The following is a 57207-nucleotide window of genomic DNA, read 5'->3' on the forward strand; positions in this document are numbered from 1 at the left end:
GTCACACCTGTTCCCATGCCGAACACAGCAGTTAAGCTCTCTAGCGCCGATGGTAGTTGGGGTTCTTCCCCTGCGAGAGTAGGACGCCGCCGGGCATATTGTTAAAGCTAAGAGATTTATTGTCTTCTTAGCTTTTTTTGTTTATGATGGAATAATAATTAAATAGTGTTCATACATAAAAGGGAACTGGTGTAAAAGAGGAGTGTGATTGAAATGGACTTCATTCAATATATAAATGAACAATTCATTAATGAAAATTTTAATACCATGTTATATCGTGTATTAATTGCAACGGTACTATGTGGATTGATTGGTTTTGAACGTGAACTTAAGAACCATCAAGCGGGTTTCCGTACTCACATATTAGTTGGTGTAGGAGCTTGTGTGATGATGTTACTATCTGTTTATGGGTTTGACCCTTATATTAACGATCATGATACAGTCCGTTTTGATCCAGCTCGTATTCCTTCTTATGTAATCAGTGGGATTGGATTTTTAGGAGCAGGAACGATTCTTGTTAATGGTATGACGATTAGAGGTTTAACAACGGCTGCGTCTATTTGGACTGTTGCTGGACTAGGATTAGTTATTGGTGCAGGCATGTATGCTTTAGGAATTCTTGCAACATTAGTTGTATTACTAAGTTTAATTTTTCTTAACTCATTTGAGAAACTATTTACGCGTCATAAGGATAAAAATCAACTGCATTTATTGATTAATCAAGAGGCTCATATTGGACAGATTCTAGATTTATTAGAGGAATTTCGGTTACAAATTAAACGAATGGAGATTAAAAGTGATGAAATGGAGCGTCGGAATGTCCATATTGAGCTTGAGAAACGTCAAGAATTTAACCGACATGAATTATTAGATCAGTTAAGTAAGTTGAATGATGTCACTTATATTTACAATAATGAAGATTTGGATATAACAAATAAATAATAGTATTAGATAACGTGTGAACACTATTTGTGCCAGTGTTCACACGTTTTTTTATGCAATAATAACTATTACAAAAGCAAGTAATCAAATCATTTGCAACATAGAAAAATATGAGTATAATGAAAGTATAGTCAAAGATAGTCAAAGTCAAACTTTGATCAATTATAAATGATTGAGGAGTAAGGAGGGAGCAACGGTGAGGAATATATCCGATGTAATTGAAGCGTATTTAAAGCAAGTCATTCAGTCGAGTCAGAGTGATGTCGTTGAATTAAAGCGCAGTGAAATTGCTGACCGTTTTGAATGTGTCCCTTCTCAAATAAATTATGTGATTAATACGCGATTTACACTTGAAAAAGGTTATTTGGTGGAAAGTAAGCGTGGTGGTGGTGGCTACATTCGCATTATTCGCTTACAACCTAAATCGAATGAAGCTTTAATACAAGAGATGGATTTAGCATCGAATCAACCTTTAACTCAACAAGCTTCGTTTGATTTAGTTGAACGTCTTAAGGAAGAAAATTTAATAACAGAGCGTGAAAAACGTTTGATGGAGAAAGTTATGCATCGAGATATACTGGATATACCATTACCAGATCGTGATATTATTCGTGCTAAGATTTTTAAAGAACTATTAACGACCATCAAAATGCACGGTTGATTGGAGGGGTTAAAATGTTATGTCAAAATTGCCAAGAGCAAGAAGCCTCTGTTCATTACACGCAAGTCGTTAATGGACAAAAGAAAGAAATGCATTTGTGTGAGCAATGTGCTCAAGGTGAGGGTTATATGGATTTTGCAAATGAAAACTTATCCCTTCACCACTTTCTAACGAATATGTTCCCGTTTGATCAAACTAAAGACCAAACGCAACAACAGATGACCTCTGCACAAACGATTCAATGTGAAGGATGTGGCTTGACGTATCATGAGTTTCGACATCAAGGGAAATTCGGTTGTAGCCAATGCTATGAAGCTTTTTCGGATTATCTAGACCCGATATTTAAACGTGTTCATAGTGGCAATACAGAACATGTTGGTAAAATTCCGAAGAGATTAGGCGGTAATTTGCATAAACACCGGGAAATTAATCAACTCCAAGAACAGATGCAACAGAAAATTAACGAAGAAGATTTCGAGGAAGCTGCGAATATTCGAGATCGTATCCGTCACTTAAAAGAAGAACTGCATGATGATCATGGGGGTGAATCGTAATGTCTTTACAAGATTTTATTAATGATGCCATCAGCCCATGGATGAATGATGAAGGTCAGGATTCGGATATTGTTTTAAGCACGCGAATCCGTTTGGCCCGCAATTTGAAACAAGTGCCTTTCCCGACTAGTGGAGATCAGTCATCACAAGAGAAAGTACTCGAACATATTGAACAAGAGTTTAACAATCAATCTTATGAGGATTTTAAAAAGTTTCAATTAGTGAAGATGGCTGATATAGAGTCGGTTGAAAAACGGGTTTTGGTTGAAAAACATTTGATGAGTCCTAATTTAGCTGAAAATAGTCAAACAGGTGCGGTGCTAATTTCAGAAAATGAGCAGGCTTCAGTGATGATTAACGAAGAGGATCATTTAAGAATTCAACTCTATTACCCAGGTCTAGGACTATCTGAAGCTTTACAACAAGCCCAGAAGTTAGATGATTGGTTTGAAGAACGAACACGATATGCGTTTAATGAAGAAAAAGGGTACTTAACCAGTTGTCCAACTAATGTCGGCACAGGTTTGAGGGCATCGGTTATGATGCATTTACCAGCGTTAACGATGACGAATCAAATGACCCGAATGGCACCAGAGATCAACAAGTTAGGATTAGTCGTCCGTGGTATTTATGGAGAAGGCAGTGAAGCGCTCGGTGCGCTGTATCAAATATCCAATCAAATGACACTTGGTAAATCAGAAGAGGATATTATTCAAGATTTACAAAGTGTTGTAAGCCAAGTGATTGAAAGTGAACGTCAATCTCGTGAATGGGTGATGCAACAATCGGGTATACAGTTAGAGGATCGGATATTTAGGTCTTACGGTGTGTTGGCTCATAGCCGCATCATTGAATCGAAGGAAGCGGCCAAATGCTTATCAGATGTCAGGTTAGGCATTGATTTAGGTTTAATTAAAAACATTTCAAAAACCATTTTGAATGAGTTAATGGTGCTAACGCAGCCGGGCTTTTTACAACACTACGCGAAGAAATCTCTACAACCAGCTGAACGTGATTGGTTTAGAGCGAACTTAATTCGTGAACGATTACAATTAGAGCAATATTAATTGAAGGAGGCAAACAGGTATGATGTTTGGACGATTTACAGAGAGAGCACAAAAAGTATTAGCTTTATCTCAAGAAGAAGCTGTTCGGTTAGGTCATAATAATATCGGAACAGAACATATATTACTCGGCTTAGTGAAAGAGGGCGAAGGTATTGCAGCTAAGGCGCTGTCGTCATTAAACGTGACAGCCGAACAAATCCAACAGGAAGTTGAACAATTAATTGGTGTCGGTCAAAGTGAACAACAAACGATTCATTACACACCACGTGCGAAGAAAGTCATTGAATTATCAATGGACGAAGCGCGTAAATTAAACCATTCATATGTCGGAACAGAACATATATTACTCGGCTTGATTCGTGAAGGCGAAGGTGTGGCTGCACGCGTCTTTAATAACTTAGGTGTTAGCTTAAACAAAGCGCGCCAACAAGTATTGCAGCTGTTGGGCAGTAACGAATCAACAGGTAATAATCGTCAACAAAAGCAATCAAGTAATGCGAGCACTCCAACACTTGATTCATTAGCAAGAGACTTAACAGCAGTGGCACAAGAAAGCAATATCGACCCTGTTATTGGTCGTGCTGAAGAAATTGAACGTGTCATTCAAGTGTTAAGTCGTCGCCGTAAGAACAACCCTGTTCTAATTGGTGAACCAGGTGTTGGTAAAACAGCGATTGCTGAAGGTCTAGCACAACAAATTATTAATAATGAAGTACCAGAAATTCTACGTGATAAACGCGTCATGACTCTCGATATGGGTACTGTTGTTGCAGGAACTAAATATCGTGGTGAATTCGAAGATCGTTTGAAAAAAGTCATGGAAGAAATTCGCCAAGCTAATAATGTGGTTCTTTTCATTGACGAATTACACACATTAATTGGTGCTGGTGGTGCTGAAGGTGCAATTGACGCTTCAAACATCTTGAAACCAGCTCTAGCGCGCGGTGACTTGCAATGTATTGGTGCCACAACATTAGACGAATATCGTAAATATATCGAAAAAGACGCCGCGTTAGAACGTCGTTTCCAACCGGTTCAAGTTGATGAACCAACACCGGAACAATCACAACAAATTCTTGAAGGATTACGTGACCGTTATGAAGCGCATCACCGTGTGACTATTTCACCTGAAGCGATCGAAAGTGCTGTTCGCCTATCAGATCGTTATATCACGGACCGTTTCTTACCAGACAAAGCAATTGACTTAATTGATGAAGCGGCATCACGTGTGCGTTTAAGAAGTTATACAGCTCCACCTAACTTAAAAGAACTTGAACAGAAGTTAGATGAAGTTAAGAAAGAAAAAGATGCGGCTGTACAAAGCCAAGAATTTGAAAAAGCTGCTTCTCTACGTGATAAAGAGCAGAAATTAAAAGATGAACTAGAGAAAACGAAAGACGAATGGAAAGAAAAGCAAGGTAAAGAAGATTCCGAAGTAACGCTTGAAGATATCGCTCAAGTTGTCTCGACATGGACGGGAGTACCTGTTTCTCGCTTAGCGAAGGACGATAAAGAACGCTTACTCAATCTAGAACAAACACTTCATGACCGTGTTATTGGTCAAAACGAAGCCGTTGATGCTGTTGCTAAAGCAGTTCGTCGTGCTCGTGCAGGCTTGAAAGATCCGAAACGTCCTATTGGTTCCTTTATCTTCTTAGGCCCAACTGGTGTTGGTAAGACAGAATTAGCACGCGCATTAGCGTCTTCAATGTTTGGTGATGAAGATGCGATGATTCGTATGGATATGTCCGAATATATGGAAAAACACGCGACATCTCGTTTAGTTGGTTCTCCTCCTGGCTATGTAGGCTATGAAGAAGGTGGCCAATTAACAGAAAAAGTACGCACGAAACCTTATTCCGTTATTCTCTTAGACGAAATTGAAAAGGCGCACCCTGAAGTCTTTAACATCTTACTACAAGTCCTAGAAGATGGTCGTTTGACTGATGCGAAAGGTCGCGTTGTCGACTTCCGTAACACAGTCTTAATTATGACATCAAACGTAGGTGCTCAAGAATTACGTCGTCAGAAATACGTTGGTTTCAGTGTTGATGATAACCAACAAGATCATAAACAAATGAAATCGAAAGTCATGGACGAATTGAAGAAAGCATTCCGTCCAGAATTCTTAAACCGTATCGACGAAACGATCGTCTTCCATTCACTAGAAGAAGAGCATATTCAAGAAATTGTTCAACTTATGGTTAAACAATTACAAAACCGTCTGTCTGATAGTGAAATTAACTTCACTTTAACAGATGCTGCTCTTAAGAAGATCGCAGATGAAGGTATGGATTTAGAATATGGTGCTCGACCATTACGTCGTTCACTTCAGAAGAATGTGGAAGACTTCTTATCAGAAGAACTTCTTCGTGGTACGATTCAAGCAGGGCAAGAAGTAGAAATTGACGTCAATGAAGACGGTGAATTCTATATTGCCTCGACGAAGGCTTTGGAACCTGAAACAAATGAACAATCATAAGATTAACAGCCGGATTCGCCGATAATCCGGCTGTTTTTTCTACTTTGTTATAATGTAAGCATCTACATAGGAAAGGGAGTAAATTATGGCTAAATCAAAAGTGATCTTTTTCTGTCAGGAATGTGGCTATGAATCACCGAAATGGATGGGGAAATGTCCAGCTTGTCATCAATGGAATACATTAGTTGAGGAAAAGGTGTCAAAAAATGCTGATCGTCATGAAGTAAACGGAGAATCCTCTAAACAACGAAAGAAACCTCAATCGATTAAAGAAGTATCTTCACAAGAAGAGGAACGTTTATCCACGCAAATGGAAGAGTTAAATCGTGTGTTGGGCGGTGGCATTGTACCTGGTTCGCTTGTCCTTATCGGGGGTGACCCTGGTATTGGTAAGTCGACATTACTACTCCAGTTATCATCTCAAGTGGCGAACAATCATATGAATGTGTTGTACATCTCTGGTGAAGAATCGGAAAAACAAACGAAACTTCGATCTGATCGACTCGATGCAAATGAGGATCATTTATACATTATGGCGGAAACGAATTTAGAATATGTGATTGATGCGATTGATCAAATGAACCCATCATTTGTTGTCATCGATTCGATTCAGACCATCTTTAATGATGCGGTTACCTCAGCTCCAGGCTCTGTTTCCCAAGTTCGTGAGTGTACGAGCGCCTTAATGAAAGTGGCAAAGTCGAAAGGGATCTCGATTTTCATTGTAGGTCACGTGACAAAAGAAGGAGCGATTGCAGGCCCGCGCTTGTTAGAACATATGGTTGATACTGTTTTATATTTTGAAGGCGAACGTCACCATACATTCCGAATCCTCCGCAGTGTCAAAAACCGTTTCGGAAGCACGCATGAGATGGGCATTTTTGAGATGAAAGAGGAAGGATTAAAAGAAGTCAGTAACCCATCGGAAATCTTCTTAGAAGAGCGATCACAAGGGGTGGCAGGTTCAACTGTAGTCTGCTCATTAGAAGGAACTCGTCCGATGTTAGTGGAAATTCAAGCATTGATCTCCCCGACTCAATTTGGTAACTCACGCCGAATGGCAACAGGGCTAGATCATAATCGGGTCCCGTTACTGATGGCTGTCTTAGAAAAACGAGCTGGGTTATTGTTACAAAACCAAGATGCTTACGTCAAAGTTGCTGGTGGTGTGAAATTAGATGAGCCTGCAATTGATTTAGCGGTGGCAATTAGTGTCTCTTCAAGCTTCCGTGACCAGCCAACACGCCCAGACGATGTATATATTGGTGAAGTCGGATTAACAGGTGAGGTTAGACGGGTCGCTCGTATTGAACAACGCGTTCACGAAGCGCATAAACTTGGGTTTAAACGCATCATTTTACCAAGTAATAACTTAGGCAGTTTTACACCACCAGAAGGAATTGAATTAGTTGGAGTGAATTCCGTACAAGAGGCTCTAAAAGCAGGTTTGGAGTAATTGTGTTACAAACGAGAAATATTTGTAACACAATTGACATAAAAAGTTTCGTAATGATATAATAATATCTTTTTGACGCATTTTTTTGAACCGTGCTATAATAAGCTATTATAGTTCATTTTTAACTTATGTTCTATTTTGCTTTTGGCAACACTTAAGAATAGGAGGTGCAAGCATGTTAAAGAGGACGATACAATTGTTTATCGTGGTCGCTGGTGGTGCACTAGGTTATTTATATTCACCTGAAGTTGCATCATTAGTAGGCGTTGGCGAGTCAAGTTGGTTCATTCCTTTTATCGGTTTAGTGTTAGGTGCAATCATATTATTTATATCTACTTTTTGGCTCGTGGACTATATTGTTAATCTGTTAAAAGTGATCGAAGAGAAGTTGGTCAAAGCACCAGTGGCCGATTTATTATTTGGTAGTTTAGGTTTAATTGTCGGATTGGTTCTGGCCTTTCTCGTTAATATTTACTTGCAAGGTTTAAGTAATCCGGTTTTATCTGAGATATTACCTATATTCGTTATGGTGATTTTAGGTTATTTAGGTTTCCAAGTCGGGTTTAAACGACGAAACGAATTTATCAATTTATTATCGATGAATCGTAAAGAATCAGGAGCGGATGAGCAGCAGGCAAATGTCAACCAAGCGGCAGATGTTCGCCCGAAAATCTTAGATACGAGCGTTATTATCGATGGGCGAATAGCTGATATTTGTGAAACGCACTTTTTAGAAGGGTCTATTATTATTCCCCATTTTGTGTTGGAAGAATTACAACATATCGCAGACTCATCAGATGTCCTAAAACGTAATCGAGGACGCCGTGGCTTAGATATTTTAAACCGATTGCAGAAGGAAGTCCCTGTAGATGTTCAGATTTACGAGGGAGACTTTGAGGACATTCAGGAAGTCGATAGTAAACTAGTTAAATTAACGAAGGTTATGAGCGGTGTACTTGTGACGAATGATTTTAATTTAAACAAAGTGTCTGAGTTTCAGAATGTAACAGTCTTAAATATTAATGATTTGGCAAATGCTGTTAAGCCTGTTGTTTTACCAGGTGAAGAGATGAATGTTTATGTCATTAAGGCGGGTAAAGAAGACCGTCAAGGCGTTGCATACTTGGATGACGGCACGATGATTGTGGTCGAAGAAGGTAAGAATCATATTGGGGACAGTCTTGATGTTATTGTGACAAGTGTTCTACAAACTTCAGCAGGCCGCATGATTTTTGCGAAACCCAAAGCACTAGATCAGGCGCAATAAAATAACCTCAGGGGCTGACGCAGTATCAATTGAAAATTGTGTGATGTGTCAGCCCTTTTCGTTTGGTTAATGTTCACCTATAATAAATGTAACAAGTTCTATATGAGATAGGAGACGCAGCATGGAACAATATCAAGCCATTGTTTTAGCAGCTGGACAAGGTAAACGCATGGGATTAGGGCAAAATAAACAATTACTTCAATTAGGTGGTCGCCCTTTAATCGCCCATACACTGAATGTGTTTGAAGAAGATCCTTTATGCCGAGCGATTTATCTTGTTGTGCAAGCAGATGAACACGATGTCATGGAAGAAGTCGTGAATGAATATAGTTTTGAGAAGGTTATGAAGTATATCACTGGTGGTAATGAACGTCAGGACAGTGTTCGACAAGGTGTTGAAGCGGTTGAAGAAAACGTGATTACATTTGTTCATGACGGTGCACGTCCATTTGTGAGCCAAAATGAACTTCATGATTTGTTCGAAGCGACTAAACGACAAGGATCAGCTTTTTTAGCGACACCTGTTACAGATACGGTTAAACAACAATCAGAGCAGGGCATTAAAACGTTAGATCGTAATACGCTCTATCAAGCGCAAACACCACAAGCTTTTCAATATGAGTGGTTAAAACAAGCTCATGATCACGCGTTCAAAAATGGTGTTATAGCAACGGATGATGTGGCGTTATTAGAAGAAATAGGATTAGAATCGATTATCGTGGAAGGTAGCCTAGATAATTTTAAGTTAACGAATCCTGAAGATATACAAAAAGCGGAAAATATGCTACAAATGAATAGGTTTGAGAATCGTAAGGAGGAGTCATCGATGATTCGCATTGGACAAGGCTTTGATGTACATCAATTAGTGGAAGGTCGCCCTTGTATCATAGGTGGGGTGGAGATTCCTTATGATTACGGTTTGAAAGGTCATTCTGATGCGGATGTGTTACTACATACGATTGCAGATGCTGCTCTAGGAGCGGTGGGTCGAGGTGATATAGGTCGCCATTTCCCTGACGACGATCCGCAATATGAAGGTTATGATTCAAAACAATTACTAAAAGAAGTATGGGAAGACGTAGAAGCGTTAGGCTATACATTAGGTAATGTTGACTGTACGATTATGGCACAGGCACCGAAGATGGCACCATATGTTGATGAGATGAAAAGTGTCATTGCCTCCATTTTAAACGCTCGTGAAGATCAAGTGAATGTCAAGGCGACAACAACAGAAAAGCTTGGGTTTACAGGGCGTAAAGAGGGCATTGCTGCTCAAGCAGTCATATTATTACACGAAACGTCATAAATTTTGTACAATATTACTTAGACATATGAAAGGGGATCAAATCATGACGGAAAAAGTACGCGTTCGTTATGCACCAAGTCCAACGGGTCATTTGCATATCGGAAACGCTCGAACGGCATTATTTAATTACTTATTCGCTCGTAGTACGGGTGGTGACTTCATCATTCGTATTGAAGATACAGACCAGAAACGAAATGTTGAAGGTGGCGACATCGGTCAGCTAACGTATTTGAAATGGTTAGGGATCGATTGGGATGAGAGTGTTGATATTGATGGAGGTTTTGGACCATATCGTCAAATGGACCGCCTGCATATCTATCAAGAATATGCTGATGAGCTCCTTGAAAAAGGACTTGCTTATAAATGCTATATGACAGAAGAAGAATTAGAGCAAGAACGTGAAGAGCAACGCGCTCAAGGGAAAGTACCGAAATATTCGGGTGCTCATCGTGATCTAACACCTGAACAAATTCAAGCCTTTGAAGATGAAGGTCGCATTCCTAGCGTTCGTATACGAGTCCCTGAGAACGAAACGTATACGTTTAATGATATCGTGAAGAAAAATATCACCTTTGAATCTGGAGATTTCGGTGATTGGGTCATCATGAAGAAAGACGGAACGCCGACGTATAATTTTGCTTGTGCGATTGATGATTACTTGATGAAGATTACCGATGTCTTACGCGGTGAAGATCACATCTCGAATACACCGAAACAAATGATGGTTTACCATGCATTTGGCTGGGAAGTCCCGAGATTTGCGCACATGACCTTAATTGTGAATGAAGAACGCAAGAAATTGAGTAAACGTGATGAAGATATTATTCAATTTATTGAGCAATATGCAGACTTAGGTTATTTACCTGAGGCGTTATTTAATTTCATCGCATTACTTGGCTGGTCACCTCAAGGTGAAGAAGAACTGTTTACACGTGAAGAGCTGACAGAAATCTTTGACCCAGAGCGTTTATCGACATCACCTGCTGTATTCGACCCAAGCAAATTGAAGTGGATGAACAATCAATATATTAAAGACAGTTCATTAGAGCGTGTGATTGATTTGACGTTGCCACATTTAATTGAAGCAGGTAAAGTGTCTGAAAATATGAGTGTAGAAGACCGCGAGTGGGTGGAAAAACTCATCTCACTTTATCATAATCAATTGAATTATGGGGCAGAGATTGTTGAGTTGACAGAACTCTTCTTCCGTAAAGAAATTAGTTATGATGAAGAGAGCCAAGCTGTATTAGATCAAGAACATGTGCCAGATATGTTAGCGCATTTCAAATCAGAATTAGAACAATTAGATGAACTGACACCAGAAAATGTCAAAGCTGCCACTAAAGCAACGCAAAAAGCAACAGGTAATAAAGGTAAGCAATTGTTCATGCCAATTCGTGTAGCAACTACAGGGCAAATGCATGGACCTGAATTGCCAGATGCTATCAGCTTACTTGGAAAAGAAACCGTCATTCATCGATTGAATCAAGTCGCATCGTCGTAACGACTTTTACTTTAGCGACATATGAATAGTCAAAGCGTTGATGAGGAGAAGTAAAACGTGTGATTTAACTTCAGAGAAAGCTACATAAGCTGAGAGTAGCTGTTAAAGATCCGTTTGAAATGCACCTCTGAGCCTTCACTTGAATAAATAGTATGGTGAAGCGGATGGCTCCGTTACAAGCTATAAGTTGAGAGGTTAAACCTCTAAACAGAGTGGAACCGCGCTATGTAGCGTCTCTGTCTATATAAGTTATAGGCAGGGACGTTTTTTATTGAGATCAGTTACCTCATCACAAGGAGGGAAGAATAATGTTTAAATTTTTTAAGCTGCTTAAAGAAGATGTAGATGTCGTGTTCGACCAGGATCCAGCAGCACGCAATCGATTAGAAGTTATGCTGACGTATGCAGGTGTTCATGCAGTCTGGGCGCATCGGTTTGCACACGGCTTTCAAAAACGCAATATGAAGTTTATTGCCCGGGTAATATCGCAAGTGAGTCGCTTTTTCACGGGTATTGAAATCCATCCAGGCGCTAAAATTGGCCGTCGCTTTTTTATCGATCATGGCATGGGTGTTGTCGTTGGTGAAACATGCGAAATCGGGGATAATGTTACATTATTTCAAGGTGTCACATTAGGAGGTACAGGCAAGGAAGCTGGTAAACGTCACCCGACACTAAAAGATAACGTTCTGGTAGCAACAGGTGCGAAGGTGCTCGGCTCAATTACGATAGAAGAGCACTCAAAAGTAGGAGCTGGCTCTGTTGTCTTAAAAGACGTACCTAAGTATTCAACTGTCGTTGGTATCCCAGGGAATATTGTGGTCAAAGATGGGGTTAAAGTGAAGAAGAACTTTGATCACCATAAACTACCCGACCCTGTTGCTGATAAATGTGATTATTTAGACCAAAGAATTGCTGAATTGCAGGCTGAAGTGAAAGCATTGAAAGGAGAGAATCAACGTGACGATTAGAATGTACAATACATTAACGCGTCAAAAAGAAGACTTCAAACCAATCGAAGACGGTAAGGTGAAAATGTATGTTTGCGGACCGACTGTCTATAATTATATTCACGTAGGTAATGCCCGTCCGGCGATTGTGTTTGATACGATCAGACGTTATTTAGATTATCGTGGTTATGAGGTTGAATATGTACTTAATTTCACCGATGTTGATGATAAACTCATCAAGGCTTCACATGAATTAGGTGAAGATGTTCCGGCGATTGCTGAGCGTTTTATTCAGGCGTATAAGGAAGATGTCGGCGCTTTAAATGTGCAAGAAGCGGTTCATCATCCGCGCGTGACTGACACGATGGATGAGATTATTGATTTTATTAAAGGATTGATCGATAAAGGTTATGCCTATGAAGCGGATGGAGATGTTTATTTTAAGACACGTGCTTTCGATGAATACGGTAAATTATCTCACCAATCCATCGACGAATTGCAATCGGGATCGCGTATTCAGGTAGGCGATAAGAAAGAAGATCCTCTTGATTTTGCGTTATGGAAAGATGCTAAAGATGGTGAAATAGCTTGGGAGAGCCCGTGGGGTGAAGGTCGACCAGGTTGGCATATCGAATGTTCAGCAATGGCTAAAAAGCATTTAGGTGACACAATCGATATTCATGCTGGTGGGCAAGATTTGTCCTTCCCGCACCATGAGAATGAAATCGCCCAGTCAGAATGCTTCAATGATGAAACATTTGCTAATTATTGGCTTCATAATGGCTATATTCAAATCGATAATGAAAAAATGTCGAAATCACTAGGTAATTTTATTTTGGTACATGATCTTGTTAGAGAACATGATCCTAACGTTGTACGTTTCTTCATGCTAAGCGTTCATTACCGAAATCCGATTAATTTCAACGATGAATTATTAGCGAGTGCGAAGCGTAGTTTTGATCGATTGAAATCAGCGTATGATAATTTAGCGCACCGTAAGCAAGCGAGCATGAATCTATCAAGCGATGGGCAAGAATGGTTGGATCAAGTAGAACGTCATGTTGACACATTTGTTCAAGAAATGGATGATGACTTTAATACAGCAAATGCAATCAGCGTTTTATTTGATTTAGCTAAAGATGCGAACATTTATTTAGAGCAAGATCAGACGTCATCCGATGTCATTGATCGATTTATGGGAGCGTTTGATGAAATAACAAATGTTCTTGGTTTCTCATTAGTGACGACTGAATTATTAGATGAGGAAATCGAGACCTTAATAGAAGAACGGAAACAAGCGAGAAAAGATCGCCAATTCGCTCGAGCTGATGAAATCCGTGATCAACTAGCAGATATGGGTATTATTTTAGAAGACACGCCACAAGGAACGAGATGGAAAAGACAATGAATCCTAAATCGATGAAAAGCTTGACGCTAGCTTACATGGGTGATGTTGTCTATGAAAAAGCGGTTCGTGACTATTTAATTCGAAGCGGTGAAGTTAAACCTAATGAATTGCATAACTTAGCTGTGTCTTTCGTGTCAGCGAAGGCACAAGCGATCGTTATGCTTCGTTGGTTGGACAACGAAACATTGACTGAACATGAAGCAGCGGTCGCTAGGCGCGGCCGTAATGCGAAATCAAGCGTACCGAAAAATACTGACCCTCAAACATACCGTTACAGCACAGCGTTTGAAGCACTTTTAGGTTATTTATATTTTAGCGAATCATTTGAGCGGGTGGATGAATTGATTCAAGATGCGATTACCATATTGGAAGAAAGGAGTGGGTCCGAGTGAGTGAAGAATGGATTACTGGGAAAAACCCAGTACTAGAAACGTTGAAGTCAGGGCGTTCTGTGAATAAGTTGTTAGTGTTAGAAACGATGAAGCCACAAGCCCAGCAACAACTGATTCAAGCCGCGAAACAACAAAATGTTCAGGTTCAAAAGGTTCCTAAACAGAAACTAGATGCAATTGGCGGTCACCACCAAGGTGTCGCAGCCTCAGTCGCAGCTTATGATTATGCTGATTTAGATGATTTGTTTGCCAGAGCCGAAGCTAAAAACGAGGCACCTTTTTTCATTTTATTAGATCAATTAGAAGATCCACATAATCTAGGTTCTATTATGCGAACGGCTGATGCGGTAGGCGCGCACGGCATTGTCATACCGAAACAGCGCTCCGTCCAATTAACACAAACCGTTGCGAAAGCATCGACGGGAGCGATTGAACATATTCCAGTTGCTCGCGTGACGAATATGAACCAAACGATTGAAGAGCTGAAAGAACACAATGTTTGGATAGTTGGAACGGATGCTAGTGCCGATCAGGATTACCGTGAGGCCGCATACGATATGCCAATTGCCTTAGTTATCGGAAGTGAAGGACAAGGCATGAGTCGACTGGTCGCTAAAAACTGTGATTGGTTTGTTAAATTACCAATGAAAGGCCAGGTTACATCACTAAATGCATCGGTTTCTGCAAGTATTTTAATGTACGAGGTTCTGCGGAAGCGCGATCAGGTAGGAGAGTAGGCATCATGATTGTATTAGTAGTAGACGGCTATAATATAATCGGTGACTGGGACGAGTTAAAGTCGTTAAGTGAGCGAGATTTAGAACAAGCCCGGTCGCGATTAATCGAAATGTTAGCGGAGTACCAAGCCTATACAGGTCACCGCGTCATCGTCGTGTTTGATGCCTATTATGTCAGAGGAGTCGAACGATTTTATAACACCTTGCAAGTTGAAGTTATTTTCACGCGTGAGAAAGAGACGGCCGACGATAAAATCGAAAGGCTCGTTAAAGAGTTAATGAATGTTAAAACGAAAGTCTATGTAGCGACTTCAGATTATGCTGAACAATGGACAATTTTTGCTCGAGGGGCTCTGCGAAAGTCGGCCCGTGAATTAGCGATTGAAATTAATTCAATCGACAAAGATATTCGTCAAAATCTCGAAAAACAAGCTGACGTTAAGCCTAAAGCCAAAATTCCACTCAGTGATGATGTGTTGAAGAAGTTCGAAAATTGGCGAAGAGGGAATAATTGACTAGATTTAGTTGACTGAAAATTCACAACTCCTGTATAATAACCGTATATTTACAAAATGAGCAGTCGATTGACAATGAATCGTGTTAGGTATGGTTCGATACGGGAGGAATCTAAGTGAACACCAAACAAGAGACAAAGAACCACCTGAATTTTGATCAACTAGATGATGAAGTTGTATTAGATTATGTTCAACAAGGCGAAGTCCAAGCATTAGAGTATCTCATTCAAAAATATCGTAGTTTTGTTCGTGCTAAAGCGAGAACATATTTTTTGATTGGAGCTGATCGTGAGGACATTGTGCAAGAAGGAATGATTGGTTTATATAAAGCAATCCGTGATTTCCAAGATGATAAGCAATCGTCCTTTAAGGTGTTTGCTGAGCTGTGTGTGACGCGTCAGATTATCACAGCTATTAAAACAGCAACTCGTCAAAAACATATACCGCTTAATTCTTATGTGTCGTTGGACAAGCCTGTTTACGAAGAAGATTCTGACCGTACATTGATTGATATGATTGCCGAAGACGAAAAGGCCGATCCTGAGCGATTATTAATTAATCGTGAAAGAATTGGTGATATGGAAATTAAAATGCAAGAGTTGTTAAGCGAGCTTGAGCAAGAGGTTTTAGAGCTTTATTTAGATGGACAAACATATCAGGAAATATCGGATGAGTTAGGTCGTCATATAAAGTCAATCGATAACGCATTACAACGAATAAAACGCAAACTAGAACGCCATATTTCAGTCAATGAGATTACGTTTACCTAAGCCTTACCGCCATTTGACATTGATAATAGAGAGTGGTAGATTAGTGAAAGTGATAAAATACGTTAATAAAAGAGGTATGTGTGATGCGTAAGAAGGTCGCGTTGGCTTGTACCGATTGCCATAATCGAAACTATACAACTGAGAAACAAGCACAAACCTCAGATCGAATAGAGATAAAGAAATATTGTAATCGATGTGCGCAACATACGCTCCATCGAGAGACGAAGTAACATGGTAAGGTGTTAGGAGGGGAAATCGTGATTAGCTTTTTCAAAGATGTTAGTCGTGAAATGCGGAAAGTAACTTGGCCAACAGGAAACGAATTAACACGCTATACAGTCATTGTTATTTTGACAGTTTTATTTGTCGCTATTTACTTTACAGTCGTCGACCTAGGGATTTCGCAAATTCTAGAATTACTATAATGTTTTTTATGATTAAATGCATTAAAATGTGATATAATGTTGACAAAAGAAACCCGCTCGGCCGGGTTTTTTATATTGTCAAAAAACCCGGAGAAAGTATAGGAGGGAAGGCTAAGGCCGGATTTATGGAAAAGAATTGGTATGTCGTCCACACGTATTCAGGTTATGAAAACAAAGTGCGATTAAACTTAGAAAAACGAATCGAATCGATGGGTATGGAGGATAAGATCTTCCGTGTCATTGTGCCTGAAGAAGAAGAGACCGAAGTGAAGAATGGCAAAAAGAAGACTGCAATGAAAAAGACCTTTCCAGGTTACGTGTTAACTGAAATGGTCATGACAGATGATTCCTGGTTTGTTGTGCGTAATACACCTGGTGTTACTGGATTCGTAGGTTCTTCAGGTGCGGGACAAAAGCCAACGCCAGTGTTGCCTGAAGAAGCTGAGCGCGTCTTGAAACGCATGGGTGTCCAAGAAACACAACAAGAAGTTGATTTCGAATTGAAAGAATTGGTTCGCGTCATTGATGGACCATTTGCTAATTTCGAAGGTACGATTGAGAATATTGATGCTGATAAACAAAAACTTAAAGTTCACGTTAATATGTTTGGTCGTGAAACGCCAGTAGAATTAGACTTTAATCAAGTCGAAAAAATATAATCAGATGGTTGCATTTTTGATATAAAGATGCTAGAATTTTTATGTTTCGTACGGCTAAAAATGTCGTCGTAATAAATGAGTGGGAGGGACAAGAGTTCCCGCAACCACATCACGGACTTTAAGGAGGTGTGTCTCGTGGCTAAAAAAGTAGTAGACGTTGTAAAATTACAAATTCCTGCAGGTAAAGCAAACCCAGCTCCACCAGTAGGTCCTGCACTAGGTCAAGCTGGTATTAATATCATGGGATTCTGTAAGGAATTCAACGCACAAACAGAAGATCAAGCTGGTATGATTATTCCGGTTGAAATTTCGGTTTATGAAGACCGTTCATTTACATTTGTAACCAAAACGCCACCTGCTGCGGTGCTTCTTAAGAAAGCAGCTGGTATCGAGTCAGGTTCTGGTGAGCCAAACCGTAATAAAGTAGCTTCAGTAACAAGCGATCAAGTTCGCGAAATTGCTGAAACGAAAATGCCTGACTTAAACGCTACTGACGTCGATGCGGCGGTACGTATGGTTGAAGGTACTGCACGTAGCATGGGCATCACGATTGAAGGATAATCCTTCTAAACTTGAAAACGCTCGGGGGAGGTTGCGGAAGTCGTTTCGCAACCTTTATTACGGCGTTTGAGGATAAGCAGTTCTGTGTATAGCCAAAGCACATGATACTGTCTTCGCCTAAAGGCTCGTATGAGTACGAGTTGACTTTAGTGGGAGGTTCAACCGTTAAAACCACATTGAGGAGGAAGTTAAAATGGCTAAAAGAGGTAAAAAGTTTCAGGAAGCTCTAAAGCTTGTTGATCGTTCAAAAACGTATGATATTCAAGAAGCAGTTGAACTTGTTAAGAAAACATCAATTGCTAACTTTGATGAAACAGTTGAAGCGGCTTTCCGCTTAGGGGTAGACCCTAAAAAAGCTGACCAACAAATTCGCGGTGCGATGGTTCTACCACACGGTACAGGTAAAAGCCAACGCGTCCTAGTAATCGCTAAAGGTGATAAAGCGAAAGAAGCTGAAGCTGCAGGTGCAGATTACGTAGGCGACCAAGAATACATTGATCAAATCAATAATGGTTGGTTCGAATTCGACGTTGTTGTTGCAACACCTGACATGATGGCGGAAGTTGGTAAGCTTGGTCGAGTATTAGGACCAAAAGGCTTAATGCCAAACCCTAAAACAGGTACTGTAACGTTTGAAATTGAAAAAGCTGTCCAAGAAATCAAAGCTGGTAAAGTTGAATACCGCGTTGATAAATCTGGAAACGTTCATGTACCGATCGGAAAAGTATCATTCGATGATCAAAAACTCGTCGAAAACTTTGAAGCCCTAACTGAGACATTAGTGAAAGCTAAACCACAAACGTCTAAAGGTACTTATATGCGTAATGCTTCAGTATCATCAACAATGGGTCCTGGAATCCGTGTTGACATTTCAAGTTACGCTAAAAAGTAATTGACTTTCGATTATATATTAGTTATAATTTGAGACGTTGTTAAATTAAATAATGATTATACCGTAGACAGCAGGGGCGATTCGTCGCTTAATTCTTGCCCTGCCGAGGTGTGTGACGTGATATAATTGGACACTCGAAATGTGTACAAAGTAAATCCATCATGCCTCCATGTCTACATGGAGGCATTTTTTGATGCTATAAACACCACACGGTATGATGATAAATAAGACTAGGGGGTGGAACGATGAGCAAAGGTCAAGTACTTGAGCACAAAAAGCAACAGGTTGAGATGATCGCTGAAGGTTTCCAAAACAGTAAGACATCAGTACTTGTTGACTATCGTGGCCTTGACGTAGATGAAGTAAGTGAACTTCGTCAACAACTTCGTGAAGCAGGTGTAGAGTTCCGTGTTTATAAAAACACAATGACACGCCGTGCTGTTGAACAAGTTGGTTATGAAGAATTGAACGATGTACTAGTTGGACCTACAGCAATTGCATTCTGTGAAGAAGATGCTGTTGCCCCAGCCAAAGTTATTGGTCAATTCGCTAAAGACCATCAAGCACTTGAAATTAAAGGTGGCGTAATCGAAGGACAAATTGCAACAGTTGAACAACTGCAAGAACTTGCAGAATTACCGTCACACGAAGGTCTTGTTGCGATGCTACTTAGCGTACTACAAGCACCAATGCGTAACTTCGCGTATGCAACACAACAAGTTGCAGATCAGAAGAATGAAGAAGAAGGCGCTTAATCCAGTCGCCTAAAACGGATAAAAACACAAATCACAAGGAGGAACTTAATCATGACTAAAGAGCAAATTATTGATGCGATTAAGGAAATGTCAGTTTTAGATCTTAATGAATTAGTTAAAGCAATTGAAGAGGAATTTGGTGTATCAGCAGCAGCACCAGTTGCAGCAGCAGGTGCAGCAGGTGGCGAAGAAGAAGCTGAAGAACAAACAGAATTCGAAGTTGTTCTTGCGGACGCTGGCGACTCTAAGATCAAAGTTGTTAAAGCAGTACGTGAAATCACTGGCCTAGGTCTTAAAGAAGCTAAAGAACTAGTTGACAATGCACCTGGTACAGTTAAAGAAGGCGTTGCGAAAGAAGACGCAGACCAAATGAAAGAACAACTAGAAGAAACTGGCGCAACAATCGAATTAAAATAATAGTCATTAAGTTAAATAAGCTCGCTGACCAATCTATCAGCGAGCTTATGTTTGTTTAAATTAATGTTCTTAAAAGTACTAAAACTAAGCTTTCGCTAGATCTTTTTGGCGGAAGCTCAGTTTTTCTTCTTAACTTAACATGTAATCTACAATTCCCCAACGAATAATGATCGATTTAGCGAGAAGGTGAGATTGTGAGTGAACAATATTTTACAAATAGTCCCCAAAGCGAAAGCCATCCGTCCCAATTTCAGACGAAGATCAATGATATAAATTTAATATTCCATACAGATGATGGTGTTTTTTCCAAGAAACAAGTTGATTATGGTACGCGTGTTTTACTAGAACATTTTTCGATACCGAATGAATCAGGGCGTATTTTGGATGTTGGGTGTGGTTATGGTCCGGTTGGCATTACTATTGCTAAACAATATGAGGGTTTGAGCATTGACATGGTGGATATTAATGAGCGTGCGATTCAACTAGCTCATAAAAATATCCAAGAAAATCAAGTTAAAGAAGCCAAAGCTTTCATCAATGATCGACTGACTGATCTTCGGGCTAATGACTATACAACCATTATTACAAACCCACCATTTCGAGCGGGGAAAGCGGTTGTGTTTGATATTGTTGACCAAAGTTTTAAGTGTCTCATTCAGCAGGGTGAATTGTGGTTAGTTGTACAAAAGAAACAAGGAGCTCCTTCGTTAAAAAAGAAAATGGAGGATGTTTTCGGAAATGTTGACGTTATAAAACGGGATAAAGGTTATTATGTTTTAAAGTCAATTAAAATTGACTAGCTAGTAGCCTTGTGATATCATTAAAAAATGCCACTAGATACAAATCTTTGTCAAGTTATTTTTTATACTTTCTAAAAAATATTAACAATGATTTGTAGATAAGTGAAATAGAGCCGTTTTGAGGTATAAACTGAGCACGTTAAACCGATAATGGTTACATGCTCGTTTATAGATATATAGTTTATCATGTTTTGGATAAATTGTATATCCTTTGAAAAAAGTTAGATATAACATTTGTGAACATACAGATGTTGTTATATAGGCTTGTGAAACGATGTGGATCAAGCAAGTTCGGCATGCCTAAATGTCGGACGGTTTTTTGTTTTAAATATTTGGTTGTTTGAGGGGTGAAGCAGTTGACAGGTCAACTAGTTCAATATGGTCGACACCGCCAGCGTAGAAGCTACGCGCGAATTAGCGAAGTGCAAGAATTACCGAACTTAATCGAGATTCAAACCGCTTCGTATCAATGGTTTTTAGATGAAGGGTTAAAAGAAATGTTTGCTGACATTTCACCAGTAGAAGATTTTACTGGTAACCTCTCATTAGAGTTTGTGGATTACTCATTAGGTGAACCGAAGTATTCGGTCAATGATGCAAAAGAACGTGACGTAACGTATAATGCGCCGTTACGTGTGAAAGTTCGCTTGTTAAACAAGGAAACAGGTGAAGTGAAAGAACAAGAAGTCTTTATGGGTGATTTCCCATTAATGACAGACACAGGTACGTTCATTATTAATGGTGCTGAACGTGTGATTGTTTCTCAACTTGTTCGTTCACCAGGTGTTTATTTCAGCGACAAAATTGATAAGAACGGCAAGAAAGGTTACACGTCAACAGTTATTCCGAGCCGTGGTGCTTGGTTAGAATTTGAAACTGATGCTAAAGATGTCGTTCATGTGCGTATTGACCGGACACGTAAATTGCCAATCACCGTGTTGTTACGTGCTTTAGGTTTTAGCTCTGATGAAGAGATTATTAATTTATTAGGTGACAACGAATTTGTTCGTAACACCTTAGAAAAAGACAACACAGAAGATAGTGAAAAAGCACTGATCGAGATTTACGAACGGTTACGCCCGGGTGAACCACCGACAGCAGAGAACGCAAAAAGCTTGCTTTATTCCCGCTTTTTCGACCCGAAACGTTATGATTTAGCCCGTGTCGGTCGTTACAAAATGAATAAGAAACTACAAATCAAAGATCGCTTGTTTAATCAAACGTTGGCAGAATCAATTGCTGACGAAGAAACAGGTGAAGTCATCGCTCGAAAAGGCGATAAACTGAACCGTCGTTTATTAGATAAGATTATTCCTTATCTAGAAAAAGAAGAAGATGCCGTTGGTGAACAGATTTTAGAACCACAAGATGGTGTGTTAGAAGATCCTGTGAAAATCCAATCGATTAAGATCATTGATCCGACTGATCCAGATGGTGAGAAAACACTCAATGTCATTGGTAATAGTATTGTTGATGATGAACTTAAACATATCACTTATTCAGACATTGTTGCGTCGGTCAGTTACTTCTTTAACTTGTTGCACACAGTTGGTAAAACAGACGATATTGACCACTTAGGTAATCGTCGTTTACGTTCTGTAGGTGAGTTGTTACAAAACCAATTCCGAATTGGCTTGTCTCGTATGGAGCGTGTCATTCGTGAACGTATGTCTATTCAAGATACAGAGTCCATTACGCCGCAACAGTTAATCAATATTCGACCGGTTATTGCTTCGATTAAAGAGTTCTTTGGTAGTTCACAGTTATCGCAATTTATGTACCAAACGAACCCATTAGCTGAATTGACGCACAAACGTCGTCTATCAGCTCTAGGACCAGGTGGTTTAACGCGTGAACGTGCTGGTATGGAAGTCCGTGACGTTCACTACTCGCACTACGGTCGTATGTGTCCAATCGAAACACCAGAAGGACCAAACATCGGTCTGATTAACTCACTTTCATCTTATGCGAAAGTGAATCCATTTGGTTTCATTGAGACGCCATATCGCCGTGTTGACCCTGAAACAGGTAAAGTAACGGGTCATACTGATTACTTAACAGCAGATGAAGAAGATAACTACATTGTTGCTCAGGCAAACGCAACATTGAATGAAGATGGTACTTTTACGGATGAAGAAGTTATTGCTCGTTTCCGTGGTGAAAACATCGTTGTAAAACGTGAACAAATTGACTACATGGACGTTTCGCCGAAGCAGGTTGTATCTGCAGCAACAGCATGTATTCCATTCTTAGAAAATGACGACTCTAACCGTGCCTTAATGGGTGCGAACATGCAGCGTCAAGCTGTACCGTTGATTGATCCTGAATCACCAACAGTTGGTACAGGAATGGAATATGTATCTGGTAAAGACTCAGGTGCAGCAATTGTTAACCAACACGAAGGTGTTGTAGAAAAAGTTGAAGCAAAAGAAGTTCATGTTCGTCGAATTGAAACAGTTGATGGTAAGGAAGTAGAAGGCGATTTAGATCGCTATCGTTTCCAAAAATTCATCCGTTCCAACCAAGGTTCTTGCTATAACCAACGTCCAATCGTTTCTAAAGGTGATCGCTTAGAAAAAGGTGAAGTCATCGCTGATGGTCCGTCAATGGATCGCGGAGAACTAGCCTTAGGTCGTAACGCATTAGTTGCCTTTATGACTTGGGATGGTTATAACTATGAGGACGCCGTGATCATGAGCGATCGTCTGGTTAAAGACGATGTGTTCACTTCGATTCATATTGAAGAATTTGAATCGGAAGCACGTGACACGAAGCTAGGTCCTGAAGAGATCACACGTGACATTCCTAATGTTGGTGAAGACGCTCTGAAAGACTTAGATGAAAGTGGAATCATTCGTGTTGGTGCTGAAGTAACAGATGGTGACATTCTAGTCGGTAAGGTTACGCCAAAAGGTATGACAGAATTATCATCTGAAGAACGCCTACTTCACGCTATTTTCGGTGAAAAAGCTCGTGAAGTTCGTGACACATCTCTACGCGTACCACACGGTGGTGGCGGTATTGTACACGACGTAAAAGTGTTCAACCGTGTTGACGGAGATGAATTATCGCCAGGCGTTAACAAGCTTGTCCGTGTTTATATTGTTCAAAAACGCCGTATTTCTGAAGGTGACAAGATGGCAGGCCGTCACGGTAACAAAGGTGTTATTTCCCGTATTTTACCGGAAGAGGATATGCCATTCCTACCAGATGGTACACCTGTTGATGTCATGCTTAACCCATTAGGTGTTCCGTCTCGTATGAATATCGGACAGGTGTTAGAATTACATCTTGGTATGGCAGCTCGCGAATTAAATATCAACGTGGCATCACCTGTCTTTGATGGTGCGAACGAAGAAGATGTTTGGGAAACTATGGAAGAAGCTGGCTTAGCTCGTGATGGTAAGTCCGTCCTTTATGACGGTCGTACTGGCGATGCATTCGATAACCGCGTTTCAGTGGGTGTCATGTATATGATCAAGCTAGAACACATGGTTGACGACAAACTACACGCTCGTTCGACTGGACCGTATTCACTTGTTACGCAACAACCACTTGGTGGTAAAGCACAGTTTGGTGGTCAGCGTTTCGGTGAGATGGAAGTTTGGGCTCTCGAAGCATATGGTGCAGCGTACACACTTCAAGAGCTATTAACCGTTAAGTCTGACGATGTGGTTGGACGTGTGAAAACGTATGAAGCAATCGTCAAAGGTGAGAACTTACCTGAACCAGGTGTTCCAGAATCATTCCGCGTCTTAATCAAGGAACTGCAAAGTCTTGGTATGGATGTAAAGATGTTAACGGATGATGAAACGGAAATCGATATGCGAGATCTAGAAGAAGATGATCAATCGACTGATCAATTAAACGTCAATATAGAACGACATGAGCCAGAGGAGTCGGCTGAATAATTGTTCTATCAATTAACTGTTCGAAAAAATGAGGGAGGTAGTCTCCTTGATCGATGTAAATAAATTTGAGTATATGAAAATTGGTTTAGCGGCATCGGAGAAAATTCGTGCATGGTCTTACGGAGAAGTTAAAAAGCCAGAAACGATTAACTATCGTACATTGAAGCCGGAGAAAGACGGTCTTTTCTGCGAAAGAATCTTTGGCCCAACAAAAGATTGGGAGTGTCACTGCGGAAAATACAAACGCGTTCGCTATAAAGGCATTGTTTGTGACCGTTGTGGCGTTGAAGTAACGAAAGCGACCGTTCGACGTGAGCGTATGGGGCATCTTGAATTAGCTGCCCCTGTCTCTCATATCTGGTATTTCAAAGGTATTCCGAGCCGTATGGGCTTAGTTCTTGATCTGTCACCTCGTGCTTTAGAAGAAGTGATTTATTTCGCTTCATATATCGTGACAGAACCAGGTAACACCCCACTTGAAAAGAAACAATTGCTTTCTGAGAAAGAGTACCGTGCTTATTACGATAAATACGGCAAGTCTTTCCAAGCTCATATGGGTGCAGAAGCAATTCGTAAACTACTTCATAGTGTTGATTTAGAATCTGAAGTAGAAGAGTTAAAAGAAGAATTGAAAACAGCGCAAGGTCAGCGCCGTACACGTGCGATTAAGCGACTTGAAGTGCTTGAATCATTCCGTAACTCAGGAAATGATCCAGCTTGGATGGTATTGGATGTTTTACCAATCATTCCTCCAGAATTACGTCCGATGGTTCAATTAGACGGAGGTCGTTTTGCGACATCAGACCTTAACGACCTTTACCGTCGTGTAATTAATCGTAACAATCGTTTGAAGCGCTTATTAGATTTAGGTGCACCAACGATTATCGTGCAAAACGAGAAACGTATGTTACAGGAATCAGTTGACGCATTAATCGATAATGGTCGTCGCGGTCGTCCAGTAACAGGACCAGGAAACCGTCCACTTAAATCACTTTCACACATGCTGAAAGGTAAGCAAGGTCGTTTCCGTCAAAACTTACTTGGTAAGCGTGTTGACTATTCAGGTCGTTCAGTTATCGTTGTTGGTCCGAACTTAAAGATGTATCAATGTGGTTTACCTAAAGAGATGGCGATTGAATTATTCAAACCATTCGTCATGCGTGAACTTGTTGATCGTGGTTTGGCGCATAATATCAAGTCAGCTAAGCGAAACATTGAACGTTTACGCCCAGAAATCTGGGATGTGCTTGAAGATGTGATTAAAGATCACCCAGTTATGTTAAACCGTGCACCAACATTACACCGTTTAGGTATTCAGTCATTCGAACCAGTCCTAGTTGAAGGGCGTGCGATTCGTTTACACCCACTCGCATGTACAGCTTATAACGCTGACTTCGACGGTGACCAAATGGCGGTACACGTTCCGCTTTCACAAGAAGCGCAGGCAGAAGCGCGTGTATTAATGCTCGCAGCGCAAAACATCCTGAACCCGAAAGATGGTAAGCCAGTTGTTACACCATCTCAGGACATGGTATTAGGTAACTATTACTTAACATTAGAGCGCGAAAATGCTCTTAATGAAGGTAAAGTTTTCTCAACACCATCTGAAGCGTTAACTGCTTATAATAATGGTTATGTTCATTTACACAGCAGAATCGGTGTTTATGCAGGATCGTTAAATAAACCACAATTCACCGAAGAGCAAAATCGCAAAGTGTTGATTACAACTGTTGGTAAGATTATCTTTAACGAAATCTTGCCGGATTCATTCCCTTACATGAATGAACCGACAGCTTCTAACTTAGAAGTTGAAACACCAGATCAATATTTCATCGACCCTACAGAAGATGCAAGAGAAGTACTGCAATCACGTGATTTAGTACTACCATTCAAGAAGGGCATCTTGGGTGATATCATCGCTGAAGTCTTCAAATACTACAAGCTTTCAGAAACATCGAAAATGCTTGACCGTATGAAAGACTTAGGGTTCAAATACTCAACTAAAGCAGGTATCACAATCGGTGTTTCTGACATCGTTGTATTAGATGAAAAACAACAAATTATTGATGATGCACAAGAGAAAGTTGATAACGTTACTAAACAGTTCCGTCGTGGTTTAATCACGGAAAACGAACGTTATGATCGTGTTGTTTCTGTATGGACAGATGCAAAAGACGATATTCAAAATCGTCTATTAGGCGCATTAGGTAACTTGAATCCAATCTATATGATGAGTGATTCTGGAGCACGTGGTAACGCCTCTAACTTCACACAGTTAGCTGGTATGCGTGGTCTAATGGCTAACCCATCTGGTAAAATCATCGAACTACCGATCAAATCGAACTTCCGTGAAGGTTTAACGGTATTAGAATACTTTATTTCGACACACGGTGCTCGTAAAGGTCTTGCCGATACCGCGCTTAAGACTGCTGACTCAGGTTACTTAACACGTCGTCTAGTAGATGTTGCGCAAGACGTGATTGTCCGCGAAGATGATTGTGGAACTGACCGAGGTATGGAAGTTAGCACATTAAGTGAAGGTAGCGAAACAATCGTGCCACTTTATGACCGTCTAGTAGGACGTACAGCATTCCGTTCAGTGAAACATCCTGAAACAAATGACGTCCTAGTTAAACGTGATGAGCTAATCACAGAAGACATCGCTAAAGAAATTGTTGAATCCGGTGTTGAAGAAGTTGTCATCCGCTCAGTCTTCACTTGTAACACACCACATGGCGCTTGTAAGAAATGTTATGGACGTAACATGGCAACAGGTGAGCAAGTGGATGTTGGTGAAGCAGTTGGAATTATCGCAGCACAGTCAATCGGTGAACCTGGTACACAGCTAACGATGCGTACCTTCCACACTGGTGGTGTAGCTGGTGATGACATCACACAAGGTCTACCACGTATCCAAGAGGTATTCGAAGCTCGTAATCCTAAAGGTCAAGCGATCATTAGTGAAATTCACGGAACAGTTAAAGAAATCAACGAGTTCAAAGATAAGAAAGAAGTCGTTGTTCAAGGTCAAATCGAAACACGCAAGTACAACGCTATGTACAATGCGCGTATGAAAGTAGAAGAAGGTGACACAGTAGAACCAGGTCAAGCGCTTGTTGAAGGTTCTATTGATCCGAAAGAATTAATCAATGTTCAAGGCTTGCAGGGCGTTCAAGAGTACTTGCTTAAAGAAGTACAAAAAGTTTACCGTATGCAAGGTGTTGAAATCAGCGATAAACACGTCGAAGTCATGGTAAGACAAATGCTACGTAAAGTACGTGTGATTGAAGCTGGTGACACAGACTTACTACCTGGATCATTAATGGAATTCCAACAGTTCAAAGAAGCGAACCACGATGTCTTAGTACAAGGTGGCCAGCCTGCTGTTGCGAAACCAATTATTCTTGGTATCACGAAAGCATCACTAGAAACAGATTCATTCTTATCAGCTGCATCATTCCAGGAGACAACACGTGTCCTAACAGACGCAGCAATCAAAGGTAAGTATGACGAGTTAATGGGTCTGAAAGAAAACGTCATTATCGGTAAACTTGTTCCTGCTGGTACAGGTTTAGATCGTTACAGAAACCTTAAACATGTTAAAAACGAACCGGATGTAGACGTTGGAAACGTAGAAGAAGTTCAAGCAGAAGAGGTCACAACAGAATCATAATTAGTAAGGTAAAGATGAGCATCGTCGCCGGGCGGCGCGATGCTCTACTTATCTTAATGAAAATGCTAACAGGTTGGTCGCACCCTAATTTAAAAATCACCATGTTTTTCTACATTTTTCGTTGACACAATAGTCATGCAGTGATAATATATCAAAGGTGCTTCATTTAACCTTGTTACTTTGGAGGATGAAAGATGTCTTATGAAAAAGTACTCAAGGCACAAAAACGTTTAAAAATTGGAGCAAAACAAGTGCAAAAAGCTATTAAACATGGCGAAGCACTAGAAGTCGTGATTGCAAGTGATGCAGAGCGACATGTGACAAATAAAATTGTTGATGTTGCTGAGAATCATCAAATCCCAGTGATTGAAGTAGATTCGATGAAAGAACTAGGTCAAGCAAGTGGGATCGATGTTAATGCAGCGACGGTGGCAATAACAAAGTAACTTTATATGCTGATGCATGTAAGTTTCTTTTTTGCCTTTTTATGAACCACCTGGATGTGTGGAATTACAAAAAGAACGAAGGGAGGATATATAATGCCTACTATTAATCAATTAGTACGTAAAGGACGTAAGACTAAACGAGCAGGTTCAGACGCGCCAGCGTTGAACAAAGGTTACGACTCTCAAAAGAATCGTCAAACACACAACCCTGCTCCTCAAAAACGTGGTGTGTGTACACGTGTTGCAACAATGACACCGAAGAAGCCAAACTCATCACTTCGTAAATATGCACGTGTGCGTTTATCAAACCAAATTGAGGTTACAGCTTACATCCCTGGTATCGGCCACAACTTACAAGAACACAGTGTTGTTCTAATTCGTGGTGGACGTGTTAAAGACTTACCAGGTGTCCGTTATCACATTGTTCGCGGTGCATTAGACACTGCAGGTGTTGAAGGACGTAAACAAGGACGTTCTAAGTATGGTACGAAACGCCCTAAAGCTAAAAAGTAAAAAATAAATGATGATGAATGAAGGGAGGCTAACATATGTCACGTAAAGGTGCAGTCCCAAAAAGAGACGTAATACCTGATCCGATTCACAACTCTAAGTTAGTGACTCGTTTAATCAATCAAATTATGATTGATGGTAAGAAAGGTACAGCACAAAAAATCTTATACGCTGCGTTTGACTTAGTCGAACAACGTAGTGGTCAAAATCCTATGGACGTATTCGAAGAAGCTATGAAAAACGTCATGCCAGTACTTGAGGTGCGCGCACGTCGTGTTGGTGGTTCCAACTATCAAGTACCTGTAGAGGTTCGTGCAGAACGTCGTCAGGCACTAGGTCTTCGTTTCATCGTTAACTACTCTCGTTTACGCGGTGAGAAAACGATGGAAGAACGTCTTGCGAATGAAATTTTAGATGCATCCAATAATACAGGTGCAGCGGTTAGACGCCGTGAAGAAATGCATAAAATGGCAGAAGCGAACAAAGCATTCGCTCACTATCGTTGGTAATCAATCAATTATAAATCCAATCACAGGAAGGAGACATTATTATGCCAAGAGAGTTCTCCTTAGACAAGTATCGTAACATTGGAATTATGGCACACATCGATGCTGGTAAAACGACAGCTACTGAGCGTATCTTGTATTACACAGGACGTATTCATAAGCTGGGAGAGACTCACGAAGGTGCTTCTCAAATGGACTGGATGAGCCAAGAGCAAGACCGTGGTATTACAATCACGTCTGCGGCCACAACAGCCCAATGGAATGACCATCGTATTAATATTATCGATACTCCAGGACACGTGGACTTCACAGTTGAAGTTGAACGTTCATTACGTGTCCTTGACGGATCGGTCGCTTTACTAGACGCACAGTCAGGTGTTGAACCACAAACAGAGACTGTTTGGCGACAAGCGACGACTTACGGAGTTCCACGTGTTGTTTTCATTAACAAAATGGACAAAGTAGGTGCTGACTACTTATACTCTGTAGGTACGTTAAAAGAACGTTTAGGTGCAAACGCACACCCAATTCAGTTACCAATTGGTGCTGAAGATCACTTTGAAGGAATCATCGACCTTGTGACTATGCAAGCGTATTACTATGAAGATGATTTAGGTACGCGTGCTTATGCAACAGAAATTCCTGATGACTATAAGGAACAAGCAGATGAGTATCGCGCTTCATTAGTTGAAGCAGTTGCTGAATTAGATGAAGATCTAATGATGAAATATTTAGAAGGTGAAGATTTTACGACGGAAGAACTAAAAAGTGCAATTCGTCAAGGAACTTGTGACGTTGAATTCTACCCAGTACTTGTAGGTTCAGCATTCAAGAACAAAGGTGTTCAATTACTATTAGACGCTGTTATTGACTATCTTCCTTCACCTGTAGATGTTCCAGCAATTGAAGGTTTCAAACCGGATACTGAAGAAGAGGTTGTTCGTAAGTCTGATGACAACGAGCCATTCTCAGCACTAGCCTTTAAGGTTATGACAGACCCTTATGTTGGTAAGTTGACGTTCTTCCGTGTTTATTCAGGAACACTTAAGAGTGGTTCTTACGTTAAGAACGCAACGAAAGATAAACGTGAACGTGTCGGTCGTATCCTACAAATGCATGCGAACCACCGTGAAGAAGTTCCAGAAGTATACGCTGGTGACATTGCAGGTGGTGTCGGCTTGAAAGACACAGCAACAGGGGATACACTAAGTGATGAGAAAAACTTAGTTATTCTTGAATCAATGGAGTTCCCTGATCCAGTAATTGCTGTTGCTATCGAACCTAAATCAAAAGCCGATCAAGATAAGATGGGCATCGCTTTAGCTAAGCTAGCTGAAGAGGACCCAACATTCCAAACAGAAACAAATGACGAAACAGGACAAACGATTATTCACGGTATGGGTGAGCTTCACTTAGACGTAATCGTTGACCGTTTGAAAAAAGAATTTAAAGTAGAAGCTAACATTGGTTCACCACAAGTTGCTTATCGTGAGACTTTCCGTGCTTCAGCAGAAGTTGAAGGTAAATTCGTACGCCAGTCTGGTGGTCGTGGACAATACGGTCACGTTTGGGTTAAATTCGAACCTAACGAAGAAGGTGCAGGTTACGAATTCCACGATAAAATCGTTGGTGGTGTTGTTCCAAAAGAATACATTCCGTCAGTTGATCAAGGTATACGCGAAACATTAGAAAATGGTGTTTTAGCTGGTTATCCATTAATCGACGTAAAAGCAACACTATTTGATGGTTCTTACCACGATGTTGACTCGAACGAAACAGCGTTTAAAGTAGCCGCATCAATGGCTCTTAAAGAAGCAAAAGCTAAATGTAAACCTGTTCTTCTTGAACCAATGATGAAAGTAGAGATCGTTGTGCCAGAAGAATACATGGGTGATATCATGGGAGATGTCACATCTCGCCGTGGACGTGTAGAAGGTATGGGTACTCGTGGCCCAGCATCAGTTGTTGATGCATTCGTTCCACTTTCAGAGATGTTCGGTTATGCGACAGCACTACGTTCAAACACGCAAGGTCGTGGATCGTACACCATGCATTTCAGCCACTATGAAGAAGTTCCTAAATCAATTTCTGAAGAAATTATTAAGAAAAATAGTGGTGAATAATTGATTTTTTAACGCGAATCACTTATAAAAGGTATTGTAAGGAGTTATCTTTCGAGAGACACTCTCGGAAGATAAACCCACAATATAAATAAATTAATAATTATTTACTTTAAGGAGGAAATATAAATGGCAAAAGAAAAATTTGACCGCTCCAAATCCCACGTTAACATTGGGACAATTGGTCACGTTGACCACGGAAAAACGACTTTAACAGCAGCAATCACGACAGTACTTAACAAACAATCAGGTGCAGGGGACGTAATGGCTTACGATCAGATCGACGGTGCTCCTGAAGAGCAAGAGCGTGGAATTACAATTTCAACAGCTCACGTTGAGTACGAAACAGCAAACCGTCACTATGCACACGTTGACTGTCCAGGTCACGCTGACTATGTTAAAAACATGATCACAGGTGCAGCACAAATGGACGGTGCGATCCTAGTTGTATCAGCAGCTGACGGTCCAATGCCACAAACTCGTGAGCACATCTTACTTTCTCGTCAGGTTGGTGTACCAGCAATTGTTGTATTCCTTAACAAGTGCGACATGGTAGACGACGAAGAGCTTCTAGAACTAGTAGAAATGGAAGTTCGTGACTTACTAGGCGAATATGACTTCCCTGGTGACGACATTCCAGTTGTTAAAGGTTCTGCTCTTATGGCAATCGAAGGTAATGAAGAGTATGAAAATGCTATCATCGAACTAATGGAAGCTGTTGACAGCTACATTCCAAACCCAGAGCGCGATACTGATAAGCCATTCATGATGCCAGTTGAGGACGTATTCTCAATCACAGGCCGTGGTACAGTTGCAACAGGCCGTGTTGAGCGTGGTCAGGTATCAGTTGGTGACGATGTTGAAATCATCGGTATGGCTGAAGATTCAAGCAAGACAACAGTTACAGGTGTTGAAATGTTCCGTAAGCTTCTAGACTATGCTGAAGCTGGTGACAACATTGGCGCGCTACTACGTGGTGTTAGCCGTGAAGAAATCAGCCGTGGCCAAGTACTAGCTAAGCCTGGTTCAATCACACCACACACTAACTTCAAAGCTGAAGTTTATGTTCTATCAAAAGACGAAGGTGGTCGTCATACACCATTCTTCTCAAACTATCGCCCACAGTTCTACTTCCGTACAACAGACGTAACTGGTGTTATCCAGCTACCTGAAGGTGTAGAAATGGTTATGCCTGGCGATAACGTAGAAATGGACGTTGAACTTATTTCACCAATCGCGATTGAAGAAGGTACTAAATTCTCAATCCGTGAAGGTGGCCGTACTGTAGGTGCGGGCGTTGTTTCTACAATCGTTAAGTAATAACGATCGTAAGGATCATAATTAATAAAGCTACCAGCTACGGCTGGTAGCTTTTCTTATGAAAACTATTGGGTAATAAAAGGTAGAGCTTTCAAAAGTATTTACACAAGAATTCTGAATATTAATCTATGGCTTGAACTCAAGGGTTCTACTTTGTATAATGATTTGAGTGGCTGTGATGAGAAATATAGTATTTTCCCTTGAATTCTTAAATGATATTTACTATAATCTAAATGTTGCAGTCAAACAAGGCGATGAAGTGGAAGGTTGCCGACACACCCGGCCCCTTTGCCATGGCAAGGTGTGGGGAAAATTTCCGCGGAGAATGTCTGTTGAAAAGATAGGCGACAAAGGAGGGAAAGTAATGGCAAACGAAAAGATTCGTATCAGATTAAAAGCGTATGAACACAAGATTTTAGATCAGTCAGCTGAGAAAATCGTAGACACGGCAAAACGCGCTGGAGCAGAGGTTTCTGGTCCAATTCCATTGCCGACAGAACGCTCTATTTATACAATCTTACGTGGTACACATAAGTACAAAGATGCTCGTGAGCAATTTGAGATGCGTACACATAAGCGTTTGATTGACATTTTGAGCCCAACACCACAAACAGTGGATTCATTGATGCGTTTAGATTTACCATCTGGCGTAGACATTGAAATTAAATTATAAATTTTTAGGAGGTGTGACGGATGACGCAAGGAATCTTAGGACGCAAAATCGGTATGACGCAAGTTTTCTCTGAAAACGGTGAACAACTACCGGTCACAGTCGTTCAAGCTGAAGGTAATACTGTTCTTCAGAAGAAAACAGAAGAAAATGATGGTTACGAAGCGATCCAAGTTGGTTTCTCAAATGAAAAACCTAATCGCGTTAAGAAAGCGGAGAAAGGTCATGCTGAGAAAGCAGAAGCTGAACCTAAGCGCTTCGTTAGTGAAATCCGTGACGTTAATCTTGACGATTATGAACAAGGTCAAGTATTGAGCGTTAATATGTTTGAAGCTGGACAAATGGTTGATGTCACAGGTACTTCAAAAGGTAAAGGTTTCCAAGGTGCAATCAAGCGCCATAATCAAGGTCGTGGACCTGAAACACACGGTTCTCATTTCCATCGTTCACCAGGTTCAATTGGTGTAATGGACACAGGACGTGTATTCAAAGGAATGAAAGGCCCTGGACAAATGGGTGGAGAAACAGTTACAATCCAAAACCTTGAAGTGGTTAAGGTGGACGCTGAAAACGACTTAATCCTTATTAAAGGTAATGTTCCAGGCGCTAAAAAATCTTACGTAAAAATTTCAAGTGCAGTTAAGGCGTAACAATAACTAACGAAGGGAGGAAATGTCATGCCTAAAGTAGCACTATATAACCAAGCGGGTTCTCAAGTTGGCGACGCTGAACTTGCAGAGAACGTATTTGGTATTGAGCCGAATGAAGTTGTCTTACATGACGCAGTTGTGATGCAACAAGCGAACTTGCGTCAAGGAACTCATAAAGTAAAAGGTCGCTCAGAAGTAAGCGGTGGTGGACGTAAACCATGGCGCCAAAAAGGTACTGGTCGTGCACGTCACGGATCAATTCGCTCACCTCAATGGGTTGGTGGCGGAACTGCGTTTGGCCCTACGCCACGTAGCTACAGCTACAAGCTACCTAAGAAAGTTCGTCGTTTAGCGCTATTATCAGCGTTAGCTTCAAAAGTGAAGTCAGACGAAATCTATGTGCTAGATGAATTAAACTTCGAAGCACCGAAAACAAAAGAAGTTGTTACATTGCTAAGCAATCTTAATATCGATGGTAAAGCACTAATCGTAACAGCTAATGAAAATGAAAACGTTGCTCTATCAGCTAACAACCTTCAAGGAGTTGAAGTTCTAACAGTTGATGACATTAATGTTTTAGATTTAATGAAGCATGACGCGCTGCTAATCACGAAAGAAGCAGCTGAACAAGCAGGGGAGGTGCTTTCATAATGAAAGAGGCAAGAGATATCATTAAGCGCCCAATCATTACCGAACACTCTGCGGATTTGATGGCTGAGAAAAAATATACATTTGAAGTATTGAAATCAGCTAACAAAACAGAAATCAAAAATGCAGTAGAAGAAATTTTCAATGTTAAAGTTGAAAAAGTTAATACCATTAACGTTAAAGGTAAGTTTAGAAGAATGGGTCGTTACGGTGGCTACCGCCCTGACCGTAAAAAAGCGATCGTTCAACTCACTGAAGACAGTGAAGAGCTAGACTTCTTTGAAACAGTATAATAAATAATTTACTAAAAGGAGGGAAATCACGATGGCGATTAAAAAGTATAAACCAACCACAAATGGACGTCGCTTTATGACAACATTAACAAATGAAGAAATCACGACGTCCACGCCGGAAAAATCCTTACTTGCGCCGCTTAAAAACAAAGCAGGTCGTAACAACCAAGGGAGAATTTCCACTCGTCATCAAGGTGGAGGACATAAGCGTAAGTATCGTATCATCGATTTCAAGCGTGACAAAGATGGTATACCAGGACACGTTGCTACAATCGAATACGATCCGAACCGTTCAGCAAACATTGCACTAATCCATTATGCTGATGGTGAAAAACGCTATATCCTAGCACCTAGAGGTCTAAAAGTAGGCCGAGAAATTCAATCAGGTGAGCAAGCAGATATTAAAACAGGTAATGCATTACCTCTAAAAGATATTCCAGTCGGTACTACAGTTCATAATGTTGAACTTAAACCAGGTCACGGTGGCCAATTAGTTCGTTCAGCAGGTGCACAAGCTCAAGTGCTTGGACGTGAAGAGAAATATGTACTTGTTCGTTTAGCGTCTGGTGAAACTCGCCGTATCCTAGGTACTTGCCGTGCAACAATCGGTCAAGTTGGTAACAACGAACATGAACTAGTCAGAGTCGGTAAAGCTGGTCGTAGTCGTTGGAAAGGCGTTCGCCCTACAGTACGCGGTTCTGTTATGAACCCTAGTGATCACCCACACGGTGGTGGTGAAGGACGCGCACCAATCGGTATGCCTTCTCCAGTTACACCATGGGGCAAACCAACACTTGGTTACAAAACGCGTAAACGTAATAAAGACTCAGACAAATATATTGTCCGTCGTCGCAAGAAGAAGAAGAAATAATGCTGCTAAGCAACATGTTGCTTAAACATGAAGGGAGGCTTATTAATGGGTCGTAGTTTGAAAAAAGGACCTTTCGCAGACGATCATCTGATGAAAAAAGTCGAGAAATTAAATGAATCAAACGATAAACAAGTTATTAAGACTTGGTCACGTCGTTCTACCATTTTCCCACAGTTCGTAGGACACACATTCGCTGTTTACGACGGTCGTAAACATGTCCCTGTTTATGTGACTGAAGACATGGTCGGTCATAAATTAGGTGAATTTGCGCCAACACGAACGTTTAAAGGTCACGCAGGTGACGATAAGAAAACAAAACGCTAGATGAGAGGAGGTTTGCATGATGCAACAAGCTAAAGCTGTAGCTAAAACGGTTCGTATCGCTCCTCGTAAGGCTCGTTTAGTTATCGATTTAATTCGAGGAAAAGATGTAGGCGAAGCTATCGCAACACTTAAGCACACAAACCGTGCAGCGACACCAGACATTGAAAAAGTATTAAACTCTGCTATCGCAAACGCAGAACACAATTATGAATTAGATGTTGATAACTTAGTTGTTTCTGAAGCATACGTTAATGAAGGCGTAACACTTAAACGTTTCCGCCCACGTGCACAAGGCCGTGCAACTGCTATTAACAAGCGCACAAGCCACATTACAGTCGTGGTATCAGAAAAGAAGGAGGGATAAATAGTGGGTCAAAAAATTAACCCGAAAGGTCTTCGTGTCGGTATCATTCGTGACTGGGAGTCAAAATGGTACGCTGAGCAAGAATACGCAGATCTTTTACATGAAGACATTAAAATTCGTGAATATATTACAGAGCGCTTAAAAGACTCAAGCGTTTCACAAGTTGATATTGAACGCGCTGCAAACCGTGTTAACATTTCTGTTCATACTGCTAAGCCAGGGATGGTCATTGGTAAAGGTGGTTCAGAAGTTGAAAACCTACGTAATGAACTAAACCATTTAACTGGTAAACGTGTTCATATCAACATTGTAGAAGTTAAGAAACCTGAACTTGATGCAACATTAGTTGCTGAAAATATTGCACGTCAGTTAGAGAATCGTGTTTCTTTCCGTCGTGTACAAAAACAAGCTATTCAACGCGCTATGCGTTCAGGAGCTAAAGGTGTTAAAACACAAGTTTCTGGTCGTCTAGGCGGAGCGGATATGGCTCGTATCGAACAATATAGCGAAGGAACTGTTCCACTTCACACTCTTCGTGCAGACATCGATTACGGTAATGCAGAAGCTGACACTACTTACGGTAAGTTAGGTGTTAAAGTGTGGATCTATCGTGGTGAAGTCCTTCCAACAAAAAATGATGGATAAGGAAGGAGGATCAGCAATATGTTAATGCCTAAACGCGTTAAATATCGTAAGCCACACCGTACTAGCCTTAAAGGTAAAGCCAAAGGTGGTACAGAGGTGACATTCGGTGAATACGGCTTACAAGCTCTTGAAGGTGAATGGATTACAAGTCGTCAAATCGAGGCTGCTCGTATTGCAATGACTCGTTATATGAAACGTGGCGGTAAAGTCTGGATCAAGATCTTCCCAGATAAGCCAAAAACAGCTAAACCATTAGAAGTACGTATGGGTTCCGGTAAAGGTGCTCCAGAAGGTTGGGTAGCTGTCGTAAAACCAGGAAAGATTATGTTTGAAGTAGCAGGTGTAAGTGAAGAGGTTGCTCGTGAAGCACTACGTCTTGCATCTCACAAACTTCCAGTAAAAACGAAGTTCGTAAAACGTGAAGAAATTGGTGGTGATAGCAATGAAAGCTAATGAAATCAGAGAACTAACCACTGCCGAAATTGAACAAAAGGTCAAATCATTAAAAGAAGAACTGTTTAACCTACGCTTCCAACTTGCTACGGGACAGTTAGAGAACACTGTACGTATCCGTGAAGTACGCAAGTCAATTGCACGTATGAAAACAGTGATTCGTGAAAGAGAAATCGGCGTAAATAATCGATAATTGAGAGGAGGTTACCTCGATGGCTGATCGTAATTCTCGTAAGGTCTATAGTGGTCGTGTTGTTTCTGACAAAATGGATAAAACAATCACGGTTTTAGTTGAGACTTATAAGTTCCACCCACTATACGGCAAACGTGTTAAATATTCTAAGAAATTCAAAACACATGACGAAAACAACCAAGCTAAGAAAGGCGACGTCGTTCGTATTATGGAAACACGTCCTTTATCAGCTAGCAAACGTTTCCGTCTAGTAGATATCGTAGAAGAAGCTGTTGTTATTTAATAAAGTTCACTCGGAGTATTTCCGAAGGGAGGTAGCAATTGTATGATCCAAGAAGAAAGTACTTTAAAAGTAGCTGATAACTCTGGTGCCCGTGAAGTACAAACGATCAAAGTACTAGGTGGTTCAGGACGTAAAACAGCGAATATTGGTGATGTTGTCGTTTGCACAGTGAAACAAGCAACACCAGGAGGCGTTGTTAAAAAAAGCGAAGTCGTAAGAGCTGTTATTGTTCGTTCTAAGAGAGGCGTACGTCGTAAAGACGGTTCATATATTCGTTTTGATGAAAACGCTGCTGTTATCGTACGTGACGATAAAAGCCCACGCGGAACACGTATCTTCGGACCTGTTGCACGTGAACTACGTGAAAACAAATTCATGAAGATCGTTTCCCTAGCGCCAGAAGTTTTATAATAGAGAAAATAAAGCCTTGTTAAGGAGGTGCACGATTCATGCATGTAAAAAAAGGCGACAAAGTTAAAGTCATTTCCGGTAAAGACAAAGGAAAAGAAGGCACTGTTTTAGAATCATTTCCTAAGAAGGAACGCGTTGTGGTAGAAGGTGTTAACTACATGAAGAAACACTCTCAACCATCTCAAGAAAATCCACAGGGCGGAATTTTAAACCAAGAAGCGCCAATTCATGTTTCTAATGTGATGCCTGTCGACCCGAACACAAATGAACCAACCCGTGTTGGCCATGAAGTACGTGACGGTAAGAAAGTTCGCATCGCAAAGAAATCTGGTGAACCTTTAGATAAATAGTTTTGTGAGGAAAGGAGGTCTACTTGATGAACGCACTTAAAAAGCAGTACAAAGAAGAAGTTGTACCTAGTTTGATGAATAAATTTGAATATGATTCAGTTATGCAAGCACCTGAAATTGAAAAGATTGTGATCAACATGGGTGTTGGCGATGCTGTTCAGAATTCAAAAGCGTTAGATAACGCTGTAGAAGAATTAGAATTAATTTCCGGTCAGAAACCGGTGATTACAAAAGCGAAGAAATCTATTGCTGGATTCCGTCTTCGTCAAGGTAATCCAATCGGAGCTAAAGTAACACTACGTGGTGAGCGTATGTACGAGTTCCTTCATAAGCTTATTGCTGTTTCACTACCACGTGTACGTGACTTCCGTGGTATCTCAAGCAAAGCATTTGATGGACGCGGTAACTACACACTAGGTGTTAAAGAACAGTTGATTTTCCCGGAAATTAATTACGATAAAGTTAACAAAGTACGCGGTATGGATATCGTAATTGTTACAACTGCTGACTCGGATGAAGAATCTCGTGAATTGCTTTCACAATTCGGAATGCCTTTCAGACAGTAACTTTCACCTAAAGGAGGGAAAATTGTGGCTAAGAAATCAATGGTCGCGAAACAACAACGTAATCAAAAATTTAAAGTACGTGAATATACACGTTGCGAACGTTGTGGCCGTCCACATTCAGTTATTCGCAAATTTAAATTATGCCGAATTTGTTTCCGTGAATTAGCATACGAAGGACAAATTCCAGGCGTGAAAAAAGCTAGTTGGTAAGCCCAGAGTCGGGAAGGAGGTAATCAGAAATGGCAATGACAGATCCAATTGCAGATCTATTAACACGAATTCGTAACGCCAATATGGCACGTCACGATCAATTAGAAGTACCATCTTCTAACTTGAAAAAAGAAATCGTTGATATTCTAAAGCGTGAAGGTTTCATCCGTGACTACGAATTCATTGAAGATAATAAACAAGGCGTTCTACGTCTATTCTTAAAATACAGTGCTGATAGCGAGCGTGTTATTACAGGAATTAAGAAAATCAGTAAGCCAGGCCTGCGTGTTTATGTGAGATCAGATGAGGTTCCACGTGTTCTTAACGGGTTAGGTATCGCTGTTGTTTCAACATCCCACGGTGTATTAACGGATAAAGAAGCTCGTCAAAAAGCGGTAGGCGGCGAAGTGCTAGCTTACGTTTGGTAATCACTAATGAACAGTCAGGAGGTGTAATGAATGTCACGTGTAGGTTTAAAACCAATTGAAATCCCAAATGATGTTGAGGTAAGTGTTGATGGTAACGTTGTGACAGTGAAGGGTTCTAAAGGCGAACTATCACGCACGATCCATCAAGACATGGACGTTAAAATTGATGGTCAAGAGTTAACAGTCGTACGCCCAAGTGAAAAACAAGCACACCGAGCAATCCACGGTACTACTCGTAGTAATATTGCTAACATGATTGAAGGTGTTTCTAAAGGTTTCGAAAAAGCTTTAGAAATTTATGGTGTTGGTTACCGTGCGCAAATGCAAGGTGAAAAGCTTGTCGTAAACGCTGGTTACTCTCATCCAGTTGAAATCGACCCGATCGAAGGTGTCGATATCGAATGTCCTACGAATACACGTATTGTAATCAAAGGAATCGATAAAGAAAGAGTCGGTGCGGCAGCAGCTAACATTCGTTCTATTCGTACACCTGAACCTTACAAAGGTAAAGGTCTTCGTTATGAAAATGAACATGTACGCACTAAAGAAGGTAAGAGTGCTAAATAATTTCCGTTAAGAGACAGAAAGGAGTGACCTAGATGATTACGAAGCAAGATAAGAACGCTGCTCGTAAAAAGCGTCATACCCGTGTTCGTCGCGATTTAGTCGGTACATCTGAGCGTCCACGCTTAAATGTTTACCGTTCAAATAAACACATCTATGCACAACTAATTGATGACTTTGCTGGAGTAACAGTTGCAAGTGCTTCTACAGTTGATCAAGAATTCAACGGAGAAGCAACTGGAAATGTTGAAGCTGCAAAACAAGTCGGTGAATTAGTCGCTAAACGTGCAACAGATAAAGGTTATCAATCCGTTGTTTTCGATCGTGGTGGTTACTTATACCATGGCCGAGTAGCAGCATTAGCTGATGCTGCACGCGAAACAGGATTAGAATTTTAATTAAGTTATAAAGGAGGGAAAAGCATGCATACACAAATCGATCCAAGTAAGCTTGATATTGAAGAACGTGTCGTTACGGTTAATCGTGTCGCAAAAGTTGTGAAGGGTGGTCGCCGTTTCCGTTTCACAGCACTTGTTGTTGTCGGTGACAAAAATGGTCACGTTGGTTTCGGTACTGGTAAAGCGAACGAAGTACCAGAAGCTATTCGTAAAGCGATCGAAGAAGGTAAACGTAATTTAGTACGTGTACCGATTGTTAATACAACAATTCCTCACCAAATTCATGGTCAATTTGGTTCAGGTAACATCTTACTAAAACCGGCTTCTGAAGGTACAGGAGTTATTGCAGGTGGCCCAGTTCGTGCGGTGTTAGAATTAGCAGGTGTGCACGACATCCTATCGAAATCACTAGGATCTAACACACCGATTAACATGGTGCGTGCGACAATTCGAGGTTTAAGCGAACTTAAAACAGCAGAGGAAGTTGCGAGACTACGCGGCAAATCTGTTGAGGAACTGAAAGGATAAGGAGGGATAAACATGGCTAACAAATTAGAAATTACCCTCACACGTAGTGTAATTGGCCGTAAGCAAGACCAGCGCGACACGGTTAAAGCACTAGGTCTTAATAAAATCAGACAATCAGTCGTTCATGACGATACAGAAGCGATTCGTGGCATGATCAACAAAGTATCCCACTTAGTTGAGGTAAAAGAAGCGTAAGTAACGATTAACGTAAAGAGGAGGTGCTCGACGAATGAAACTTCATGAGTTAAAAGGAGCTGAAGGCTCTCGTAAAAAACGTAATCGTGTAGGTCGCGGAATGGCTACTGGTAACGGCAAAACATCAGGTCGTGGCCATAAAGGTCAAAAAGCGCGTTCTGGCGGTAACATCGGTCCAGGTTTCGAAGGTGGGCAAATGCCTATTTACCAACGCCTTCCGAAGCGTGGTTTCACAAACATTAACCGTAAAGAATATACGATTGTAAACTTAGAAACTCTTAATCGTTTCGATGAAGGAACGGAAGTAACACCAGAACTTCTTCTAGAAACTGGTGCTATCAGCAAAGTTAAAGCAGGCGTTAAGATCCTAGGCGACGGAAGTCTAGATAAAAAATTGACTGTAAAAGCTGATAAGTTCTCTGCTTCAGCGAAAGAAGCAATTGAAGCGGCAGGCGGTCAAACTGAGGTGATTTAATGTTCCGCACATTTTCCAATTTGTTTCGCGTGGCCGACATTAGACAAAAAATCCTGTTCACGCTTGCCATTTTAATTGTATTTCGACTAGGAACATTCATCCCTGTTCCGTTCACTGATAGTGATGCTCTTACAATGATGAATGAAACCAATAGCTTTGGGTTTATTGATACATTCGGAGGAGGCGCATTAAGTCAGTTTTCGATCTTTGCGATGAACATCTTCCCATACATCACAGCTGCGATTATCATGCAGTTGTTACAAATGGATGTTGTTCCAAAGTTTACTGAATGGCGTAAACAAGGTGAAATGGGACGTCGTAAATTAGCACAATTTACACGTTATTTCACAGTGGTTTTAGCATTTCTCCAAGGTATCGGAATGTCAATTGGATTCAACCAGATGACAGATGGTGCATTAATAAGTAATCCAGGGATTGTGACTTACTTAACGATTGCCATTGTTCTAACTGGTGGAACGACTTTCTTGATGTGGCTTGGTGAACAAATCACTGAATTTGGTGTCGGTAACGGAATTTCAATTATCATTTTTGCAGGTATTGTGGCCGGACTACCAAATGGTGTGAACCAGCTTTATGAAACTTATATTTCAGGTGCTGGTGATCAACTGTTCATTAACTTGGCTGTAATAGGAATTATAGGTCTTGTTGTTATTGCTGTTATCGTAGGCGTTATCTTTATTCAACAAGCATTACGTAAGATTCCGATTCAGTATGCAAAAAGAACTGTTAACCGTTCTCCAGTTGGAGGACAGTCAACTCACTTACCATTAAAGGTAAATGCAGCAGGCGTTATTCCGATCATTTTTGCAATTGCGTTTATTATGGCACCTCGGACAATAGCCCAATTCTTTGAAGGTAACGAATTTGCACAGACAATGGCTTGGGTATTTGATTACACTGAGCCGGTAGGAATGGTCATCTACTTTGGCTTAATTATTGCGTTCACGTATTTCTATACATTCGTTCAAGTTAATCCTGAGCAAATGGCTGAGAACTTACAGAAGCAAGGTGGATATGTACCAGGTATTCGACCAGGTAAGAATACTGAGACGTATTTAACCCGTGTCATGTATCGTTTAACATTTGTAGGCGCGCTATTCTTAGCTGTTGTTGCGATCTTCCCGATTATGTTAGGAAGTATTGCTGACTTACCTACATCTGTTCAAATTGGCGGTACGAGTCTTCTAATCGTTGTCGGTGTTGCATTAAATACAATGAAACAATTAGAAAGCCAATTAGTAAAACGTCATTATCGCGGCTTTATTAAATAGTCGCTCTGATGTAACGGATAACTGAGAGCGAGGGGAAAGATATGAATCTTATTTTGATGGGACTGCCAGGTGCTGGTAAAGGTACTCAAGCAGAAAAAATCGTAGAAAAGTATGATATCCCTCATATCTCAACTGGAGATATGTTCCGTTCTGCGATCAAAGAAGGAACACCTTTAGGTAAAGAAGCAAAGTCTTACATGGATGCAGGTGACTTAGTCCCTGATGAAGTGACAGTCGGTATTGTTAAAGAACGTTTAAGCAAGCCTGACTGTGAGAAAGGCTTTTTATTAGATGGTTTTCCGAGAACAGTTGCTCAAGCTGAGGCTCTCGAAAACTTGCTTAGTGAATTAGATACAAGTTTAGATTACGTCATTCATGTAAAAGTACCGGAAGAGAAATTAGTCGATCGTTTAACAGGCCGTCGTATTTGTCCTGAATGTGGTGCAACTTATCATGTGGAATTCAATCCACCTAAAGAAGATGGTAAGTGTGACATTGACGGAGCAACGTTAATTCAACGCGAAGACGATCAGCCAGAAACGGTAAGAAATCGTCTAAATGTTAACATGGAACAAACGAAACCATTATTAGATTATTATGGTGACAAAGGTTACCTAGTTGATGTGAATGGCGATCAACATATCGATGACGTGTTCGAGCAAATCGATGATATTATCGGAGGCTTAGCTAAATGATTATTCGTAAAACTCCACGAGAAATTGAAATCATGAGACACGCTGGTAAAATTGTAGCGTTAACGCATCAAGAGTTAGCGAAACACATTAAGCCAGGTGTTACAACTAATCGGTTAAATGACATTGCGGATGCATTTATTCGTGATCATGATGCCATCCCTTCATTCAAGGGATATAGCGGTTTTAGTGGTAGTATTTGTGTCTCTGTTAACGAAGAGCTTGTCCATGGCATTCCGAGTGATCGAGCATTAAATAATGGCGATATTATCAGTATCGACATTGGTGCTGAATATCAAGGTTATCATGGTGACTCAGCTTGGACATATGCTGTGGGTGAGATTAGCGAAGAAACACAACATTTACTGGATGTGACAGAGGAATCTTTATTCAAAGGTTTAGAACAGGTCAAAGCCGGTAATCGTTTAACAGATATTTCACACGCGATTCAAAGTTATGTTGAGCCGTTCGGTTACACGATCGTGCAAGAATACGGTGGCCATGGTATTGGCCAAGATCTTCACGAAGATCCGCATCTTTCAAACTTTGGACCTCCAAATAAAGGGCCGCGTTTGAAAAAAGGTATGGTGCTTGCTATTGAACCAATGGTTAATCAAGGTGAGCGCTACGTTCGAACATTAGACGATGATTGGACCGTTGTAACAGCTGACGAAGCAAATTGTGCTCACTTTGAGCATACAGTTGTGGTAACGGACGATGGTTATGAAATATTGACAAAAGCTTAAGTGAAGGTGATGACGGTTGAATGATGGAGATTCGCGATGTCCGGAGTTAGGACAGTTAGTGAGGATAAAACGAGGAAGAGAATCAGACCAATACGCGGTTATTATTGGATTTGATGACCAGAAGTTTGTTAAGCTAGCAGATGGTGAAAAGCGCAAGTTCGATCGACCTAAACGAAAGAACCTTCATCATGTCGAATTGATTGATTATGTTTCTCCAGAAGTAAACCGCAGCTTAGAAGAAACAGGTCGAGTGACTAATGGAAAACTTCGCTTCGCAATATCAAAATTTGTCAACGAACTGATGACAGGTTGGAAGAAGGGAGATTCTCTCGATGGCGAAAGACGATGTAATTGAAATGGAAGGAACAGTCCAGGAAACTTTACCGAACGCAATGTTTAAAGTAGAGTTAGAAAATGGACACGAAATCCTAGCCCATGTTTCTGGTAAGATTCGTATGCACTTCATCCGTATTTTACCAGGCGACAAAGTGACAGTAGAGATGTCACCTTATGATTTATCAAGAGGTCGTATCACGTATCGTTATAAATAACGAAAAGACTCCGATCCAAAAGGAGGTAGGAAGAATGAAGATAAGAGCTTCAGTCAAGCCAATTTGTGAAAAGTGTAAAGTAATCCGCCGTAAGGGTAAAGTAATGGTAATTTGCGAAAATCCTAAACACAAACAAAAACAAGGCTAAAACAAAAGGAGGTGCAATGCACTCATGGCTCGTATTGCAGGTGTAGATATTCCACGTGAGAAGCGTGTTGTTATCGCGTTAACATACATTTATGGTGTTAGCCACACAACAGCTAGTGAAATTGTTGCAGAAGCAGGCGTTAGTGAAACAACTCGTGTCCGTGATCTAACGGAAGAAGAGTTAGCTAACATCCGTAAAGCAACAGACAATTATACAGTTGAAGGTGACTTACGTCGTGAAGAGTCACTTAACATCAAACGTTTAATTGAAATTGGTTCATACCGTGGACTCCGTCATCGTCGTGGCTTACCAACACGTGGTCAGAAGACTAAGAACAACTCTCGTACACGTAAAGGTCCACGTCGTACAGTAGCGAATAAGAGAAAATAATTGATTAAAAAGGAGGTATGCTTGTCATGGCTCGTAAGACTAATAAAAACCAAACACGTCGTAAGCGCCGTGTGAAAAAGAATATAGAATCTGGTGTTGCTCACATTCGTTCAACATTTAACAATACGATTGTGACGATTACAGACACGAATGGTAATGCTATTGCGTGGAGCAGTGCTGGTGCCTTAGGTTTCCGTGGTTCACGTAAATCAACACCATTCGCAGCACAAATGGCTTCAGAAGTAGCGGCGAAAACAGCTCAAGAAAACGGCATGAAAACTATTGAAGTGGCTGTAAAAGGCCCAGGTGCAGGTCGTGAAGCAGCGATTCGTTCACTACAAGCTGCAGGTTTAGAAATCACTGCAATCGTTGATGTGACCCCAGTACCTCACAATGGTTGCCGCCCACCAAAACGTCGTCGTGTCTAATCTGGCGTATATAATTTGTCAGCCCGTCTATAATGGGATATGATAGCTTTAAAAGTATAGCACGGTTATTTTGGGATTGATCCGCGTTTTAGCGTGGATCCCGCCCGTTTTGGGAATAACGATGGATCTCATCGTTTTTTCGACGTTTTGAAGGAGGGTTTTGTGAATGATTGAAATTGAAAAACCGAAAGTGGAAACGGTCGAAGTTAGTCACGATGCTAAATTCGGCAAATTCGTAATTGAACCATTAGAGCGTGGATATGGTACAACGATGGGGAACTCCTTACGTCGTATCTTATTATCCTCCCTACCAGGATCAGCTGTAACCTCCGTACAAATCGAAGGAGCGTTACATGAATTCACAACACTTGATTATGTGATGGAAGATGTCACGACCATTATTCTAAATCTGAAAAAGCTAGCTTTGAAGATTTATTCTGATGATGCGAAGACATTAGAAATCGACGCAAGTGGTGAAGGTGACGTCACAGCTGCAGATATTCAACATGATAGCGATGTCGAAGTATTAAACCCTGAGCTAAAGATTGCGACAATCACTGGTAACGGTAAATTAAGCATGAAAATCAATGCTGAAAAAGGCCGTGGTTATCGCCCAGCAGAGTATAACAAAAAAGATGAACAACCAATTGGCGTTATTCCAGTTGATTCAATCTTCACACCAGTAGAACGTGTGACGTACCAAGTCGAAAATACACGTGTTGGTCAAGTCACGAATTATGATAAATTAACGCTTGATGTGTGGACAGACGGAAGCATTCGCCCTGAAGAAGCTATCTCTCTAGGCGCTAAAGTGTTCACTGAGCACTTAAATGTTTTTGTTGGCTTAACTGACGAAGCACAAAGCGCAGACATTATGGTCGAGAAAGAAGAAGACCAAAAAGAAAAAGTGTTAGAAATGACAATTGAAGAACTGGATCTATCAGTTCGTTCATATAATTGCTTAAAACGTGCAGGAATTAATACTGTACAAGAACTAACACAGAAATCTGAAGAAGACATGATGAAAGTTCGTAACTTAGGACGTAAATCTCTTGATGAAGTGAAACACAAACTTCATGCCCTTAACTTAGGCTTACGTAAAGACGATTAATAGATGCAGCACAGTCAATCTCTATGCAAAGGAGGTCTTTAAGGATGGCAAAAGCGAAATTAGGTCGTACGACTGAACAACGTATGGCTCTTCTACGTAACTTAGCGACTGATCTGATCGTTCATGAGCGCATTGAAACGACAGAATCAAAAGCGAAAGAGTTACGCCCAGTCGTTGAGAAAATTATTACGCTAGGTAAGCGTGGCGACCTTCATGCTCGTCGACAAGCAGCTTCATTCTTGCGCAAAGTTGAAGCGGATGAAGAAGGTACTGACGCGTTACAAAAATTATTCTCTGATATTGCTCCACGTTTTGAAGAGCGCCAAGGTGGATACACTCGTATCCTTAAACTAGGTGAACGCAAAGGTGACGGAGCAAAAACAGTGATTATTGAATTAGTTGACTAATTGAATGAATCAATAAAAGAGGGGAGTTCAGATCTCATATAATTGAGAACTGAACCCTTTTTTTATGCTATAATGGCAGAAAGTAAACCTAAGGAGTGCGCGGATTGATTGAGCTGGAGCAAGTTTCGTTTCGTTATCAAAACGAAGCAAGTCATGTACTTGAAAATATTAATCTCACCATCGAACAGGGTGAATGGGTCGGGATTGTTGGACGTAATGGTTCCGGGAAGTCAACATTAGCCAAATTGCTTAACGGATTATGTTTAGCAACAAGTGGCGTTGTTCGTGTGAATCATACCGTCTTAACTGATGAATCCAAATTCCAAATCCGCAACCATATTGGGATGGTTTTTCAAAATCCTGAAAACCAATTTGTCGGAACTACCGTCGCTGATGATGTGGCCTTTGGGTTAGAAAACTTAGCTGTCCCACGTGAAACGATGATTAAACGGATTGATCAGAGTCTTGAACAGGTTGACATGACAGCTTATAAGAATCACGAACCGTCACGGTTGTCAGGTGGTCAGAAACAACGTGTGGCTTTAGCGAGTGTATTAGCCATGCAGCCAGAAGTGATTGTGTTAGACGAAGCCACGTCAATGTTGGACCCGATCGGGACGGATCAAGTGCTATCACTCATTCAAGAACTCCATGAAAAACTTGGTGTGACGGTTATTATGGTCACACATGACTTGAATGAAGCTGCTTTAGCTGACCGTGTGATCACACTGGATGCAGGAACCGTTTGGTTTGATGGAAAGCCAAGAGAGTTACTAGAGAAAGGTGATCAATTACATGAGGTAGGTCTTGAACCTCCATTTGTCACTAAAGTCTATCAGCAGTTAACTAGACAGTCGCTTAATATTACGCAAGAGCCCTTACACTATGAAGAACTGGTGGATGAATTATGGAGATTGTATTTAAAGACGTAGACTATATTTATCAACCGAATACGCCACTCGAGCATGTTGCCTTACAAGGACTTTCCTTTACGATTCCATCACAGTCTTTTACAGCCATTGTCGGTCGAACAGGCTCTGGAAAGTCGACCTTGCTACAACAGTTAAATGGGCTATTACAACCCACTTCAGGTACTGTCACGATTGGTAAGACTAGATTACCAGGTGCTAAAGCTAAACCGTTAAAAGAATTGCGAAGGCGAGTTGGTCTTGTATTTCAATATCCAGAGCATCAATTATTTGAGGAAACGGTTAAACAAGAGTTGTTATTTGGTCCGAAGAATTTTGGGTTAGACCTCGGACAAGTTGAAGCCTGGTTGCCTCAAGTTTTGCAGGATGTTGGCCTTGATGAATCAGTTTTAGAACGGTCACCATTTACATTAAGTGGTGGACAAATGAAGCGGGTCGCCTTAGCAAGTGTGTTAATTTTAGATTCAGAAGTACTTGTATTAGACGAGCCGACAGCAGGACTAGATCCGGTGGGTAAAAAACAGCTACTGCAATTATTCCGATATCTAAATGAAGAAAAGGGTAAAATGGTCGTCTTAGTGACTCATAATATGGAAGATGCTATGGCGAATGCTGATCAGCTTTTGGTATTAAATAACGGTTGTATCGAGAGTGTGACCTCACCGAAACGTTTAATAGAAAAACGAGATCAGTTAGAAGCGATTGGTTTAGCACCTCCCGAATCGATTAAATTCGTTGATTACATGACACAAACTTTAGGTGTGAACTGGAATGAACATGAAGCGACGGTTGATACAGTGAGTCAGGCTTTAATCAAGCGGATAAAGGCTGGTGCTAACAAGTGAAGCAATCTTTTATTTTAGGCCAGTATATTCCGAGAGAATCATTCATACATAGATTAGATCCACGGACAAAAATCATCTCGCTTATTTTGTTTGTGATCACGATGTTCGTTATCGATCGCTTGTTGATTTATAGCTTATTATACGGGTTTGTATTGGGTTGTGTTTTATTATCTACAATTCCGATAACTTATTTAATCAAAGGATTAAAACCAGTTTGGTGGCTTGTGGCCTTTACCTTTATCTTTCACGTCTTATTTCAACGTGATGGTGAAGCCTTATTTGATGTGTTTGGATTCTTTATTTATGACCAAGGTTTTATACAAGGCGGCGAGATTGCGAGTCGTTTGCTCCTTATGATTGTTATGGCAACACTCCTGACGTTAACGACGCCGCCATTAGCGGTTACAGATGGGATGAGGTGGTTTTTAACGCCGTTAACTAGGTTAGGGATGCCCGTCAATGAATTAGCGATTATGATGGCGATCTCATTAAGGTTAATACCAACCATGACAGAAGAGATGGATAAGATCTCAAAGGCGCAAGCAGCTAGAGGTCTTGATTATACGCAAGGACGACTGCGAGATCGATTTAAGGCTTTATTACCGTTGTTAATTCCGTTGTTCATCAGTGCTTTTAAACGGGCTGAAGCTCTAGCTATGGCGATGGAGGCACGAGGTTACCAAGGGGCTGACCATCGTACATCTTATCGGCAACTCGTTTTCAGGACAATGGATTATATCGTCGTATGCCTGATGACGACGGTAACGATATCAATCTATCTGATGATAGGGTGAAGGAGAGTCAATGTGGAACGAATTAAAGTACATATCGCTTATGATGGCACACATTTTGCTGGTTATCAGGTGCAGACAAACGAACGAACAGTGCAATTGGTTATTGAACAAGCCTTAAAGAAAATGCATCGTGATGATATTCGGATTTACTCATCTGGTAGAACGGACTCAGGGGTGCATGCGTTGGATCAAGTCATTCATTTTAATACGCCCTTAACCTTGGAATGTTCAGCCTGGCAACAAGCACTACAAACCTTATTACCATCAGATGTGCAAGTGCAACGAGTTGAGAAAGTTGAAGAACAATTTCATGCACGGAAGAGTGCGCGTGGGAAAGTTTATCGTTATGTCGTCTTGAATCAACGTCATTATGATTTATTTAATCGCCAGTACGAATGGCATGTCATGAAACCGATTGATGTCGATTTGATGAGATCGGCAGCTGAAAAAATTATCGGGACTCATGATTTCACACCGTTTTCTGCATCAAAATCCAATGTCACGGGGGATAAAACACGCACAGTTCATGCGATTGCTATTTGGGAAGAGAATGGGCGTATCATGTTCGAAGTAAAAGGTGACGGCTTTCTCACCCATATGGTGCGAATTATTGTCGGGACCTTAGTTGAAATTGGCTTAATTAAAAAGACGTCGAATTGTATTGATGAAGCATTTGCGACTTTAGACAGGCAAAAAGTCGGGATGACAGCGCCTAGTCACGGGTTATTTTTGTCGCAAGTGATCTATTAAATGAGAAATCGAGATAAGTTTGGTTAGAGATAGGAGCGGGATGAGATGATCGAACGTTATACACGTGAAGAAATGGGACAAATATGGACAGAAGAAAATCGGTTTAACGCCTGGTTAGAAGTCGAGGTGTTGGCGAGTGAGGCATGGGCTGCATTAGGTGACATTCCGAATGAAGATGCGAAGAAAATCCGCGAGAAGGCGTCATTTGATGTTGAGCGGGTCCATGAGATTGAACAGGAGACACGTCATGATGTCGTGGCATTTACCCGAGCTGTGTCTGAGACGCTTGGTGAAGAGAAAAAGTGGGTCCATTACGGTTTAACGTCTACAGACGTGGTCGACACAGCGCTTTCATACGTGATTAAACAAGCTAACACGATTATTCGAAAAGATCTGCATCATTTTTTAGCGGTCTTGAAGCAAAAAGCACAGGATCATAAGTATTCTATTATGATGGGGCGTACGCATGGTGTTCATGCAGAACCAACGACATTTGGTCTGAAGTTAGCTTTGTGGTATGAAGAGTTCAAACGCCATATTGAACGATTTGAAGCGGCTGCAGCAGGGATTGAAGTGGGGAAACTATCAGGCGCTGTCGGGACATATGCGAATATTGATCCGTATGTGGAAGAGTATGTCTGTCAGCAATTAGGGTTAACGCCTTCACCGATTTCGACTCAGACGTTACAACGCGATCGTCACGCTGATTATATGTCTACCTTAGCGCTAATCGCGACGTCCGTTGAAAAGATGGCGACGGAAATCCGTGGCTTACAAAAGAGTGAGACGCGTGAGGTGGAAGAATTTTTTGCGAAAGGTCAGAAAGGTTCGTCTGCCATGCCCCATAAGCGGAATCCGATCGGGTCTGAGAATATGTCTGGGATGGCGCGGGTCATTCGAGGGTATATGATGACGGCTTATGAGAATGTGCCACTTTGGCATGAACGTGACATTTCTCATTCCTCGGCTGAACGTGTGATTTTGCCAGACGCGACGATTGCGCTCGATTATATGTTAAATCGATTCTCAGGTATTGTAGAGAAGTTAACGGTCTATGAGGATCATATGCGGGCTAATATGGACGCGACATATGGCTTGATTTACTCTCAGCGTGTATTACTCACGTTAATCGATCAAGGGTTCTCACGCGAACGTGCGTATGATCTTGTTCAGCCACTAGCGATGCAAGCGTGGGAAGAAGGCCAGTCGTTTCCTGAATTAATCCGCCAAACAAAAGAAATAACTGATACAGTCGACAGCGAAACGTTAGAAGCATGTTTTGATGCGACTTATCATTTAAAAAATGTTGATATGATCTTTGAACGATTAGGATTAGATGATTGAGCGAGAGGATGATGGTCATGAAACGGCGCGCTTTAATGAGTGTTTCAGATAAAACAGGGATTGTAGATTTTGCGAGTCAGCTCGTTGAAGAGGGTTTCGAGATTATTTCGACAGGTGGAACGAAGCGAGCGCTAGAAGAAGCGGGTTTACCCGTTATTAGGATATCAGACGTAACTGAATTTCCAGAGATTCTAGATGGTCGAGTTAAGACGCTTCACCCTCATATTCACGCAGGTTTATTAGCGAAGCGGGACGATGATCAACACATGGCTACCTTACAAGAGCAGGCGATCCAAACGATTGATCTACTCGTCGTAAATCTTTATCCATTTAAAGAAACGATTTCGAAACAGGATGTACAACATAATGAAGCGATCGAAAACATCGATATTGGTGGCCCTGCGATGTTGCGGGCTGCGGCTAAAAATTATCAAGACGTTACGGTGGTTGTGAATCCTAGTGATTATGGGCGGGTGATTGATCATGTGAAGGGTGCTCAAGACAGTTCGCAACTTAATCAAGCTCTAGCAGCAAAAGTGTACCGCCACACAGCACAGTACGATGCGTTTGTAGCAGAATACTTAACAACTGAGGTGGGTGAGGATTTTCCTGAATCGAAGACAATCACTTATGATTTAAAAGAATCACTACGCTATGGAGAGAACCCTCATCAGCAAGCAGCTTTTTATGCGAATCCACTTGCTAGCGAGACGTCGCTTGTTCATGCCGAGCAAAGACACGGCAAAGCCTTATCTTATAATAATATCCAAGATGCGAATGCAGCTTTACAGATTGTTAGAGAGTTTAGCGAACCAGCTGCTGTTGCGGTGAAACATATGAATCCATGTGGCGTTGGCATTGGCGATCATTTAGATCAAGCATTTACGAGAGCCTATGAAGCAGATCCGATTTCGATCTTCGGTGGCATTGTCGCGGTAAATCGTGAAATAGATGAGGTAGTCGCGAATCAATTGAGTCAGATTTTCTTAGAAATTGTGATTGCCCCGCGTTATACAGAGCGAGCTTTTGAGATTTTAGCCCAAAAGAAAAATATCCGCTTACTCGAGCTACCGATGACAGAGGATGATTCTGAACAAATTTTGCATTCTGTTAAAGGTGGACTGTTGATCCAAGATGAGGATCGTGCGCCGAAGGAAATGGCTGACTATAGTGTCGCAACAGACCGGGAACCAACTGAAGCAGAATGGAAACAATTGTTATTCAGCTGGGATGTCGTGAAGCATGTGAAATCCAATGCGATTGTCTTAGCAACGAATCACCAGACAATCGGTATTGGTGCTGGCCAAATGAACCGTGTAGGAGCCGCCAAAATTGCGATTGAACAAGCGGGTGACCAAGCAAAAGGTGCAGTCATGGCATCAGACGCTTTTTTCCCAATGGATGACACCGTTGAAGCGGCTCACCAAGCAGGTGTGACAGCGATCATTCAACCAGGCGGATCCAAACGAGATGCTGACTCGATTCAAAAATGTAATGAATACGGAATCGCGATGATATTCACAGGCGTTCGTCACTTTAAACACTAAGGTCATCGAAATATATCAGCGCTCGCCGATATATATCGGCATTCGTCGATAAACTGTCTATGGCGCCGATATATTGCTGAGGTCGCTGATATAATTCTTGAGTCGCCGATAAATTGTTCAGCGCGCTGATATACAGTCGGAAACGCAAAATAACGGTCACTCGCTGAAATATATCAGCGCTCGCCGATAAAAATTCAAACTCGCTGATAAAATATCCAAGACGCCGATATATTATTAAAGTAGCTGATAAAATGCTCAGCGCGCTGATAAATCCGCTAACTCGCCGATATATTGCAATTCACAGTCAAAATCTTTTAATGGAATCATTCTAATAACTTCAATAAAAATCGAGAAAAGATGCGATTTATCTTGACATTATACCTATAGATATTATAATATATTCTATGGCATTTTATCATATCCACGTAATAGCCCCGGAAACTATTCGTGATGAGATAAACGTAATGAAACGGAAATAACAGGAGGGAACCGTCATGCGCCAAACATTTATGGCAAACGAACAAAACGTTGAGCGTAAATGGTACGTAGTTGACGCAGAAGGCCAAACTTTAGGTCGTCTATCGACAGAAGTTGCAGCACTTCTACGTGGCAAGCATAAGCCAAGCTACACACCACACGTTGATACAGGTGACAATGTCATCGTAATTAATGCAGACAAAATTCAGTTAACAGGTAAGAAATTAACTGATAAGAAATATTACCGTCATTCAAACTACCCAGGTGGTTTGAAAGAGCGTAGCGCAGAAGAAATGCGTAATAATTATCCAGAACAAATGCTTGAACAAGCAATCAAAGGCATGCTACCTAAGAACAAATTAGGTCGTAAAATGGGCAAAAAGCTACACGTCTATCGTGACGCTAACCATAGACATCATGCACAAAAACCAGAAGTTTACGAGCTTCGTGGATAATTAAGGAGGGTAATTGAATTGGCACAAGTACAATATAACGGCACTGGCCGTCGTAAAAGCTCAGTAGCACGTGTACGACTAGTACCAGGTAATGGTAAAGTCGTTGTGAATAAAATCGATGCAGAACAATACTTCCCACACGAAACTCTACGTCGTGTGATTAACCAACCATTAGACGTTACAGAAAACACAGGTAACTATGACATTTATGTCAACGTTGATGGTGGTGGATTCTCAGGTCAAGCTGGTGCGATCCGCTTAGGCGTTGCTCGCGCTCTATTAGAAGCTGACCCTGAATACCGCCCATCGCTAAAACGCGCTGGACTTCTAACGCGTGACGCACGTGAGAAAGAACGTAAAAAATACGGTCTTCGTGGCGCTCGTCGTTCACCACAGTTCTCAAAACGTTAAAAACCCTGTTATATCAAGGTTTCAAACACCCATTCGTTATCAGACGGATGGGTGTTTTTTTATACATGGTAATTTAAATTCAACTTACTTATACGCTAGTCTGATCCTTGTGAAAAACCACAATTAATAGTAAAGAGCCAGTGATGAACGACAATATACAAAAATGTAAATAATTAGGTATAATTTTATTATTGTTTAATATAAGGTGTTTATCTATAATGAAGAAAAAGTACATATCCATTAAAGTTTGAAATTTTATTAAAGAGGTTTTTTAATTTTTGACATGAGGTTTATTAATCCGTTGTAGATACAATTTTAATTTAATGATTCTAAATGAAAAGTGGAGGGGAATAATTCTTGAAAAAAAGGTATGTAGTTTATGTAGTTATAACCATAATTTTAATGGCAAGTATTTATTTCTTAGTAGTATCCAACATTAATAATGATGAAACAATCTATATTAACATGCATGATGATGTTGAGAGTGTTACGAATGAGGAGAATAATTTCAAAGGAAATGTGACTGAAGAGTTGGCTGTAGAAAATTTGATTAGCTATTTGTATGAACAAAATCAAACATCTAAAGGTTTTGAGGTTCACTTAGAAGACAAGGAACAAGAAGAGGATAAACATATTATGCAAGTATTTAGCGTAGTTGGAGAAGATGAATCCCAAAGCAAAGAAAATCTAGGGTTGTATTCTGTTAGTAAAAGTACTGGTAAAATATCAGAACTTAATTAAAGAAATTGCTTTTAGGAAAAACTCTCACTTAGTTTATATGAACTATACCCCAGTTAGTGACTAATTAAAAATGTCTTTAACTGGGGTTTTGTATTAATTAGCCGGAATGAGTGAGAGTGGTTTTTATAATTGGCTCAGTAATAATGTTTCAAACACCCATTCGTTATTAAACGAATGGGTGTTTTTTTATGACATCCATTAACTGAACATCAGATAGTTTTTGTCTCTGTCGTGCAAAGTCATGTCCAATCGTTTTGGAGATTAAAGTTGTTTGTAAAATATAAGCTAATAGTGATCAAAGCAAAATCACTGTTTAATGGATTAAATTGCAGTTTAAGCAGGATGTACAAAATTATGTTTAATAGCAATTTGCTAATAGAGGAAAAACCCACAATTTATAGTAAAGAGTTAAGTCATATATAAATCGTCATCTTTTGACATAATAATGCACTTTTGTTGTAATATTGACAAAATGATCAAGAAGAGTGCTGACAGGCTTTGTTATTTCTCGTGTTAATACCAATTATTTTTTCAATAGTGCAGAATTTAAACTTTTATAGAAAAGTGATCATCAAAGTCTAGGTGGGATGCCATCAAGGCAATCTTCTTTTGAAAGATTCATAG

The 57207-nt window shown here is 40.7% G+C and carries 70 protein-coding genes, 1 rRNA gene, 1 pseudogene and 2 other annotated features; all 72 genes and pseudogenes read left to right on the forward strand.

Features of this window, described 5'->3' with window-relative positions:
• Positions 1 to 95 (forward strand): 5S ribosomal RNA (gene rrf / locus FHR85_RS11195); the annotation flags it as partial.
• 172 nt (positions 96 to 267) lie between these two features.
• Positions 268 to 942 (forward strand): MgtC/SapB family protein, encoded by a 675-nt coding sequence (locus FHR85_RS11200; protein WP_167263448.1) that lies wholly within the window; start codon positions 268 to 270, stop codon positions 940 to 942.
• 196 nt (positions 943 to 1138) lie between these two features.
• The gene (locus tag FHR85_RS11205) at positions 1139 to 1603 is read left to right on the forward strand and encodes a CtsR family transcriptional regulator (RefSeq protein WP_167263268.1); all 465 of its coding nucleotides are present in this window, start codon (positions 1139 to 1141) and stop codon (positions 1601 to 1603) included.
• A 14-nt stretch (positions 1604 to 1617) separates the two neighbouring features.
• Complete coding sequence (gene mcsA, locus FHR85_RS11210) at positions 1618 to 2157, forward strand: protein-arginine kinase activator protein McsA (RefSeq protein ID WP_167263270.1); 540 nt, start codon at positions 1618 to 1620, stop codon at positions 2155 to 2157.
• A complete protein-coding gene (gene mcsB / locus FHR85_RS11215; protein ID WP_167263272.1) occupies positions 2157 to 3224 on the forward strand; it encodes a protein-arginine kinase McsB in 1068 nt (355 codons plus the stop codon). The genes mcsA and mcsB overlap by 1 nt, the downstream gene beginning before the upstream one ends.
• Before the next feature lie 19 nt (positions 3225 to 3243).
• Positions 3244 to 5706, forward strand: coding sequence for an ATP-dependent protease ATP-binding subunit ClpC (gene clpC, locus FHR85_RS11220; protein WP_167263274.1), 2463 nt, complete (start codon positions 3244 to 3246; stop codon positions 5704 to 5706).
• Positions 5707 to 5791: 85 nt separating this feature from the next.
• A complete protein-coding gene (radA, locus tag FHR85_RS11225; RefSeq protein WP_167263276.1) occupies positions 5792 to 7162 on the forward strand; it encodes a DNA repair protein RadA in 1371 nt (456 codons plus the stop codon).
• 175 nt (positions 7163 to 7337) lie between these two features.
• Positions 7338 to 8429 (forward strand): PIN/TRAM domain-containing protein, encoded by a 1092-nt coding sequence (locus FHR85_RS11230; RefSeq protein WP_167263278.1) that lies wholly within the window; start codon positions 7338 to 7340, stop codon positions 8427 to 8429.
• A gap of 121 nt (positions 8430 to 8550) precedes the next feature.
• Positions 8551 to 9228 (forward strand): annotated as a pseudogene (gene ispD, locus FHR85_RS14420) (2-C-methyl-D-erythritol 4-phosphate cytidylyltransferase); the annotation flags it as partial.
• Between the two features lie 27 nt (positions 9229 to 9255).
• Positions 9256 to 9735 (forward strand): 2-C-methyl-D-erythritol 2,4-cyclodiphosphate synthase, encoded by a 480-nt coding sequence (ispF, locus tag FHR85_RS14425; protein WP_243864234.1) that lies wholly within the window; start codon positions 9256 to 9258, stop codon positions 9733 to 9735.
• 43 nt (positions 9736 to 9778) lie between these two features.
• On the forward strand, positions 9779 to 11239 hold the full coding sequence (gltX, locus tag FHR85_RS11240) for a glutamate--tRNA ligase (protein WP_167263282.1): 1461 nt from the start codon (positions 9779 to 9781) through the stop codon (positions 11237 to 11239).
• Positions 11240 to 11267: 28 nt separating this feature from the next.
• Positions 11268 to 11480: a binding site (T-box leader), on the forward strand.
• A gap of 67 nt (positions 11481 to 11547) precedes the next feature.
• The gene (cysE, locus tag FHR85_RS11245; protein ID WP_167263284.1) at positions 11548 to 12210 is read left to right on the forward strand and encodes a serine O-acetyltransferase; all 663 of its coding nucleotides are present in this window, start codon (positions 11548 to 11550) and stop codon (positions 12208 to 12210) included.
• Positions 12200 to 13597 carry a cysteine--tRNA ligase gene (gene cysS / locus FHR85_RS11250; protein WP_167263286.1) on the forward strand — a complete coding sequence of 466 codons (1398 nt, stop codon included), beginning with the start codon at positions 12200 to 12202 and terminating at the stop codon, positions 13595 to 13597. Before cysE ends, cysS begins: the two co-directional genes overlap by 11 nt.
• Complete coding sequence (locus FHR85_RS11255; RefSeq protein WP_167263288.1) at positions 13582 to 13989, forward strand: Mini-ribonuclease 3; 408 nt, start codon at positions 13582 to 13584, stop codon at positions 13987 to 13989. Before cysS ends, FHR85_RS11255 begins: the two co-directional genes overlap by 16 nt.
• Positions 13986 to 14726 carry a 23S rRNA (guanosine(2251)-2'-O)-methyltransferase RlmB gene (gene rlmB, locus FHR85_RS11260; RefSeq protein ID WP_167263290.1) on the forward strand — a complete coding sequence of 247 codons (741 nt, stop codon included), beginning with the start codon at positions 13986 to 13988 and terminating at the stop codon, positions 14724 to 14726. Before FHR85_RS11255 ends, rlmB begins: the two co-directional genes overlap by 4 nt.
• 5 nt (positions 14727 to 14731) lie before the next feature.
• On the forward strand, positions 14732 to 15241 hold the full coding sequence (locus FHR85_RS11265; protein WP_167263292.1) for an NYN domain-containing protein: 510 nt from the start codon (positions 14732 to 14734) through the stop codon (positions 15239 to 15241).
• A 116-nt stretch (positions 15242 to 15357) separates the two neighbouring features.
• Entirely contained in the window at positions 15358 to 16011 is a 654-nt protein-coding gene (gene sigH, locus FHR85_RS11270; RefSeq protein WP_167263294.1) for an RNA polymerase sporulation sigma factor SigH, read from the forward strand.
• 83 nt (positions 16012 to 16094) lie between these two features.
• Entirely contained in the window at positions 16095 to 16241 is a 147-nt protein-coding gene (rpmG, locus tag FHR85_RS11275) for a 50S ribosomal protein L33 (RefSeq protein WP_167263296.1), read from the forward strand.
• A gap of 27 nt (positions 16242 to 16268) precedes the next feature.
• Positions 16269 to 16436: a preprotein translocase subunit SecE gene (gene secE, locus FHR85_RS11280; protein WP_167263298.1), complete on the forward strand. Its 168-nt coding sequence runs from the start codon at positions 16269 to 16271 to the stop codon at positions 16434 to 16436.
• A gap of 125 nt (positions 16437 to 16561) precedes the next feature.
• Positions 16562 to 17095 (forward strand): transcription termination/antitermination protein NusG, encoded by a 534-nt coding sequence (gene nusG / locus FHR85_RS11285; RefSeq protein ID WP_167263301.1) that lies wholly within the window; start codon positions 16562 to 16564, stop codon positions 17093 to 17095.
• 135 nt (positions 17096 to 17230) lie between these two features.
• Positions 17231 to 17656, forward strand: coding sequence for a 50S ribosomal protein L11 (gene rplK, locus FHR85_RS11290; protein WP_167263303.1), 426 nt, complete (start codon positions 17231 to 17233; stop codon positions 17654 to 17656).
• 193 nt (positions 17657 to 17849) lie between these two features.
• Positions 17850 to 18548 (forward strand): 50S ribosomal protein L1, encoded by a 699-nt coding sequence (gene rplA, locus FHR85_RS11295; protein ID WP_167263305.1) that lies wholly within the window; start codon positions 17850 to 17852, stop codon positions 18546 to 18548.
• Between the two features lie 43 nt (positions 18549 to 18591).
• Positions 18592 to 18749, forward strand: a sequence feature (ribosomal protein L10 leader region).
• A gap of 44 nt (positions 18750 to 18793) precedes the next feature.
• A complete protein-coding gene (gene rplJ, locus FHR85_RS11300) occupies positions 18794 to 19303 on the forward strand; it encodes a 50S ribosomal protein L10 (RefSeq protein ID WP_167263307.1) in 510 nt (169 codons plus the stop codon).
• 51 nt (positions 19304 to 19354) lie between these two features.
• Positions 19355 to 19720 carry a 50S ribosomal protein L7/L12 gene (gene rplL / locus FHR85_RS11305; protein ID WP_167263309.1) on the forward strand — a complete coding sequence of 122 codons (366 nt, stop codon included), beginning with the start codon at positions 19355 to 19357 and terminating at the stop codon, positions 19718 to 19720.
• Positions 19721 to 19914: 194 nt separating this feature from the next.
• Positions 19915 to 20520 (forward strand): methyltransferase, encoded by a 606-nt coding sequence (locus FHR85_RS11310; protein WP_167263311.1) that lies wholly within the window; start codon positions 19915 to 19917, stop codon positions 20518 to 20520.
• A 356-nt stretch (positions 20521 to 20876) separates the two neighbouring features.
• Positions 20877 to 24431: a DNA-directed RNA polymerase subunit beta gene (gene rpoB / locus FHR85_RS11315; RefSeq protein WP_167263313.1), complete on the forward strand. Its 3555-nt coding sequence runs from the start codon at positions 20877 to 20879 to the stop codon at positions 24429 to 24431.
• 46 nt (positions 24432 to 24477) lie between these two features.
• Positions 24478 to 28104 (forward strand): DNA-directed RNA polymerase subunit beta', encoded by a 3627-nt coding sequence (gene rpoC / locus FHR85_RS11320; RefSeq protein ID WP_167263315.1) that lies wholly within the window; start codon positions 24478 to 24480, stop codon positions 28102 to 28104.
• A gap of 194 nt (positions 28105 to 28298) precedes the next feature.
• A complete protein-coding gene (locus FHR85_RS11325) occupies positions 28299 to 28550 on the forward strand; it encodes a ribosomal L7Ae/L30e/S12e/Gadd45 family protein (protein ID WP_167263317.1) in 252 nt (83 codons plus the stop codon).
• A 93-nt stretch (positions 28551 to 28643) separates the two neighbouring features.
• Positions 28644 to 29063, forward strand: coding sequence for a 30S ribosomal protein S12 (rpsL, locus tag FHR85_RS11330; RefSeq protein ID WP_167263319.1), 420 nt, complete (start codon positions 28644 to 28646; stop codon positions 29061 to 29063).
• Between the two features lie 35 nt (positions 29064 to 29098).
• A complete protein-coding gene (rpsG, locus tag FHR85_RS11335; RefSeq protein WP_167263321.1) occupies positions 29099 to 29569 on the forward strand; it encodes a 30S ribosomal protein S7 in 471 nt (156 codons plus the stop codon).
• A gap of 41 nt (positions 29570 to 29610) precedes the next feature.
• The gene (fusA, locus tag FHR85_RS11340) at positions 29611 to 31689 is read left to right on the forward strand and encodes an elongation factor G (RefSeq protein ID WP_167263323.1); all 2079 of its coding nucleotides are present in this window, start codon (positions 29611 to 29613) and stop codon (positions 31687 to 31689) included.
• 126 nt (positions 31690 to 31815) lie between these two features.
• Positions 31816 to 33006, forward strand: a complete 1191-nt coding sequence (gene tuf / locus FHR85_RS11345; protein WP_167263325.1) for an elongation factor Tu — start codon at positions 31816 to 31818, stop codon at positions 33004 to 33006.
• Between the two features lie 364 nt (positions 33007 to 33370).
• The gene (gene rpsJ / locus FHR85_RS11350; protein ID WP_167263327.1) at positions 33371 to 33679 is read left to right on the forward strand and encodes a 30S ribosomal protein S10; all 309 of its coding nucleotides are present in this window, start codon (positions 33371 to 33373) and stop codon (positions 33677 to 33679) included.
• Between the two features lie 20 nt (positions 33680 to 33699).
• Entirely contained in the window at positions 33700 to 34326 is a 627-nt protein-coding gene (gene rplC / locus FHR85_RS11355) for a 50S ribosomal protein L3 (protein WP_167263329.1), read from the forward strand.
• 27 nt (positions 34327 to 34353) lie between these two features.
• On the forward strand, positions 34354 to 34977 hold the full coding sequence (gene rplD / locus FHR85_RS11360) for a 50S ribosomal protein L4 (protein WP_167263332.1): 624 nt from the start codon (positions 34354 to 34356) through the stop codon (positions 34975 to 34977).
• Positions 34977 to 35267 (forward strand): 50S ribosomal protein L23, encoded by a 291-nt coding sequence (rplW, locus tag FHR85_RS11365; protein ID WP_167263334.1) that lies wholly within the window; start codon positions 34977 to 34979, stop codon positions 35265 to 35267. The genes rplD and rplW overlap by 1 nt, the downstream gene beginning before the upstream one ends.
• Before the next feature lie 31 nt (positions 35268 to 35298).
• Complete coding sequence (gene rplB, locus FHR85_RS11370) at positions 35299 to 36138, forward strand: 50S ribosomal protein L2 (protein ID WP_167263336.1); 840 nt, start codon at positions 35299 to 35301, stop codon at positions 36136 to 36138.
• Positions 36139 to 36183: 45 nt separating this feature from the next.
• On the forward strand, positions 36184 to 36462 hold the full coding sequence (rpsS, locus tag FHR85_RS11375; RefSeq protein ID WP_167263337.1) for a 30S ribosomal protein S19: 279 nt from the start codon (positions 36184 to 36186) through the stop codon (positions 36460 to 36462).
• A gap of 19 nt (positions 36463 to 36481) precedes the next feature.
• A complete protein-coding gene (gene rplV, locus FHR85_RS11380; RefSeq protein WP_167263339.1) occupies positions 36482 to 36826 on the forward strand; it encodes a 50S ribosomal protein L22 in 345 nt (114 codons plus the stop codon).
• 3 nt (positions 36827 to 36829) lie between these two features.
• The gene (gene rpsC, locus FHR85_RS11385; RefSeq protein WP_167263341.1) at positions 36830 to 37471 is read left to right on the forward strand and encodes a 30S ribosomal protein S3; all 642 of its coding nucleotides are present in this window, start codon (positions 36830 to 36832) and stop codon (positions 37469 to 37471) included.
• Positions 37472 to 37489: 18 nt separating this feature from the next.
• On the forward strand, positions 37490 to 37924 hold the full coding sequence (gene rplP, locus FHR85_RS11390) for a 50S ribosomal protein L16 (protein WP_167263343.1): 435 nt from the start codon (positions 37490 to 37492) through the stop codon (positions 37922 to 37924).
• The gene (rpmC, locus tag FHR85_RS11395) at positions 37914 to 38117 is read left to right on the forward strand and encodes a 50S ribosomal protein L29 (RefSeq protein ID WP_167263345.1); all 204 of its coding nucleotides are present in this window, start codon (positions 37914 to 37916) and stop codon (positions 38115 to 38117) included. The genes rplP and rpmC overlap by 11 nt, the downstream gene beginning before the upstream one ends.
• A gap of 19 nt (positions 38118 to 38136) precedes the next feature.
• Positions 38137 to 38400, forward strand: a complete 264-nt coding sequence (gene rpsQ, locus FHR85_RS11400) for a 30S ribosomal protein S17 (protein ID WP_167263347.1) — start codon at positions 38137 to 38139, stop codon at positions 38398 to 38400.
• A 42-nt stretch (positions 38401 to 38442) separates the two neighbouring features.
• Positions 38443 to 38811 carry a 50S ribosomal protein L14 gene (rplN, locus tag FHR85_RS11405; protein ID WP_167263349.1) on the forward strand — a complete coding sequence of 123 codons (369 nt, stop codon included), beginning with the start codon at positions 38443 to 38445 and terminating at the stop codon, positions 38809 to 38811.
• A 38-nt stretch (positions 38812 to 38849) separates the two neighbouring features.
• The gene (gene rplX, locus FHR85_RS11410; RefSeq protein ID WP_167263352.1) at positions 38850 to 39161 is read left to right on the forward strand and encodes a 50S ribosomal protein L24; all 312 of its coding nucleotides are present in this window, start codon (positions 38850 to 38852) and stop codon (positions 39159 to 39161) included.
• A 26-nt stretch (positions 39162 to 39187) separates the two neighbouring features.
• Positions 39188 to 39727, forward strand: a complete 540-nt coding sequence (gene rplE / locus FHR85_RS11415; RefSeq protein WP_167263354.1) for a 50S ribosomal protein L5 — start codon at positions 39188 to 39190, stop codon at positions 39725 to 39727.
• Positions 39728 to 39751: 24 nt separating this feature from the next.
• Positions 39752 to 39937, forward strand: a complete 186-nt coding sequence (locus FHR85_RS11420) for a type Z 30S ribosomal protein S14 (RefSeq protein ID WP_167263356.1) — start codon at positions 39752 to 39754, stop codon at positions 39935 to 39937.
• 29 nt (positions 39938 to 39966) lie between these two features.
• A complete protein-coding gene (gene rpsH, locus FHR85_RS11425) occupies positions 39967 to 40365 on the forward strand; it encodes a 30S ribosomal protein S8 (protein ID WP_167263358.1) in 399 nt (132 codons plus the stop codon).
• 30 nt (positions 40366 to 40395) lie between these two features.
• Entirely contained in the window at positions 40396 to 40932 is a 537-nt protein-coding gene (gene rplF, locus FHR85_RS11430; protein ID WP_167263360.1) for a 50S ribosomal protein L6, read from the forward strand.
• A 32-nt stretch (positions 40933 to 40964) separates the two neighbouring features.
• Positions 40965 to 41327, forward strand: coding sequence for a 50S ribosomal protein L18 (rplR, locus tag FHR85_RS11435; RefSeq protein ID WP_167263363.1), 363 nt, complete (start codon positions 40965 to 40967; stop codon positions 41325 to 41327).
• A gap of 24 nt (positions 41328 to 41351) precedes the next feature.
• Positions 41352 to 41855, forward strand: a complete 504-nt coding sequence (gene rpsE / locus FHR85_RS11440; RefSeq protein ID WP_167263365.1) for a 30S ribosomal protein S5 — start codon at positions 41352 to 41354, stop codon at positions 41853 to 41855.
• 12 nt (positions 41856 to 41867) lie between these two features.
• On the forward strand, positions 41868 to 42050 hold the full coding sequence (gene rpmD / locus FHR85_RS11445; RefSeq protein ID WP_167263368.1) for a 50S ribosomal protein L30: 183 nt from the start codon (positions 41868 to 41870) through the stop codon (positions 42048 to 42050).
• 34 nt (positions 42051 to 42084) lie between these two features.
• Positions 42085 to 42525 (forward strand): 50S ribosomal protein L15, encoded by a 441-nt coding sequence (gene rplO / locus FHR85_RS11450; protein WP_167263370.1) that lies wholly within the window; start codon positions 42085 to 42087, stop codon positions 42523 to 42525.
• On the forward strand, positions 42525 to 43817 hold the full coding sequence (gene secY / locus FHR85_RS11455) for a preprotein translocase subunit SecY (RefSeq protein WP_167263372.1): 1293 nt from the start codon (positions 42525 to 42527) through the stop codon (positions 43815 to 43817). The genes rplO and secY overlap by 1 nt, the downstream gene beginning before the upstream one ends.
• A gap of 41 nt (positions 43818 to 43858) precedes the next feature.
• A complete protein-coding gene (locus FHR85_RS11460; protein ID WP_167263374.1) occupies positions 43859 to 44512 on the forward strand; it encodes an adenylate kinase in 654 nt (217 codons plus the stop codon).
• Entirely contained in the window at positions 44509 to 45255 is a 747-nt protein-coding gene (gene map, locus FHR85_RS11465; RefSeq protein WP_167263376.1) for a type I methionyl aminopeptidase, read from the forward strand. Before FHR85_RS11460 ends, map begins: the two co-directional genes overlap by 4 nt.
• Before the next feature lie 16 nt (positions 45256 to 45271).
• A complete protein-coding gene (locus FHR85_RS11470) occupies positions 45272 to 45610 on the forward strand; it encodes a KOW domain-containing RNA-binding protein (protein WP_167263378.1) in 339 nt (112 codons plus the stop codon).
• On the forward strand, positions 45588 to 45806 hold the full coding sequence (gene infA / locus FHR85_RS11475) for a translation initiation factor IF-1 (RefSeq protein WP_167263380.1): 219 nt from the start codon (positions 45588 to 45590) through the stop codon (positions 45804 to 45806). The genes FHR85_RS11470 and infA overlap by 23 nt, the downstream gene beginning before the upstream one ends.
• 34 nt (positions 45807 to 45840) lie before the next feature.
• Positions 45841 to 45954: a 50S ribosomal protein L36 gene (gene rpmJ / locus FHR85_RS11480; RefSeq protein ID WP_167263382.1), complete on the forward strand. Its 114-nt coding sequence runs from the start codon at positions 45841 to 45843 to the stop codon at positions 45952 to 45954.
• Between the two features lie 24 nt (positions 45955 to 45978).
• On the forward strand, positions 45979 to 46344 hold the full coding sequence (gene rpsM, locus FHR85_RS11485) for a 30S ribosomal protein S13 (RefSeq protein ID WP_167263385.1): 366 nt from the start codon (positions 45979 to 45981) through the stop codon (positions 46342 to 46344).
• Between the two features lie 26 nt (positions 46345 to 46370).
• Entirely contained in the window at positions 46371 to 46772 is a 402-nt protein-coding gene (rpsK, locus tag FHR85_RS11490) for a 30S ribosomal protein S11 (RefSeq protein ID WP_167263387.1), read from the forward strand.
• 166 nt (positions 46773 to 46938) lie between these two features.
• The gene (locus FHR85_RS11495) at positions 46939 to 47883 is read left to right on the forward strand and encodes a DNA-directed RNA polymerase subunit alpha (protein ID WP_167263389.1); all 945 of its coding nucleotides are present in this window, start codon (positions 46939 to 46941) and stop codon (positions 47881 to 47883) included.
• 44 nt (positions 47884 to 47927) lie between these two features.
• Positions 47928 to 48290 (forward strand): 50S ribosomal protein L17, encoded by a 363-nt coding sequence (rplQ, locus tag FHR85_RS11500; RefSeq protein ID WP_167263391.1) that lies wholly within the window; start codon positions 47928 to 47930, stop codon positions 48288 to 48290.
• 95 nt (positions 48291 to 48385) lie between these two features.
• Positions 48386 to 49222, forward strand: a complete 837-nt coding sequence (locus FHR85_RS11505; RefSeq protein ID WP_341770966.1) for an energy-coupling factor transporter ATPase — start codon at positions 48386 to 48388, stop codon at positions 49220 to 49222.
• Positions 49198 to 50064 carry an energy-coupling factor transporter ATPase gene (locus FHR85_RS11510; protein WP_167263395.1) on the forward strand — a complete coding sequence of 289 codons (867 nt, stop codon included), beginning with the start codon at positions 49198 to 49200 and terminating at the stop codon, positions 50062 to 50064. The genes FHR85_RS11505 and FHR85_RS11510 overlap by 25 nt, the downstream gene beginning before the upstream one ends.
• The gene (locus FHR85_RS11515) at positions 50061 to 50858 is read left to right on the forward strand and encodes a CbiQ family ECF transporter T component (RefSeq protein WP_167263397.1); all 798 of its coding nucleotides are present in this window, start codon (positions 50061 to 50063) and stop codon (positions 50856 to 50858) included. The genes FHR85_RS11510 and FHR85_RS11515 overlap by 4 nt, the downstream gene beginning before the upstream one ends.
• Before the next feature lie 12 nt (positions 50859 to 50870).
• Positions 50871 to 51608: a tRNA pseudouridine(38-40) synthase TruA gene (gene truA / locus FHR85_RS11520; protein ID WP_167263399.1), complete on the forward strand. Its 738-nt coding sequence runs from the start codon at positions 50871 to 50873 to the stop codon at positions 51606 to 51608.
• Between the two features lie 45 nt (positions 51609 to 51653).
• Positions 51654 to 52952: an adenylosuccinate lyase gene (gene purB / locus FHR85_RS11525; protein ID WP_167263401.1), complete on the forward strand. Its 1299-nt coding sequence runs from the start codon at positions 51654 to 51656 to the stop codon at positions 52950 to 52952.
• A gap of 17 nt (positions 52953 to 52969) precedes the next feature.
• Positions 52970 to 54499, forward strand: a complete 1530-nt coding sequence (purH, locus tag FHR85_RS11530) for a bifunctional phosphoribosylaminoimidazolecarboxamide formyltransferase/IMP cyclohydrolase (protein ID WP_167263403.1) — start codon at positions 52970 to 52972, stop codon at positions 54497 to 54499.
• Positions 54500 to 54993: 494 nt separating this feature from the next.
• Positions 54994 to 55431: a 50S ribosomal protein L13 gene (rplM, locus tag FHR85_RS11535; protein ID WP_167263405.1), complete on the forward strand. Its 438-nt coding sequence runs from the start codon at positions 54994 to 54996 to the stop codon at positions 55429 to 55431.
• Positions 55432 to 55449: 18 nt separating this feature from the next.
• Positions 55450 to 55842 carry a 30S ribosomal protein S9 gene (gene rpsI, locus FHR85_RS11540; RefSeq protein ID WP_167263407.1) on the forward strand — a complete coding sequence of 131 codons (393 nt, stop codon included), beginning with the start codon at positions 55450 to 55452 and terminating at the stop codon, positions 55840 to 55842.
• A 357-nt stretch (positions 55843 to 56199) separates the two neighbouring features.
• A complete protein-coding gene (locus FHR85_RS11545; protein WP_167263409.1) occupies positions 56200 to 56583 on the forward strand; it encodes a hypothetical protein in 384 nt (127 codons plus the stop codon).
• Positions 56584 to 57207 lie beyond the last annotated feature (624 nt).

This window comes from Alkalibacillus almallahensis, assembly GCF_011761495.1.
GTDB classification, from domain to species: Bacteria; Bacillota; Bacilli; order Bacillales; family Alkalibacillaceae; genus Alkalibacillus; species Alkalibacillus almallahensis.

Excerpts from the sequence above, each read along its gene's own strand:
- FHR85_RS11200 (WP_167263448.1), top strand. The coding sequence starts at position 268 with ATGTTATATCGTGTATTAATTGCAACGGTACTATGTGGATTGATTGGT.
- mcsA (WP_167263270.1), top strand. The coding sequence starts at position 1,618 with ATGTTATGTCAAAATTGCCAAGAGCAAGAAGCCTCTGTTCATTACACG.
- mcsB (WP_167263272.1), top strand. The coding sequence starts at position 2,157 with ATGTCTTTACAAGATTTTATTAATGATGCCATCAGCCCATGGATGAAT.
- clpC (WP_167263274.1), top strand. The coding sequence starts at position 3,244 with ATGATGTTTGGACGATTTACAGAGAGAGCACAAAAAGTATTAGCTTTA.
- radA (WP_167263276.1), top strand. The coding sequence starts at position 5,792 with ATGGCTAAATCAAAAGTGATCTTTTTCTGTCAGGAATGTGGCTATGAA.
- FHR85_RS11230 (WP_167263278.1), top strand. The coding sequence starts at position 7,338 with ATGTTAAAGAGGACGATACAATTGTTTATCGTGGTCGCTGGTGGTGCA.
- ispF (WP_243864234.1), top strand. The coding sequence starts at position 9,256 with ATGATTCGCATTGGACAAGGCTTTGATGTACATCAATTAGTGGAAGGT.
- gltX (WP_167263282.1), top strand. The coding sequence starts at position 9,779 with ATGACGGAAAAAGTACGCGTTCGTTATGCACCAAGTCCAACGGGTCAT.
- cysE (WP_167263284.1), top strand. The coding sequence starts at position 11,548 with ATGTTTAAATTTTTTAAGCTGCTTAAAGAAGATGTAGATGTCGTGTTC.
- FHR85_RS11255 (WP_167263288.1), top strand. The coding sequence starts at position 13,582 with ATGGAAAAGACAATGAATCCTAAATCGATGAAAAGCTTGACGCTAGCT.
- FHR85_RS11265 (WP_167263292.1), top strand. The coding sequence starts at position 14,732 with ATGATTGTATTAGTAGTAGACGGCTATAATATAATCGGTGACTGGGAC.
- rpmG (WP_167263296.1), top strand. The coding sequence starts at position 16,095 with ATGCGTAAGAAGGTCGCGTTGGCTTGTACCGATTGCCATAATCGAAAC.
- nusG (WP_167263301.1), top strand. The coding sequence starts at position 16,562 with ATGGAAAAGAATTGGTATGTCGTCCACACGTATTCAGGTTATGAAAAC.
- rplA (WP_167263305.1), top strand. The coding sequence starts at position 17,850 with ATGGCTAAAAGAGGTAAAAAGTTTCAGGAAGCTCTAAAGCTTGTTGAT.
- rplJ (WP_167263307.1), top strand. The coding sequence starts at position 18,794 with ATGAGCAAAGGTCAAGTACTTGAGCACAAAAAGCAACAGGTTGAGATG.
- rplL (WP_167263309.1), top strand. The coding sequence starts at position 19,355 with ATGACTAAAGAGCAAATTATTGATGCGATTAAGGAAATGTCAGTTTTA.
- FHR85_RS11325 (WP_167263317.1), top strand. The coding sequence starts at position 28,299 with ATGTCTTATGAAAAAGTACTCAAGGCACAAAAACGTTTAAAAATTGGA.
- rpsL (WP_167263319.1), top strand. The coding sequence starts at position 28,644 with ATGCCTACTATTAATCAATTAGTACGTAAAGGACGTAAGACTAAACGA.
- rpsG (WP_167263321.1), top strand. The coding sequence starts at position 29,099 with ATGTCACGTAAAGGTGCAGTCCCAAAAAGAGACGTAATACCTGATCCG.
- fusA (WP_167263323.1), top strand. The coding sequence starts at position 29,611 with ATGCCAAGAGAGTTCTCCTTAGACAAGTATCGTAACATTGGAATTATG.
- tuf (WP_167263325.1), top strand. The coding sequence starts at position 31,816 with ATGGCAAAAGAAAAATTTGACCGCTCCAAATCCCACGTTAACATTGGG.
- rpsJ (WP_167263327.1), top strand. The coding sequence starts at position 33,371 with ATGGCAAACGAAAAGATTCGTATCAGATTAAAAGCGTATGAACACAAG.
- rplC (WP_167263329.1), top strand. The coding sequence starts at position 33,700 with ATGACGCAAGGAATCTTAGGACGCAAAATCGGTATGACGCAAGTTTTC.
- rplD (WP_167263332.1), top strand. The coding sequence starts at position 34,354 with ATGCCTAAAGTAGCACTATATAACCAAGCGGGTTCTCAAGTTGGCGAC.
- rplW (WP_167263334.1), top strand. The coding sequence starts at position 34,977 with ATGAAAGAGGCAAGAGATATCATTAAGCGCCCAATCATTACCGAACAC.
- rplB (WP_167263336.1), top strand. The coding sequence starts at position 35,299 with ATGGCGATTAAAAAGTATAAACCAACCACAAATGGACGTCGCTTTATG.
- rpsS (WP_167263337.1), top strand. The coding sequence starts at position 36,184 with ATGGGTCGTAGTTTGAAAAAAGGACCTTTCGCAGACGATCATCTGATG.
- rplV (WP_167263339.1), top strand. The coding sequence starts at position 36,482 with ATGCAACAAGCTAAAGCTGTAGCTAAAACGGTTCGTATCGCTCCTCGT.
- rplP (WP_167263343.1), top strand. The coding sequence starts at position 37,490 with ATGTTAATGCCTAAACGCGTTAAATATCGTAAGCCACACCGTACTAGC.
- rpmC (WP_167263345.1), top strand. The coding sequence starts at position 37,914 with ATGAAAGCTAATGAAATCAGAGAACTAACCACTGCCGAAATTGAACAA.
- rpsQ (WP_167263347.1), top strand. The coding sequence starts at position 38,137 with ATGGCTGATCGTAATTCTCGTAAGGTCTATAGTGGTCGTGTTGTTTCT.
- rplN (WP_167263349.1), top strand. The coding sequence starts at position 38,443 with ATGATCCAAGAAGAAAGTACTTTAAAAGTAGCTGATAACTCTGGTGCC.
- rplX (WP_167263352.1), top strand. The coding sequence starts at position 38,850 with ATGCATGTAAAAAAAGGCGACAAAGTTAAAGTCATTTCCGGTAAAGAC.
- rplE (WP_167263354.1), top strand. The coding sequence starts at position 39,188 with ATGAACGCACTTAAAAAGCAGTACAAAGAAGAAGTTGTACCTAGTTTG.
- rpsH (WP_167263358.1), top strand. The coding sequence starts at position 39,967 with ATGGCAATGACAGATCCAATTGCAGATCTATTAACACGAATTCGTAAC.
- rplF (WP_167263360.1), top strand. The coding sequence starts at position 40,396 with ATGTCACGTGTAGGTTTAAAACCAATTGAAATCCCAAATGATGTTGAG.
- rplR (WP_167263363.1), top strand. The coding sequence starts at position 40,965 with ATGATTACGAAGCAAGATAAGAACGCTGCTCGTAAAAAGCGTCATACC.
- rpsE (WP_167263365.1), top strand. The coding sequence starts at position 41,352 with ATGCATACACAAATCGATCCAAGTAAGCTTGATATTGAAGAACGTGTC.
- rpmD (WP_167263368.1), top strand. The coding sequence starts at position 41,868 with ATGGCTAACAAATTAGAAATTACCCTCACACGTAGTGTAATTGGCCGT.
- rplO (WP_167263370.1), top strand. The coding sequence starts at position 42,085 with ATGAAACTTCATGAGTTAAAAGGAGCTGAAGGCTCTCGTAAAAAACGT.
- secY (WP_167263372.1), top strand. The coding sequence starts at position 42,525 with ATGTTCCGCACATTTTCCAATTTGTTTCGCGTGGCCGACATTAGACAA.
- FHR85_RS11460 (WP_167263374.1), top strand. The coding sequence starts at position 43,859 with ATGAATCTTATTTTGATGGGACTGCCAGGTGCTGGTAAAGGTACTCAA.
- map (WP_167263376.1), top strand. The coding sequence starts at position 44,509 with ATGATTATTCGTAAAACTCCACGAGAAATTGAAATCATGAGACACGCT.
- infA (WP_167263380.1), top strand. The coding sequence starts at position 45,588 with ATGGCGAAAGACGATGTAATTGAAATGGAAGGAACAGTCCAGGAAACT.
- rpmJ (WP_167263382.1), top strand. The coding sequence starts at position 45,841 with ATGAAGATAAGAGCTTCAGTCAAGCCAATTTGTGAAAAGTGTAAAGTA.
- rpsM (WP_167263385.1), top strand. The coding sequence starts at position 45,979 with ATGGCTCGTATTGCAGGTGTAGATATTCCACGTGAGAAGCGTGTTGTT.
- rpsK (WP_167263387.1), top strand. The coding sequence starts at position 46,371 with ATGGCTCGTAAGACTAATAAAAACCAAACACGTCGTAAGCGCCGTGTG.
- FHR85_RS11495 (WP_167263389.1), top strand. The coding sequence starts at position 46,939 with ATGATTGAAATTGAAAAACCGAAAGTGGAAACGGTCGAAGTTAGTCAC.
- rplQ (WP_167263391.1), top strand. The coding sequence starts at position 47,928 with ATGGCAAAAGCGAAATTAGGTCGTACGACTGAACAACGTATGGCTCTT.
- FHR85_RS11510 (WP_167263395.1), top strand. The coding sequence starts at position 49,198 with ATGGAGATTGTATTTAAAGACGTAGACTATATTTATCAACCGAATACG.
- purB (WP_167263401.1), top strand. The coding sequence starts at position 51,654 with ATGATCGAACGTTATACACGTGAAGAAATGGGACAAATATGGACAGAA.
- purH (WP_167263403.1), top strand. The coding sequence starts at position 52,970 with ATGAAACGGCGCGCTTTAATGAGTGTTTCAGATAAAACAGGGATTGTA.
- rplM (WP_167263405.1), top strand. The coding sequence starts at position 54,994 with ATGCGCCAAACATTTATGGCAAACGAACAAAACGTTGAGCGTAAATGG.